This is a genomic window from Marinilactibacillus psychrotolerans (assembly GCF_900101525.1).
GTDB classification, from domain to species: Bacteria; Bacillota; Bacilli; order Lactobacillales; family Carnobacteriaceae_A; genus Marinilactibacillus; species Marinilactibacillus psychrotolerans.
The window spans coordinates 1-42152 of sequence record NZ_FMZD01000019.1; the positions used below are offsets into that span (position 1 = coordinate 1).

The 42152-nt window shown below is 36.3% G+C and carries 37 protein-coding genes, 2 tRNA genes, 1 rRNA gene, 2 pseudogenes and 1 other annotated feature; of the genes and pseudogenes, 32 read left to right on the top strand and 10 right to left on the bottom strand.

The genetic code is table 11. The features are described 5' to 3' along the window. Positions 1-140: 140 nt before the first annotated feature. Genes BLT22_RS09620 through BLT22_RS09645 form a run of 6 tightly spaced genes read left to right on the top strand, consistent with a single transcriptional unit; the run spans position 141 to position 5430 of the window. Positions 141-680, top strand: coding sequence for a hypothetical protein (locus BLT22_RS09620; RefSeq protein ID WP_091762843.1), 540 nt, complete (start codon positions 141-143; stop codon positions 678-680). 17 nt (positions 681-697) lie between these two features. Beyond that, entirely contained in the window at positions 698-1738 is a 1041-nt protein-coding gene (gene aroF, locus BLT22_RS09625) for a 3-deoxy-7-phosphoheptulonate synthase (RefSeq protein ID WP_087057352.1), read from the top strand. 16 nt (positions 1739-1754) lie between these two features. Next, on the top strand, positions 1755-2843 hold the full coding sequence (gene aroB, locus BLT22_RS09630; RefSeq protein ID WP_091762845.1) for a 3-dehydroquinate synthase: 1089 nt from the start codon (positions 1755-1757) through the stop codon (positions 2841-2843). Continuing rightward, positions 2840-4087 carry a 3-phosphoshikimate 1-carboxyvinyltransferase gene (aroA, locus tag BLT22_RS09635; protein WP_091762847.1) on the top strand — a complete coding sequence of 416 codons (1248 nt, stop codon included), beginning with the start codon at positions 2840-2842 and terminating at the stop codon, positions 4085-4087. Before aroB ends, aroA begins: the two co-directional genes overlap by 4 nt. Next, complete coding sequence (gene aroC / locus BLT22_RS09640; protein ID WP_087057355.1) at positions 4068-5165, top strand: chorismate synthase; 1098 nt, start codon at positions 4068-4070, stop codon at positions 5163-5165. Before aroA ends, aroC begins: the two co-directional genes overlap by 20 nt. Beyond that, positions 5158-5430, top strand: coding sequence for a chorismate mutase (locus BLT22_RS09645; RefSeq protein ID WP_087057356.1), 273 nt, complete (start codon positions 5158-5160; stop codon positions 5428-5430). Before aroC ends, BLT22_RS09645 begins: the two co-directional genes overlap by 8 nt. 44 nt (positions 5431-5474) lie before the next feature. Here the strand turns inward: BLT22_RS09645 and BLT22_RS09650 are convergent, their stop codons facing one another. The 8 genes from BLT22_RS09650 to BLT22_RS09685 all read right to left on the bottom strand — a co-directional run bounded on the left by BLT22_RS09650 (position 5475) and on the right by BLT22_RS09685 (position 14634). Then, positions 5475-6716 carry a glutamate-5-semialdehyde dehydrogenase gene (locus BLT22_RS09650; protein ID WP_091762849.1) on the bottom strand — a complete coding sequence of 414 codons (1242 nt, stop codon included), beginning with the start codon at positions 6714-6716 and terminating at the stop codon, positions 5475-5477. Further along, positions 6713-7546 (bottom strand): glutamate 5-kinase, encoded by an 834-nt coding sequence (gene proB / locus BLT22_RS09655; RefSeq protein WP_091762852.1) that lies wholly within the window; start codon positions 7544-7546, stop codon positions 6713-6715. The genes BLT22_RS09650 and proB overlap by 4 nt, the downstream gene beginning before the upstream one ends. Before the next feature lie 337 nt (positions 7547-7883). Continuing rightward, complete coding sequence (locus BLT22_RS09660; protein WP_091762854.1) at positions 7884-9056, bottom strand: hypothetical protein; 1173 nt, start codon at positions 9054-9056, stop codon at positions 7884-7886. 15 nt (positions 9057-9071) lie between these two features. After that, positions 9072-9920, bottom strand: coding sequence for a hypothetical protein (locus BLT22_RS09665; protein ID WP_087057360.1), 849 nt, complete (start codon positions 9918-9920; stop codon positions 9072-9074). Next, positions 9917-10606 (bottom strand): ATP-binding cassette domain-containing protein, encoded by a 690-nt coding sequence (locus BLT22_RS09670; RefSeq protein ID WP_087057361.1) that lies wholly within the window; start codon positions 10604-10606, stop codon positions 9917-9919. Before BLT22_RS09670 ends, BLT22_RS09665 begins: the two co-directional genes overlap by 4 nt. Before the next feature lie 3 nt (positions 10607-10609). Beyond that, positions 10610-10987, bottom strand: a complete 378-nt coding sequence (locus BLT22_RS09675; RefSeq protein WP_087057362.1) for a GntR family transcriptional regulator — start codon at positions 10985-10987, stop codon at positions 10610-10612. 429 nt (positions 10988-11416) lie between these two features. Then, positions 11417-12790: an MATE family efflux transporter gene (locus BLT22_RS09680; RefSeq protein WP_226910091.1), complete on the bottom strand. Its 1374-nt coding sequence runs from the start codon at positions 12788-12790 to the stop codon at positions 11417-11419. A gap of 446 nt (positions 12791-13236) precedes the next feature. After that, positions 13237-14634 (bottom strand): MATE family efflux transporter, encoded by a 1398-nt coding sequence (locus BLT22_RS09685; RefSeq protein WP_087057363.1) that lies wholly within the window; start codon positions 14632-14634, stop codon positions 13237-13239. Positions 14635-14902: 268 nt separating this feature from the next. Here BLT22_RS09685 and BLT22_RS09690 point away from each other — a divergent pair, with 268 nt between their 5' ends. The 8 genes from BLT22_RS09690 (at position 14903) to BLT22_RS09720 (ending at position 24036) form a co-directional block, all read left to right on the top strand. Then, complete coding sequence (locus tag BLT22_RS09690; RefSeq protein WP_087057364.1) at positions 14903-15652, top strand: DeoR/GlpR family DNA-binding transcription regulator; 750 nt, start codon at positions 14903-14905, stop codon at positions 15650-15652. Then, on the top strand, positions 15652-16575 hold the full coding sequence (pfkB, locus tag BLT22_RS09695) for a 1-phosphofructokinase (RefSeq protein ID WP_091762857.1): 924 nt from the start codon (positions 15652-15654) through the stop codon (positions 16573-16575). The genes BLT22_RS09690 and pfkB overlap by 1 nt, the downstream gene beginning before the upstream one ends. A 1-nt stretch (position 16576) precedes the next feature. Next, positions 16577-18478 (top strand): PTS fructose transporter subunit IIABC, encoded by a 1902-nt coding sequence (locus tag BLT22_RS09700; protein ID WP_091762859.1) that lies wholly within the window; start codon positions 16577-16579, stop codon positions 18476-18478. A 162-nt stretch (positions 18479-18640) separates the two neighbouring features. Beyond that, the gene (locus tag BLT22_RS09705) at positions 18641-19996 is read left to right on the top strand and encodes a M20 family metallopeptidase (protein WP_091762861.1); all 1356 of its coding nucleotides are present in this window, start codon (positions 18641-18643) and stop codon (positions 19994-19996) included. 279 nt (positions 19997-20275) lie between these two features. Beyond that, positions 20276-20431, top strand: coding sequence for a hypothetical protein (locus BLT22_RS12375; protein WP_176935444.1), 156 nt, complete (start codon positions 20276-20278; stop codon positions 20429-20431). Continuing rightward, on the top strand, positions 20424-21632 hold the full coding sequence (locus tag BLT22_RS09710; RefSeq protein ID WP_091762864.1) for a carboxylate--amine ligase: 1209 nt from the start codon (positions 20424-20426) through the stop codon (positions 21630-21632). The genes BLT22_RS12375 and BLT22_RS09710 overlap by 8 nt, the downstream gene beginning before the upstream one ends. Positions 21633-21664: 32 nt before the next feature. Then, positions 21665-23242 carry a Mur ligase family protein gene (locus BLT22_RS09715; protein WP_091762866.1) on the top strand — a complete coding sequence of 526 codons (1578 nt, stop codon included), beginning with the start codon at positions 21665-21667 and terminating at the stop codon, positions 23240-23242. Between the two features lie 362 nt (positions 23243-23604). Continuing rightward, on the top strand, positions 23605-24036 hold the full coding sequence (locus tag BLT22_RS09720) for a CopY/TcrY family copper transport repressor (RefSeq protein WP_091762868.1): 432 nt from the start codon (positions 23605-23607) through the stop codon (positions 24034-24036). A 197-nt stretch (positions 24037-24233) separates the two neighbouring features. Here the strand turns inward: BLT22_RS09720 and BLT22_RS12510 are convergent. Further along, positions 24234-26088 (bottom strand): annotated as a pseudogene (locus BLT22_RS12510) (ABC transporter permease/substrate binding protein). Next, positions 26078-27286 (bottom strand): quaternary amine ABC transporter ATP-binding protein, encoded by a 1209-nt coding sequence (locus BLT22_RS09735; protein WP_087057845.1) that lies wholly within the window; start codon positions 27284-27286, stop codon positions 26078-26080. Before BLT22_RS09735 ends, BLT22_RS12510 begins: the two are co-directional and overlap by 11 nt. 748 nt (positions 27287-28034) lie before the next feature. Between BLT22_RS09735 and ehuB the strand changes: the two genes are divergently transcribed. From ehuB to BLT22_RS09825, 18 genes and pseudogenes are all read left to right on the top strand, one after another. After that, positions 28035-28916, top strand: a complete 882-nt coding sequence (ehuB, locus tag BLT22_RS09740) for an ectoine/hydroxyectoine ABC transporter substrate-binding protein EhuB (protein ID WP_087057847.1) — start codon at positions 28035-28037, stop codon at positions 28914-28916. A gap of 58 nt (positions 28917-28974) precedes the next feature. Next, on the top strand, positions 28975-29622 hold the full coding sequence (gene ehuC / locus BLT22_RS09745; RefSeq protein WP_091762874.1) for an ectoine/hydroxyectoine ABC transporter permease subunit EhuC: 648 nt from the start codon (positions 28975-28977) through the stop codon (positions 29620-29622). After that, positions 29623-30282 (top strand): ectoine/hydroxyectoine ABC transporter permease subunit EhuD, encoded by a 660-nt coding sequence (gene ehuD / locus BLT22_RS09750; protein ID WP_218127269.1) that lies wholly within the window; start codon positions 29623-29625, stop codon positions 30280-30282. A 33-nt stretch (positions 30283-30315) separates the two neighbouring features. Beyond that, complete coding sequence (gene ehuA / locus BLT22_RS09755) at positions 30316-31101, top strand: ectoine/hydroxyectoine ABC transporter ATP-binding protein EhuA (RefSeq protein ID WP_218127270.1); 786 nt, start codon at positions 30316-30318, stop codon at positions 31099-31101. 221 nt (positions 31102-31322) lie between these two features. Then, a complete protein-coding gene (locus BLT22_RS09760; RefSeq protein WP_091762878.1) occupies positions 31323-31847 on the top strand; it encodes a GNAT family N-acetyltransferase in 525 nt (174 codons plus the stop codon). Between the two features lie 321 nt (positions 31848-32168). Continuing rightward, positions 32169-32372 (top strand): DUF1659 domain-containing protein, encoded by a 204-nt coding sequence (locus BLT22_RS09765; RefSeq protein WP_087057855.1) that lies wholly within the window; start codon positions 32169-32171, stop codon positions 32370-32372. Between the two features lie 70 nt (positions 32373-32442). Beyond that, the gene (locus tag BLT22_RS09770; RefSeq protein WP_091762880.1) at positions 32443-32667 is read left to right on the top strand and encodes a DUF2922 domain-containing protein; all 225 of its coding nucleotides are present in this window, start codon (positions 32443-32445) and stop codon (positions 32665-32667) included. Positions 32668-32776: 109 nt separating this feature from the next. Beyond that, positions 32777-33010: pseudogene (gene yidD / locus BLT22_RS12515) on the top strand (membrane protein insertion efficiency factor YidD); the annotation flags it as partial. Positions 33011-33693: 683 nt separating this feature from the next. Beyond that, positions 33694-34017: a hypothetical protein gene (locus BLT22_RS09780; RefSeq protein ID WP_087057861.1), complete on the top strand. Its 324-nt coding sequence runs from the start codon at positions 33694-33696 to the stop codon at positions 34015-34017. A 112-nt stretch (positions 34018-34129) separates the two neighbouring features. Next, a complete protein-coding gene (locus BLT22_RS09785; protein ID WP_091762884.1) occupies positions 34130-35788 on the top strand; it encodes a M20/M25/M40 family metallo-hydrolase in 1659 nt (552 codons plus the stop codon). Positions 35789-35953: 165 nt separating this feature from the next. Beyond that, positions 35954-36652, top strand: a complete 699-nt coding sequence (locus tag BLT22_RS09790; protein WP_087057865.1) for a response regulator transcription factor — start codon at positions 35954-35956, stop codon at positions 36650-36652. A 40-nt stretch (positions 36653-36692) separates the two neighbouring features. Further along, entirely contained in the window at positions 36693-37811 is a 1119-nt protein-coding gene (locus tag BLT22_RS09795; RefSeq protein WP_087057867.1) for a sensor histidine kinase, read from the top strand. A 272-nt stretch (positions 37812-38083) separates the two neighbouring features. Beyond that, complete coding sequence (locus BLT22_RS09800) at positions 38084-39415, top strand: serine hydrolase (protein ID WP_091762886.1); 1332 nt, start codon at positions 38084-38086, stop codon at positions 39413-39415. A gap of 61 nt (positions 39416-39476) precedes the next feature. Next, positions 39477-39699 (top strand) — a binding site (T-box leader). An 86-nt stretch (positions 39700-39785) separates the two neighbouring features. Further along, a complete protein-coding gene (gene serS, locus BLT22_RS09805; RefSeq protein ID WP_091762888.1) occupies positions 39786-41072 on the top strand; it encodes a serine--tRNA ligase in 1287 nt (428 codons plus the stop codon). 84 nt (positions 41073-41156) lie between these two features. After that, the gene (gene msrA / locus BLT22_RS09810) at positions 41157-41693 is read left to right on the top strand and encodes a peptide-methionine (S)-S-oxide reductase MsrA (RefSeq protein ID WP_087056930.1); all 537 of its coding nucleotides are present in this window, start codon (positions 41157-41159) and stop codon (positions 41691-41693) included. Between the two features lie 163 nt (positions 41694-41856). Further along, a 5S ribosomal RNA gene (gene rrf / locus BLT22_RS09815) occupies positions 41857-41972 on the top strand. Between the two features lie 24 nt (positions 41973-41996). After that, positions 41997-42069, top strand: a tRNA-Val gene (locus BLT22_RS09820). 9 nt (positions 42070-42078) lie between these two features. Next, positions 42079-42151 (top strand) — tRNA-Lys (locus BLT22_RS09825). Position 42152: the final 1 nt, after the last annotated feature.

Here is a 42152-nt window from a genome sequence, read left to right on the forward strand (position 1 = left end):
TACGGGCAAAGTACTAGGCGAACGAAGAGAGCGTAGTCACCGCTTAGCAGGCTCGTTTGAAGCGAAGCGAGTTACGGCCACAGTACTAGGCGAACCTAGAGAGCGAAAACAAACAAAAATAAAAGGAAGGAGCAACTAAAATGATCATCCACACGCTTGGCCCAAGTAGTACAGATAGTTATGCAGCAGCAGAATCGCTTCTTAAGTCAGAGGAGGATGATATCGTTGAGTATCCGTCTTTTGACAGCTTGCTTCATAATCTAGATCAGCTTAAAGGTCAGCATGTATTATTTCCAGTAGCTTTTAAAAGTGCAAGAAAAGAATACGGATGGAAAGAATTCAATTATGATTATTGGGACAAAGTTGAATTAGTTAAAGTTTTCAAAAAAAATACTAAACCAATGGTATTGGTGAAAAACACAAAATATGTAGAGAATACGGCGATGATTCATCCGGCAACAACTATATTTATGAAAAAATATTTAGAGAAGATAGCAGATCGGACACTGATTCATTTTACCGATAGTAAATATAAAGCGTGGACAGCTTTTCGAAAGAAAAAAATGAAGTACACCATTATCAGTGAAGATGTATATGAAAAAGAGAAATATCCGGAACATAGAGTGGAAGAACGCTACGAACCTGTAATGGTTTGGTGTTTGTACAAAATAAATGAATGAAAAAGAGGAGAATAATAATGATAATCGTATTAAAACAAGGGATAACAGCTGATTCGATCAAAAAAATTATAGAAAGACTAGAAGCAAGAGGTGTATCTGTCAGTCATTTTTCAGACATTAAGAGAGATTTTCTAGGGCTTATTGGAGATACAAGCGGGATTGACACGCATCAATTACAGGCATTGACGGAAGTGGAACAAATCTTACGGGTTGAAGAACCATACAAACGAGCGAATAGAAAATTCCATCCGGAAAATTCAGTCGTGAAAATTGATAAAGAAACAATCGGAGGCGGTCAATTAGGTATTATTGCCGGACCTTGTTCTGTAGAAAGCGAAGAGCAGATTATCCATGTAGCCAAACGCATTAAAGCAGCGGGTGCAAACTTCTTACGTGGAGGGGCTTTTAAACCGAGAACATCTCCGTACAGTTTCCAGGGGCTAGAGTTAGAAGGATTAAGAATGCTGCAAGCAGCAAAAGCTGAAACAGGTCTTCCGATTGTTACAGAGCTAATGTCTACAAAATGGATTGATGAATTTGTAGATTCGGTAGATATGATTCAGATTGGTGCCCGTAATATGCAGAATTTTGATTTACTGAAAGAAGTTGGAAAAACTAATACACCGGTTCTTTTAAAACGCGGTTTATCTGCCACATACAAAGAATGGTTGATGTCAGCGGAATACATTATGTCTGAAGGAAATGAGAATGTGATCTTATGCGAAAGAGGCATTCGTACCTTTGAAACAGAAACTAGAAACACATTGGATATTCAAGCTGTGCCAGTAATCAAAAAGTTGTCTCATTTACCAATTATTATTGACCCAAGTCATGCTGGTGGGATGTCTTACCTTGTTGAAGCTGGAGCAAAAGCCGGAATTGCAGCCGGAGCTGATGGTCTGATGATTGAAGTCCATGATGATCCAGCAAATGCGTGGAGTGATGGAGAACAATGTCTGACACCAGACGAATTTGCAGAACTAATGGTGAAAGCTCGTAAACTAGCAGAAATCGAAGGACGTTCTATTCAAGAAGCATCAACACTCTTGACAAAATAATATAAGGAGGTAAAACATGCCTGAAATCACTGTAGAGATTCCTGTAAATGAGACAAGTTATACTTTGAAAATCGAGAAACAACTTTTAAATAAAGCGGGTAAGGAGATTGCTCAGATCTTTAACGGTTCAAAAATCATGGTCGTAACAGATGAGACAGTTCACGGTTACTATGGTGAAACAGTGTTAAATCAATTGAAAGCAGTGGGATATGACGTTCAGTGCATTGTCTTACCGCCGGGAGAACAAACAAAGACATTCAGTTCCATGCCTGATATCTACAGCCAGTTAATAGAATCTGGATTAACGAGAAGCGATCTGATTATTGCATTAGGCGGGGGTGTAGTAGGAGATATAACAGGATTTGCAGCTGCGACTTATCTAAGAGGAATTTCTTTCGTGCAAATTCCAACAACTTTACTTGCGCAAGTAGATAGCAGTGTTGGTGGTAAAGTCGGTGTAGATTTACCTGAAGGAAAAAATCTGGTTGGAGCATTCTATCATCCAGATTTAGTGATGATTGATCCATTAGTACTTGCAACTTTGACAGATGAGTCATTTGCTGGTGGGATGGCAGAAGTCATCAAGTATGGTTGTATAAAAGATCAGGCATTTTTTACTCACCTGGCCGAATGCTCTTCAAGGTCAGAAGTCATGGAACAGATCGAATGGGTTATTGAAACTTGTTGTACAATAAAAAAAGAGGTTGTACAGGCAGATGAAAAGGATACAAGTGAACGGATGCTGCTGAATTTTGGACATACTCTAGGTCATGCGATAGAAGCTTATTATAACTATGAAATGTATTCTCATGGTCAGGGAGTTGCAATCGGGATGGTAGAGTTATCAAAAATCGCAGAAGAGAAATCTCTGACAAAAAGTGGCACAACTGAAAAAATCATTTCTATCTTAGAAAAACATCACTTGCCGACACAACTAGTAGAACCTAAAGACTATGCGGAAATCTTATCTTACATTAAAAAAGATAAAAAGAATTTTGAAGGCAGTTTAAATGTCATTATCTTAGATGAAATTGGAAAAGCACAAAAATACAAAACAGATGGACAGTTTTTTGATTCATTAAAGAAAGGGGGAACAACAAGTTGACGACTTTAAAAGTTATTCCCAAAAAATTAAATGGAATAGTAACGGTTCCTCCTTCGAAAAGCATGGCGCATCGAGCAGTCATTTGTGCTAGTCTGGCAGATGGCCGAAGTGTAATCAGTAATATCCAGCTGTCGGATGATATCAAAGCAACTATTGAAGGCATGCGAGCATTTGGAGCGGTGATTCTGCACGAGGGAGACACCCTGACTATTGATGGAGTTGGCTTAGGAACATCTAGGCGTAGTCAGAAAATTGATTGTAATGAATCTGGCTCTACACTCCGTTTTCTTGTGCCATTAGCGACGCTGTTTGAAGGAGAAACACGATTTACAGGAAAAGGGAAATTAGGTCAGCGACCGCTAAAAACCTATCAGGAAATATTTGAGCATCAGTCACTGAGATATGAATCAGCACCAACGGATTTACTTGATTTGACGATTGAAGGACATTTGAAACCAGGTGTTTATGAAATGGCTGGAGATATCAGTTCTCAATTTATTACAGGTATGCTGCTGACACTGCCGCTGCTTGATGGAGAATCGGCCCTTAAAATCACAACCAATTTAGAATCTAAAGGATATATTGACTTGACCTTATCTGTACTCAGTACTTTCGGAATAGAGATTGATCATGACAAAGAGTATAAATATTTCAAAATAAAAGGAAACCAATCTTATCAAGCACAGGATTATGAGGTAGAAGGTGATTATTCACAAGCTGCTTTCTGGTTAAGTGCTCGAAAGTTGGCTAATGAGATTTCAGTCGAAGGACTGAACGAAGACTCTCTACAAGGCGACCGGGAAATCGTAGAGATATTGGAAGAGTTGAGTAAGCAAATGGATGAACGGGTGATAGACGGTGCCCAAGTACCCGACATTATTCCAATCGTTGCCTTAGTTGCTGCCTTGAGTAAAGGCACAACAAGACTAATCAATCTTGAGAGACTTCGGATCAAAGAAAGTGATCGCTTAATGGCCACTCAAAAAGAATTAGTAACTTTAGGCGCAAAGATAGAGGTTGTAGGAGATGCATTGCATATTGAAGGTATTCCAATATTAGAGGGCGGTCAAGAGGTCTGGAGTCATAAGGATCACCGAATGGCGATGATGCTGGCGATTGCTTCAACGATGTGTAAAGTACCAATTATCATTAAGGATACAGAGTGTGTTAAAAAATCTTATCCCGATTTCTGGGAAGTTTTTCAAGAAGCAGGAGGAGAAATACATGAGTGGAATATGGGGTAAAAACGTACAAGTCTCAATATTTGGAGAATCCCATGGTGTGGCAATCGGCATTACAATAAATGGTTTGCCACCGGGATTAGAAATAGATATGGAGCAAGTACTATTTGAAATGGCAAGAAGAGCGCCAGGTAGAAACGAACTGACGACACCAAGAAAAGAAAAGGATCAACCGGAAATTTTAAGTGGTCTATTAGATGGCAAGACAACAGGAGCACCACTTACTGCCATTATCTGGAATACGAATACACGCTCAAAAGACTATAGTGTACTTAAAAATGTCATGCGACCGGGACAGGCAGATTATCCTGGGCGGATGCGTTACAAAGGTCATAATGATCATCGAGGAAGTGGGCATTTCTCAGGTAGAATCACAGCACCGCTAGTTTTTGCAGGAGCAATCTGTAAGCAGTGGCTTAAACAAAAAGGTGTAACGATCGGATCGCATATCCAGTCGATCGGTATGATTGAAGATGAATCGTTCGCTGATCAAAAAGAAGTAACTTTAGAACAGATTCAGTCTTTCAAAGAACAGCAATTGCCATTATTTAATGCTGAAAAAGAAACAGAAATGAAAGATTTGATCGTAGAAGCAAAAGAAGAGGGCGATTCTGTGGGTGGAGTGGTTGAAACCTTTGTATTAGGATTAGATGCAGGTTATGGAAATCCATTTTTTGATTCTGTCGAGTCTCAATTAGCGCATTTAGTCTTTGCAGTCCCGGCAATCAAAGGGATCGAATTCGGAACAGGGTTTGATATCACAAAGATGCGAGGCTCAGAAGCAAATGATGAATACTACTATGATGAACAGGGACAAGTTAAAACTCGTTCAAACAATAATGGTGGTATTATCGGTGGTATTACGTATGGCATGCCGGTTGTTTTCCGAGCAGCAGTCAAACCACCAGCATCCATCAAGAAAAAACAACAGACCATTAATGTTAGAGAAGAGAAAGCGGCTGAGCTGGAAGTGGAAGGCCGACATGATCCGTGTATCGTACCACGTGTTCTACCTGTATTAGAAGCTGTTACTGCACTTGGATTGATGGACTTGATGATGGGAGGACAGCATCATGAGTGAATTAGAACAATATCGACAGGGAATTGATGCAATCGATCAGGATTTGACCCGATTATTCGAAGCGCGATTAAAGACTGTACTGAAAGTTGGAGAGTATAAAAAAGAGCATAACCTACCTGTGCTAGATGCCAGTCGAGAACAGAAAGTGATCGCTAAAAATGTAAATCGTCTAGAAGACAAGCAATTTGAAGAAGAGCTGACAAAGTTTTTCCAATCTATGATGGACATTACTAAAGAGACTCAAACGAAAATGATGAAATCATAAATAAAAAGCAATGAATATCTATTCAGATACTCATTGCTTTTAGCTTATCTTATTTGACCTTCACCAAAAACGATATACTTAGTAGAAGTTAATTCAGGTAATCCCATGGGTCCTCTAGCATGCAATTTCTGAGTGCTGATCCCAATCTCAGCTCCGAAGCCGAATTCAAATCCATCTGTGAATCGAGTCGATGCATTAATATAGACTGCAGCTGAATCAACTTCTTTATGGAACTGCTGGCTGGCATTATACTCACTCGTAACAATTGCTTCAGAGTGTCCGGTGCTGTAGTGATTAATATGAGTAATAGCCTCATCAATAGAAGAAACAACTTTCACTGCTAAAATATAATCTAAGAATTCTGTTTCCCAATCTTTTTCAGTAGCCGGAATCGACTGAGTAAAAATAGCTTGAGCAGCTTCGTCAGCACGCAATTCTACGTTCCATTCTGTTAAAGCTTGCTCAATAACAGGAAGAAAGTCTTCTGCAACCTCTTCGTGAATCAACAAGGTCTCTGCGGCATTACAGACAGAAGGTCTAGACGTTTTTGCATTGACAATAATATCTGTAGACATTTTAAGATCAGCAGTTCGGTCGATATATATATGACAGTTTCCAGTGCCTGTTTCAATAACTGGAACAGTAGCATTTTCTACGACTGTTTTAATCAGATTCGCACCGCCTCGAGGAATCAAGACATCTAGGTAACGATTCAACTGCATCATTTCTCGAGCTGTCTCTCTGGAAGTATCTTCAACAAGCTGAATGACTTCTTTTGGGAAAGAGGTAGATTCTAGCCCCTTTTGAAGCACTTCAACGATTGTTTTATTTGAATGAAAAGCTTCTTTTCCTCCACGCAGGATTACGACGTTTCCTGATTTGAAACACAATCCCGCAGCATCAGAGGTCACGTTAGGACGTGATTCATAAATGATTCCAATAACGCCAAGCGGCACAGTCTGCTGCCCAATTCTTAAACTAGCTTCATTTGTCCACATCTCTTTAACTAAGCCAATCGGATCGGAGAGTAAAGAAATATCTATTAACCCTTCAGCCATAGCGGTAATGCGTTCATCAGTCAGGGTTAAACGGTCTAGCATAGTATCGTTAATCCCATTTTCTGCTGCAACAGCTGTATCTTTTTGATTAGCTTTTAAAATCTGTTCTTTATGAGTCAGTAAAGCTTGAGCCATCTTATTCAAGGCATTATTTTTCTCCTTGGCAGAAGCATGGGCAAGGAATTTAGTAGAAGCTTTTGCATGTTTGCCTAAGTTGATCAAAGTCATAGTGAGGTTTCTCCTTTCTGAGCAGGGGTAAACAACGTACCAAGCTGTTCACCAGCTAAAATCTGGAATAGAATCGCAGGATCTTCTCCATTTGCTAAAACCATTTGTTTTTTTTCTTCTAGAACTTTTTGTGCAGCATTTAGTTTAGTTGTCATCCCACCAGTTCCAAAACGAGAACCTGAATCGCTCGCTAAGGCGTATGTTGCATCAGTGATTTCATCTATTGTGTTAAATAATAGAGCATCTTTATGAGCTGTAGGATTCTTGTCATAGAAGCCATCAATGTCAGATAATAGAATAAGCAAATCTGCATCTGTAATTTCTAAAACAATAGCGGATAAAGTATCGTTATCACCAAAACGAGTTAAATGTTCCAGTTCTTCAACAGAAACGGTATCATTTTCATTTACAATAGGAATAACATTTTTGATTAGTAATTGCTCAAAGGTATTCGCAGTATTTTTTCGGCTAACAGGAAAATCCACAACATCCTTTGTCAATAAAACTTGACCGACTTGATGACCATAGTGGTAGAAAAACTGACTATATAAATTCATCAGTTCTGTTTGCCCAATGGCTGCAATGGCTTGTTGCTCAGGTATCGTCACTGGTCGTTCTGTTAGATTCATGCGAGACAATCCTACTCCAATTGCTCCGGATGATACAAGGATAACCTGCTTACCTTGATTTTTTAAGTCGCTTAATACGAAAGCAAGTTTTTCTAACCGTTGCAGGTTAATGGATCCATTTGGATACATAATTGTACTTGTTCCAACTTTTATTACGATACGATTACTTTGTGATAATGATTGTCTGATAGAAGTTGACATGGGTTCATCCATTCTAATATTGAGTATCTAGGTACTTATTTTTCTGAAAATTCATAATTTCTCACAGTATAACAATTTATATTAAGAAAATCTAGATACGTATCCAATGATTTAGCGAGATTGTTTTCCGTCAGCATAAAAAAATCAGTTAGTTAAATTCTGAAGAAAAAATGCAGAATTATTACTATCCGTTTTATTGATTTCTTTATCTACAAGAGGAGTTAGTTTACTTTCAGACAAATTTATTTATTGAAAAGCTGATAGAATTTTAAAAAAGTTAGAATGTTCCAAAAAACCATTCTCTAGTTCAGGAAGATAGAGAATGGCAGGAATTGCTTTATTCACTTAATTCAAATTCTGTTAAAGAAAAATATACATTTTCATCTTTTTCATTGTTGCTCGTTAATTTCCCGCGATAGGTTAGTTCTCCAGTTTCAAGATCGTTTGTTTGAATAAAAGATGTGCTGTTTTTATCAGCATATATTTCTTCATAAGAATAAAGCGAATCATTGAAGATAAAAGTGGGATATAATGTACTACTTTCAGCTGACCCTGATATTTCGGTAATTTTGGATAAGGCTACAGGAGATTTTGCGGTGTCGGCTTTGTAAATAGTGTAGCCATGTTCAGCTGCAGCTGCAATATATAAACCTTCTTCTGCTTCTAAAACTACAGGCGAGCTTAATTTTTCTAAATCTGGCATATCTAAAATTTTATCTTCAGAATAATCATAAAAAGCCATTTTGCTTACAGTAGATTCTCCCTCGTCTGAATAATAGGTAGAATTCAAATTCAAATATCTGGAATTACTAGTGCTTAATCCAGTATAGTTTCCATTATTTGTATCATTAAACTCGGAGTCAAATTCTCTTACAAGTTTTAACTTTGGCTCGGAATCTTCTAAATCAACAGATAATACGGATAACGCTTCGGTATTGGTAGAAGGATTACTGGTCCCGACAGTAAAATAGATTTTGGGATAGGTAATGTAAACATCTCTTAAATTCATAAAATCAGATTTTTGCAAATTATCCGGTAAAGAAAAAACATCCGTAGTTTCTTTATTGGTGGATTTTTCTAAAACAGAAACTGATAACTGATTGGCAGTGCTTTTCGACCAGTAAATATCTGATCTGGAGGAAGCATAAATGATGCGTTCTTTGTTTTCTTCAAAAGTAGCATAAGGAGATTTCCCTCTTAAAAATGATGCATGTTTGTCCTTTATTTTGTTGATTAAGGGGTTAGTTGAATGATCGATTTTATCTAAAAAAGATAGTTCTTCAAGAAAAGTAAAGTCTCCATTCTGATAAACAAAACTTGGATCATCCGAGTCAGTGTTCGTAAAAGCATAACCAGCTAGATAAAGAGCGTCTATATAAGACGGATCGCCTTCAATAGTAGAAAGCGTTAAGGTTTGATTAGTTGAATTCTGCCCTTGAGAAATGCTATAAACACTAAAAGTGATGAGCGTAAAAATAATTGTTCCGATTAATTTCGTGTATTTAGCCACTTTTTTCAGTCCTTTCTATACAGTGATTTTATTTTTGAGTAAATATCGACTAATTAGAATAGAGGATACACCAACTATAAAAGCAAAAATACTCATTAAAATAATCAATTCGGAATTAAACAAAATAAAATTATTTTTAAAAATTACCAAGATTAAATTTGGAGAAACTACAAACCCGAAACAGATAGTGGCATAAAGGATGCCGAGAAGAAGTCCTTTGATATGGTAGCTTCTTTCTAATAAGATAATTGTAAATAATACTAAAATTGAAACGAGACCTAGACCATATGCACCTAAAAACACTTCTAAAATGTTGGGAAGGAGTATTGGGAAAATAGTTCCTCTGCTAATAACTTCAGATATAGTCATAGCATTGAAAAACCCTGCTGGTATTAAGTTGGGTAATATAAGACTCCCGATCCATAAAGAAAAGATCTGTAAAGAGAGTAAACTGAAAATGCCTATGAAAACCATAAGTAGTTTAGCAAAATAGATATGCATCCTAGATATTGGCAACATCAATAACCGATAGATAAAAGTATTTTTCCCTAGCCATTCCCGATACCAGATAAAGATTGAAAAGAATAAAAAACCAATAATCCCTAATGCTATTGGCCCTTGAATCCAAAGCGATCCAGTAATGCTTTCCAATGAAAACGACCCATAGAATTCTATATATTGCGAGACATTTAATGACTCTGATTTCATGATATCATTTGCGTTTTTAACATAAGCAAGTGGGCCAATAATGTACCCAGCCAAATTAGTTAAGATTAGAATGGTCATAATACTGAACAGGAATTTGTACATCCGTTCAAATTCAAAGTTCACTAATCTAATAAAATGTTTTAATTGATTTTTCATACGTTGAAAGCCTCCCTCATGACATCTACTACAGACATGCCTTCTTTTTCTCTCATTTCTTCAGCATAAAATTCTTTTATAATCAAACCATCGTCAAGTAAAACTACTTTGTCGATTAAGTGTTCAATGTCAGCAATTTCATGCGTGGTAATCAGCACACCTCGGTCTTCTACCAACCGACTGCTGAAGACTTCTGCGATTTGTTCTCTAGTAAAAATATCAATTCCCGAAAATGGTTCATCCATTAATATATAGTCTACATCCAAAGATAGACCAACGAGTAAATTAACTTTTGCCTGATTTCCCTTTGATAGATCTTGTATTTTGTCCGTTGTTTTTAAACGAAAGAAACGAATCAAATCTTTTGCTCGCTTATCGTTCCAAGCAGAATAATAATCTTTCATGAAATCAATTGCCTCTTGTACAGTCATACCTGGCAGCATAATAGAAGCATCTGGGATAAAAGTGATTTTGTTATATAGCTCAGGTGATTGAGCTTGCCCATCTACTAAGATTTTGCCTTTTTTAATGGGGGTTAAATTCATAATGGAGTTCAATATAGTTGTTTTACCAACTCCGTTAATTCCGATTAAACAGGTAATATCTCCTTTATCAGCAGTGAAGGAAACCCCTCTTAATACTTTTTTTCTTCCAAAATCTTTATGAATATCTATAACTTCTAACATTTTTTAACCTCCAACTTTAGTATGATCCATTTCAGTTTTGATTAATTCTGTTACTTCCTCTATAGAGATATCTACAGTGCGAATAGCACTGACGAAGTCTTTAACAGCCTGATTTACCCATGCTTGTTTTAGCTGCCTTATGATATTTGGATCTTCAGTTATTTTACTAGGTCTATTGGGTTCAGTATGAATCAATTTCTCTACCTCCATTTCACTGTATGCACGTTGTACGGTGTTGGGATTTATCTTTAAATCATTAGCCAACTGTCTTCGAGAAGGGATTTCTTCTCCAGGCTCTAAGTGTCCAGCTACAATTTCTTTTTTTAGAAAATGCATTACTTGTAAGTAAATAGGGTCACGTTTATTTAAAATCAAATCCATATGCAGTACTCCTTTCTGATAAGCTAAGTAACTTAAAATAATCAATTTCTTCTCTGAGGCTATTTTAAGAACTTATGATTCATTCACACTTCATCTGTATTAATTGATTAATACACCTTGGGCAAAGAATGCTAAGTGTATTAAGTTGGTGATACATTCGATAGGTGTATTATATAGTGCATACACTTAGTGAGTCAACTGTTTATTATACTATCTATTAGAATTTAGAAAAATTTAAAGAGTTAAAAATGGAAAAGAGTAGTGCTAACAATATGTGGATAATTGAAGTAAGTAGAAGTAAGTGTTATGGGTACAGATTGATTGAGGGAGTAAAAAACATAAGCGTATAGGCGTTTGGTAGAATCTATAATTAGAAAAATCCTGTTATCTGTTTTTTTAAAAACAGATAACAGGATTTAGGGATAAGTCTTAACGGATTAAACCAGCTAATTTAGGTAACAGTTTTGGACGTTCTGTCCCGTCTAGACGACGTTTCAGGCTGTAGTAAGAGAATGTTAATGGAACAAGTGCAGCTAACCAAGCCAGTGGGTTAGAAAGTGTAACACCTGCGAATCCTAAGGAATTTGAAAGCAGCAACGCAGCTCCAACTCTAGAGAATAACTCCATAATTCCTGCCATTGTAGGCGCAGTACTTTTCCCAAGTCCTTGAAGTGTATAACGATAGATAAATAACATAGCAAGCAAGAAATAGAATGGCGCATTTGTTGCAAAGTACAAATGAGATAAGTCTAGAATTTCTGTATTTCCTGAGCCTACGAAAAGTGCAGCAAGCGGACGACCAAAGAATACTAATACTAGACCGATAACAGCACTGTAAGTTAATACAACTTTTAATGTAGTGCGTACACCTTGCCATACACGCTCAATATTGCCAGCGCCGTAATTTTGAGCTGAGAAAGTAGCCATTGTGATACCAAAAGAAACCAGTGGTAAAGTAGCAATGCCATCTATTTTTTGAGCTGCAGTCGTTGCTGCAACAGCTTCAGGTCCTAAGCTATTTAACGTCATTTGGATAGCGATAGATCCAATTGCGATGATTGAGCTTTGGAATCCCATTGGGAATGCAATCGCGGAGTGCTCTTTTATTTGTTTAAATCCAGCTGCCCAGTCTTCTTTATGAATACGTAAAATAGGAACATTTTTCTTGATATATAGTAATCCGATTATACTAGACACAAATTGAGAAATAACAGTTGCTAAAGCTGCTCCAGCAACACCCATGTCAAATACTAGAATAAAGGCTAAGTCTAAAACGATATTCAAAATAGACGTAATGATTAAGAATACTAGCGGTGCACGGCTATTTCCAATAGAGCGTAAGATATTTGAGATCAAGTTGAACATTACAGCTGCTCCGATACCAGAGAACAATACAATCAGATAGCTGTATGCATGTTCAAGCAATTCAGCAGGAGTATTCATGAATTCTAAAATTTGACGAGTGAAGATGACTGCTACAATAGTCAAAATTACACTCATAGTTCCAGAAATAATAACACTAGCTGCTAAGTTCTGTCTGATTTTAGTTTCATCTTTTGTTCCGAAGCGTTGTGCTGTCAATACAGATAAACCTGCAGTCAATCCGATTGCTAGTCCTAAGATTAAACCGTTGATACTGCCAGTTGCCCCAACAGCTGCAAAAGCTTCGACACCGATGGTTTTACTAACGATGAAAGTGTCTGCCATTTGATACATTTGTTGGAATAAATTTCCTAAGATAAGTGGGATAGAGAACATTACGATTAATTTAAGTGGGTTGCCTTTAGTCATGTCTTTGTACAATATGATAACCTCCAGTTATGCTTGAGTCGTTTTCGAATAATTCATTATTTAGGTTGGCTTATGAATAAGTTCAGTAATAAATAAATGGTTAGCCAATGAGTGATTGATTTCTTTTTATAAAGCGTATCGAACAATATTTATTGTTAACACTTTTGACAAGTATAGGCACTTTTTAAAAGAATACAACCCCTTTTGAACTATTCTTTGTGAAAGGAATGTGAACGGGGTTGGATGCTGTTTCAGTTATGCGTTTTCATTGTTATTGCAGAGCCAAACGCTGATGTATATAGCTTTTTATGAAAATGCGACAAAAAAATGAACTGGAAATATTTAATAGAAATTATTTAATTTCACAAAGTTTTATGTAGTGAGATTGAAATAGGTCTATAGAAAAAGTCATCTTCCATTTTAATAGGAAGATGACTGTAGCTTTCTAACTGATTAAGTTATTTTACCTTTTGAGGCTTTAATTCAGGAGTAATGGCTTCGATTTCTTCTAAAACATTAGACACGCGTCCGGATAAACTTCGTCTCGTAGAATAATAAGCCAGGGCAAGCGGTATTAATGCAGCAATCCAAGCCAAAGGATTTGATAAAGCAGCTCCTAGAAACCCGAAAGGTATAGAAAGTAAAGTTGCAGCACCTGCTCGCGCAACTAGTTCTCCGATACCTGCAACTGTAGGGGCCAAACTATTCCCTAAACCTTGAAGAGTATGACGGTAAATAAATAGTAAAGATAAAATAGCATATAAAGTTGAGTTCGTTAAAAAGAATTGTTGAATCATACTGATCACTTCAGCTGATGCACCTGCACCTACAAAAAGTAAAGCTAATTGTCTACCCCATATTAATAGAACAATGCCAATTATTATACTGTAAGATAAGCTTAATTTAATGGCTTGGTTTACACCGTACCAGATTCGATTTAATTTACGTGCACCATAATTTTGCGCCGCGTACGTCGACATGGTGACACCGAAAGATTGCAGGGGCAACATAGCAACGGTATCGATTTTTTGAGCAGCTGTAAAAGCAGCAACAGCATTGGCGCCCAATTTATTTAAAGTAACGGTAATCGCAACAGCTCCAATTGCTATAATGGAATACTGAAACCCATAAGGTAAGCCAATTCTCAAATGCTCTTTGTATTCAGGCCAGTTAAAAGTCCAATCTTCTTTATGAATTCTAAGAAGTGGAACTTTTTTCCAAATAAATATCAGACATAAAATACTGGAAACAATTTGAGAGATGACTGTAGCGACAGAAGCGCCTCTGATTCCCATATCAAAATAAAGAATAAGAACATAATCAAGGATGATATTTAAGATAGAAGTCAATATCAAGAAGTAGAGCGGAGTTTTGCTATCTCCCAATGCTCTCAATAGGTTTGCAAGTAAATTGAATAAGAGTGTAGCACCGATTCCCCAGAAAATCACATTCAAATAATTGTAAGCGTACTGGTAAGTTTCTTCAGGTGTCTGCATCAATGTCAAAATTTCTTCAGTAAAAGTAGTAGTCAACAAGGTCAGAATAATGGCAATTACAATACTAATAACCACACTAGCAGCCAAATTTTTTCTAAGGGCTTCCTCATCCTTTCTACCAAAACGCTGGGCAGTAATGACGGATAGGCCAGCCGTTAAACCAATCGCAAGCCCAATAATCAAGAATTGTAAACTGGTGGTTGAGCCAATAGCCGAAAAAGCTTCCACTCCTACGGTCTGACTGACGATGTAAGAATCAGCCATATTATAAAACTGCTGGAATAGATTGCCGATCAACAAGGGGACAGTAAAGCTTAAAATCAGCTTCATCGGACTACCTGTTGTCATGTCTTTCTTCATTAAAGTAAATCCTCCTATTCTAAAAGATGAAAATAAGTTTTTAATAATATCAATTTATAATGAAGATAAAATAAAGCATGTACCCAGTTATTATAGCTAGCTGAGAGATAAAAGCAATAGAGTTCTTATATTTTCATATTAAATAGAGAGGTCAATAGAACGTAGCTAAAAAACGTGAACAAAAAAAGACATAGATGACAGAAAAAGAAACTTTTTGATTGATTTTGATTGTATTGGATGGTATATTATTAACTGAGAGGTGAAGTAAGTGCTTACAGAGGAGCGATACGCTTATATCATTAGACAGATCAACCAAAGGAATACGATTACCGTTCAAGAACTTGTTGATACTTTACACCATTCGGAATCAACGATTCGTAGAGATTTAAGTCAGCTTGAAGCAAATGGTGAATTGGTTCGCATTCATGGTGGGGCAAAGAGAAAAGTGGCCATTTCTACTGAAGATACTATGGAAGAAAAAACGGTCAAAAACGTTCAAGACAAGCAATTAATTGCTAAAGCAGCCGCTGATATTGTTCAAGATCACGAAGTAATCTACTTAGATGCAGGAACGACAACATTTGAAATGATTCCTTATTTGAAAGATAAAGAGATCACTGTGGTAACAAATGGTGTTCCCCATGCATCTTTACTAACAGACTTGAAAATTGAAACAATTTTACTTGGTGGGAAAATCAAGCAAAATACAAAAGCAATTATAGGAACCTTAGCCCAGGAACAGATGGGAAATTATCGTTTCAGCCGTGCCTTTTTAGGAATGAACTCGATAGATAAAGAGATTGGATATACTACCCCTGATCTTGAAGAAGCTATTATGAAGAAAGTAGCAATCGCTCAGACAACGGAAGCATATGTTTTGACGGATCCATCTAAATTCGGAACAATCAGTTTTGTTAAAGTGAGTGATATTGAAGATTGTACGATTATTACCACTCAATTAACAGAAGAAAATAGGGCACTTGCAAACTTAACGCGAGTGATAGAGGAGAGAACTTAATGATTTACACAGTCACATTAAATCCATCGATTGATTATGTGGTTTATATGGATAGTGAAGTAAAGACCGGAGCAGTAAACCGAATCCAGAAAGACCGTAAATTTCCTGGTGGAAAGGGAATCAATGTATCTAGAATATTATCTCAGTTAAATATAGAAAATAAAGCGCTTGGATTTATCGGTGGGTTTACAGGAAAGTTCATTGAAGATGCTTTAAAAAAAGAAAATATTCAAACTGAATTTGTTCAAGTAGAAGAAGATACACGGATAAATGTCAAAGTGAAAAGTAATAACGAAACAGAAATTAATGGTCTCGGACCTAATATTTCTCAAGAAAAAGCTAATGAATTAATGAGTATTCTTTCTAATTTGACCAAAGAAGATGTGGTTATTTTATCAGGAAGTAAGTCAAAAGGACTAACAGAAAATTTTTATCAAGAAATTATTAAGAAATTGAAACAGACAGGAACGGAATTTGTAATTGACACTACGGGAAAAGAGCTGAAAGATGCGCTTTCTTCAAAACCATTACTGATCAAACCAAATAACCATGAGTTAGAAGAATTATTTGATGTCAGTCTTGACACAGAAGAGGACTTGAAACGATATGGTAAAAAATTAGTTGAAGCTGGAGCGCAACATGTCATTATATCAATGGCAGAAAAAGGGGCTATGCTATTTACTGAAAAAGGCGTGTATCACGGAAAAGCTCCTAAAGGCAATCTGAAAAACTCTGTAGGATCAGGAGATTCGATGGTAGCTGGATTTACAGGTACGTTGAAACAAACTGGAGATTCTCTAGAAGCATTCAAATATGGTATTGCATCTGGAAGTGCAACGGCGTTTGAAGAAGACTTGGCAACAAAAGACAAAATAGAAGAACTGCTTTCACAAATAAAAATCGAAGTATTGGAGGAGAAGTAAAATGCAAATTAATGACTTATTAAGAAAAGACCTAATGATATTAGATCTTCAAGCAACTGAAAAAGAAGCTGCAATCGATGAAATGATTGGGCGCTTATCGGAGAAAAATGTTATTTCTGATAAAGAAACGTATAAAGAAGGTATCATGCAGCGTGAAGCACAAACCTCAACTGGATTAGGTGATGGTGTTGCAATGCCGCATTCTAAGAACAAAGCAGTAAAAGAACCAGCAGTGTTGTTCGCTAAGTCTTCTAAAGGAGTAGATTATGAATCATTAGACGGACAACCAACGCATTACTTATTTATGATTGCTGCTCCAGAAGGCGGGAATGATTTACACTTGCAAGTATTAGCTTCACTCTCTCGTAAATTAGTTAACCCAGAAGTACTTGAACAATTGGATCAAGCGAGTACGCCGGAAGATGTACAAGCAATATTCGCAGAATCTGAAGAAGATACTAAAGAAGTAGCACCAAGTACAGACGGTGAGTCTGCAGATAAAAAATTCGTCGTAGCCGTTACAGCATGTCCTACAGGAATTGCACATACTTACATGGCAGAAGATGCTTTGAAACGCAAAGCGGATGAAATGGGTGTAACGATACGTGTTGAAACAAACGGATCAGATGGCGCGAAGAATCAATTGACTGCGGATGAAATCCGTCGTGCAGATGGGGTCATTATCGCAGCAGATAAAAAAGTAGAACTTGCTCGTTTTAACGGGAAACACGTTTTACAACGTCCGGTTTCAGAAGGAATTAACAAATCAGAAGAACTAATTACTAAAGCGATGAATCAGCAAGCACCTGTATTAAGAATAGATGGGGATTCAACTGAAAGCAACGACTCAGAAGATGAAGGCGGAAGCGTCTGGAATACATTATATAAAGACTTAATGAACGGGATTTCTCACATGCTGCCATTCGTTGTTGGTGGCGGGATTATCCTTGCAATTTCCTTTATTGTTGAACAGTTTTTAGGAAGCGAACATGTTTTATTTACTTCATTGAATAGTATTGGTGGAGCGGCTTTCCAATTCTTGATTCCGGTATTAGCTGGATATATTGCATATAGTATCGCAGATAGACCAGGGTTACTTCCAGGTATGGCAGCCGGATTTATGGCAAGTCAAAGTGGTGCTGGATTTTTAGGTGGATTGATCGGTGGTTTCGTAGCTGGATATCTAATGAACTTTGTTAAAAAAATGCTTGCTGGAGTTCCAAAAGCATTTGCGGGGTTAAAAACGATTCTTTTATTCCCTGTATTAGGATTATTGTTAACAGGGATAGTAATGGTTTTGATTATTCCGATCTTTACAACAATTAACGAAGCAATGATTGGGTTCTTGAATAATCTAGGAACTGGAAATGCGGTATTATTAGGCGCGGTTCTAGGCGGTATGATGGCAATTGATATGGGTGGACCTTTCAACAAAGCAGCCTATGCATTCTCTATCGGAATTTATACAGACACTGGTGATGGAAGTCTAATGGCTGCCGTTATGATGGGTGGTATGATTCCGCCACTAGCAATCGGATTAGCTACATTCATCTTTAGAGATAAATTTACAGATTTAGAGAAACAGTCTGGCGGTTCTAATATTGTTCTTGGACTATCTTTCATCACTGAAGGTGCTATTCCTTTCGCAGCAGCCGATCCCATTCGGGTTATCGGATCTTCCATTATTGGTTCTGCAGTAGGTGGCGGGTTAACTCAATTATGGGGTACTTCTATCCCAGCTCCTCATGGTGGGGCAATAGTTGCGTTATTATTAGGAGAGAACAGATTTTTATTCTTCCTTGCATTAATAATCGGTACAGCAGTTTCAACGCTGATTTTAGGGATTTGGAAGCCTAAAGTTGAAGGTACAAAGAAAGAAGCAGTAGCTAAGAACTTAGTATAATCATTTAGTTGAAAAAACTCGTCTTTCCTACTAAAAGGGGAAGACGGGTTTTTTAGTTTGAATGCTTGACTTTTTCACACAAACTAGTAACGTATTTAAGGAGAAAGAAAAGAATATAAATAAAAGCAGATTTGGATAAAAATTTACATAAAGGAGAATAAGATGAAAAAATACGTTACAGAGGCGATTAAAAAGGAAAGTTTGGTTGCGTTAGAAAGGCTAGTTAATATTCCTTCATATAATACACCAGTGGAGTCAAAACAGGGGGGCTTACCATTTGGAAAAGGAATTGATCTAGTATTAAAAGAAGCCCTCCAGTTATGTGAAGAATTAGGTATGCAGACTTACTATGACCCGGAGGGGTATTATGGGTATGCTGATTACGGAGAAGGTAAAGAAACAGTCGGGATCTTATGCCATTTAGACGTAGTACCTGAAGGGGATGCCGCCAAGTGGAATACTGCCCCATTTGAAGCTACCGAACTAGATGGTGTCATCTATGGCAGAGGAACGCAAGATGATAAGGGACCTACAATCGCAACGTTATATGCGTTTAAAGCACTAGTAGATGCAGGAGAAACCTTTAACCGCAAATTGAGATTCGTGTTTGGAACGGATGAAGAAAGTTTATGGCGTGGTATGGATAAATACAAAAAATTTGAAGACATACCTGATGTGGGATTTGTACCAGATAGTGCATTTCCGCTTACTTACGCAGAAAAAGGACTTTTGCAATTCAAATTGATTGGCCGAGGCTCTGATAAAGTGAAACTAGATTGCCCTGGAGCTCCTAACGTTGTACCAGCAACTGCTACTTATAAAGGTGATGAAAAAGAGTTATTAGCTAAGGCATTCTCCAAAGCAGGAAATCAGTATGAACTGACAGATGAGCAAATCACCGTACATGGAAAAGCGGTACATGCTAGTACGGCTTTTGAAGGCGTTAATGCGATTAATTTACTAGCTGCACAATTAGTCAGCTTTCAGTCTCATCCGACCATTTCATTTTTAGCAGAAAAAGTGGATACAGAAACAAATGGATTTAGTATTTTTGGTAAAATCAGTGATGCGATTTCTGGAGAACTGACTTTTAATGTAGCTTCTTTAAGCATAGATGAAAATCAATCCGAAGTAATGATAGATATGCGAATTCCAGTTTCTTTTACTTCAATAGAACTAGTTAAACAATTAAAAGAAGTTGCAGGAAATTATGGATTGAAATTTCAGAAGTTTGATGAGCTTCCCTCGCTTTATGTCCCTAAAGAGAGTTCACTAGTGAAAACGTTAATGGACATTTATAAAGAAAAAACAGGAGATCTAAAAGAGCCTATGACTTCTGGAGGGGCTACTTACGCTCGCTCAATGCCGAATATGGTAGCTTTTGGCGCACATTTCCCAGGAAGTCCGAGTTTAGCTCATCAGGAAAATGAAGGAATAATAGTAGAAGAACTATATAAAGCGATGGATATATATGCAGAAGCAATTTATCAGTTATGTTGCAAAACAAGTTTAGAATAAATAGTTTAGTAATTACGGTGTGACTCTGCGAACTAGATGATTCCTTGATTAAATATCAAGGAATCATCTAGTTTGAGACGGGCTATAAAGAATTAAAGATAATGATAAGGTATAATGAGAGTATGGAAATGTAACTGGAAAATGAAAGGTAACTATTGACTTTTTTCCTATATCAAGTAACGTGATAACTAAGATAAAAAATAAAACTATCTACATTAAATGAAAGAACTAGAGTAGATTAATGGAAGACTATTTAACAGATTTGATAGAATGAATCTGTTGGGAACTAACTGTGCGAAGAAATTGGTTCCAGTAGGAAATGAAGGAAGAAACCTGAAAGATGTTTACCAGATAACTACGATCTATGCTGAGAACATAGATCGCTTATGGTGCATAAAAGGAAATATTATGAATGTAGGTGGTTTATATGAATAACACATTTATTCCAGTAATTGTAGGAACGGATATTAATGCTTACTATATGTCAGCTTGCTTCCATGATGAATATGGAATAAAACCTTATCTAATTGGAAAGATGCAAATGGGGTTTACGCATTATAGTTCAATCATTGAAAAGGTAGAACTCAGTGATCAACTAGATGATCCAGCTCATTTTGTAGAGTTGTTAACTGCATATGCTGAAAAGATAAACAAAAAAGATAAACAACTAATTTTAGTAGGGACCAATGATCATTATGTCCGTTTGATTGTGGAGAACAAAGAAGCGTTATCTAATACTTTTGTCTTTAATTATTTAGAAGAAGATTTATTAAATAAGCTTCAGGATAAGAAAGAGTTTTATAAGCTAGCGGAACAAAAAGGTCTCACTATTCCCGAAACGAATTTCCACAAGGTTGGTGACCCATTTGATCTATCCATTTCTCGTTATCCGGTTATCATAAAACCCGCAAATGGGATTGAATATTACCGTCATAAATTTATAGGACAAGAAAAAGTTTACAGAGTAAACTCTTATGAAGAAATCAAAGACGTAATAGAAAAGATAGAAAACAGTGGCTATAGAGATAGTTTAATCATTCAAGATTATATTCCTGGTGACGATACTTTAATATGGGACTCTGTACTCTATGTTAATAGTGAAGGGAAAGCAGAATTGGTGACGTTTGGACAAGTAGCGCTCCAAGAACATGAAGCTACAGCAATTGGGAATTATACGGCAGTCATATCCCGATATAATAAAGAAGTCATGGAACAGTTAAAAGATTTTCTAGAAGATATAGGCTATAGAGGCTTTGCAAATGTTGATCTGAAATATGATGAGCGAGATAATCAGTTCAAAGTATTTGAAGTTAATGTAAGGCAAGGACGTTCCAGTTATTATGCCACTCAAATGGGGTATAATTTAGCGAAGTTCTTAGTAGATGATATTATTCTCGCCAAAAGGAAAGAACTTGTATATGCGTATGAAAAAGTATTATTTACAATCGTACCCAAATATATCTTGAAAAAATACATTACCAACAAAGAAATAAATAATGAAGTCGAAATGCTGATAACTAATAAAAAAATGATGAATCCTTTGTTTTATAAAAAAGATAAATCAATTCTACGAAAATTATATTTGTTGGTTAGGCAAATCAGATACAATAAGAAGTATAAAAATGCAAAATGGTAAAAAGTTTATGACATTTATAGAGGAGTAAATTCATGAAAATAGATACATTAATGGAAGTAATTGCTGTCAAAGATAAAAAGAATACAGAAGAAAAAGAGATTTCTAATATTACTTACCATTCCAAAGATGTTCAGAAAAATTCATTATTTGTCTGTATCAAGGGGTATAAGACAGATGGACATCACTATGCAGAAAAGGCAGTACAAAGTGGAGCAGTAGCCCTTGTAGTAGAGGAATTCATCCCTAGCTTGCAGGTTGCTCAATACTTAGTTGATGATTCTCGTCAAGCTCTAGCGGCACTCAGTGACCAGTATTTTAATCACCCTTCTAAAGACTTAAATGTAATAGGGATCACAGCTACAAATGGAAAAACATCAACTTCATTTATGACTAATGCAATTTTAGAAGAAAACAATTGGAAAACCGGACTTATGGGGACTGTCATGGTTAAATTCGGCGATACCTTGATTCCGAGTATTTTAACAACACCTGAGTCGCTTGATTTGCATGAATACTTTGCGAAAATGCGTGACGAAGATGTTTCCCATGTAACGATGGAAGTCTCTTCTTCAGCATTAGATTTGAAACGGGTAGGAAATGTTGACTTTAATATCGTAGCACTGAATAATATTAGTCGCGAACACATCGATCTTCATGGGTCCTTTGAAGAGTATTATAATGCAAAAGCAAGTCTAATTAGAGAAGCTTCTGACGATGAGTTCGCAGTATTAAATTTAGATGATGCTCATTCAGCATCTCTAGTTGACGAAACTAAAGCAACTACGGTCACTTACGGTATTGAAAATGATAATGGACACCTATATTGTTCAGGTATTGACTTGTCCACAGGAAGAGGAACCTTCACAGTTCAGATCAAAAGACCTTTTCAAACAGTAAATGGGGATTGGGTTAAGGAAGCTTCTTTTGAAATAACCCTTTCAGTAGCTGGATATCACTCTGTGTACAATTCATTGAGTGCAATTGCTATTGGTCTGATCAGCGGGGTTTCTATCCCAACGATTCAGAAGGGGATCAGAAATTTTAAAGGGGTAGAACGCAGATTCCAGTTTATCTATGAAAGTGATTTTAAAATAGTAGATGATCACTTTGCTAATGCAGGGAATATTGATGTTACACTTGAAACCCTAACTAAAATGGATTATAAGAATTTACATCTCGTTTATGCGATTCGTGGAAGCAGAGGGGTTACTACTAACCTTGAAAATGCAGAAACACTAGCTAAATGGATTCCAGAACTAGGATTAAAAAAAGTAATCGTCTCTCTGAGTGAATCTCATGTAACCAGTAAAGACAGGGTAACTCCAGAAGAACTTGAAGCATTTGAAAAAACGATGGAAAAAGTTGGAGTAGAAGTTGAGTTACATCATGAAATGCCGGAAGCTTTGAAATCAAGTCTTGAACAAGTGGAAGCAGGAGATTTAATCGTAATGGGAGGGGCACAAGGAATGGACTTTGGAGCTAAATATATTCTGAACCAGCTTGTCGAAATGAGACCCGAATTAGATGCAGAAGCTGTACTAGCACCTTTAGAAGAGAGAGTTGCTGGAATAGATGAATCATTTTTAAATAAAGAAGATGTTAGTGAGTAAATTGAAAATCATCAGTAGGTTAAGTTAGCTGGCATAAACTGAAAGTAATAGCTGCGTTTTCATATAAATTGCTGCAAGACAAATCCTATTTTTTTAGAGGGATTATAGAACTTAAGGGATAGGGAATATGAACTATTCAATTATAAGCAAAATTATATGAATAGTTAGAAATCTGGATCTTGTCCAAATGGATGAATGAGGGACAACTGAATAAGAAAAAAGTCAGTATAGAAGAGTTAACAATTTTATACTGACTTTTTATATAGTAAACTTTAAATACAATAGAAACCTTGACTTTTTTTGTTTACGGATGTAAACTATCACCAACAATAGTATCTAGCCATACAGAAGGAGAAGGTAACATGCAGGAAAATCAAATTACTGCTTCAGAATGGGAAGTCATGAGAGTTGTTTGGGCAAATAAAGAAACCACTAGTAAATATATTAGTGAAGTTTTAGAAGATAAAATGAATTGGAAACCAGCTACTACAAAAACGCTGATTGGTCGATTAGTAAAAAAAAATAAACTAAATACAATTGAAGAAGGCAGAAAATATTTATATTCACCTCAAGTTACTGAGCAAGAATCCATACAAGAATCTAGCAAAGAAGTATTAGAACAAGTATGTTCTCAAAAAAGAGGAGCTGTTCTCTATCAAATGATTGAAGAGACCACATTAAGTATAAAAGATATTGAACATTTGCAAAAACTTCTGGAAATGAAAAAACGATCGGCTCCTAAAATGATTCAGTGTGAATGTACACCAGGACAATGTGATTGCTCTTTAGGTTAAGGTTATAAGGGCAGGTAGGAATGGATTTACGATATTTTGAATTTAGAATAGTTATATGCAAAAAGTCTATTTTATGTTCTCAAAGGGACCAGATAATGATAAATTATTATGATGTAAGACAAAAAGCTGATCATTCTCAGAAGAGAATGGTCAGCTTTTAAAATTATATTAAGATCAAATGGAATTATGGGGAGGAATTATTCTCCTACTCCGTTAGTCCATTCTGCTACTTTATCTTCATTATCATCAACCCATGCACGAGCAGCGTCTTCAGGAGACGTACCTTCTTGGATATCTAGCATAACAGCTTCCATGTCTTCAGTAGACCATTGGAAGTTTTCTAGAATTTGGTATGCTTCTGGCATATCTTCTTCTAGACCTTCGCGAGCAAAGGTATCAATTGTTTCAGCATCGCCGAATGAGCCTTCAGGATCTTCTAGATATTTAAGATCATAAGATTGGAACATCCAGTGCGGAGACCATCCAGTAATAACAATATCTTCTTCGTTATCAATTGCTTGTTTTAACTGAGTTGTCATAGCACCGGAAGAAGAAGTTTGCACATTCCAATCTGCTAGATTGTCATAGTCTTCAAGTGATTGCTCTGCGGCAGCAACAACTCCTGCACCAGCTTCAATACCAGTGATAGTTTGGTCAGCTTCATCATTTAAATCAGCAATAGAGTTCGCGTCCATATATTCAGGTACTACTAAACCAATTTTAGCCCCTTCAAGGTTAGTGCCTAAATGATCCATGCTATCGCCATACTCTTCAAATTGTGGGCCGTGTGTTCCAGGTAACCATGCAGCTACCATTGCATCAGCATCTCCATTAGCTACAGCTTCCCACATAATAGCATTGTCTAATTGAGTTGTTTTAGCATCAAAACCATAATCTTCTAGCACAGTAGCAATAACATTGGTAGAGGCAATCTCAGTATCCCAAGCTACATAAGCTAAATTAACTTCTCCAGATACATCATTGCTGTCAGCAGAATCACCTGAGTCTGCGTCATTGCTACAAGCTGCTAAGAATAATGCAGAAGCAGAAGCAACGGTTAGTCCTAATTTTTTCCATGTTAATGTCAAAATAAATCTCTCCTTTAGTTTTTATCATCTTTGAGTACAAAGATGTTTTTTCATAAGTTAAGTGATATAAAAAGAGTTTAACGAGTAAGTTATATTCCTCACTCAATGGTGATCATTATTTTTTGTTAAAGCCTTGCATGATTCTATCTAAGATAATTGCTAGGACAACTAAAGCTAGCCCAGCTACAAATCCAGGTCCAACTTGAGCACGTTGTAAGGCGTTGATTACACGTTCACCGAGTCCTGGAGCACCGATCATTGAAGCAATAACGACCATTGATAATGCTAATAAGACAGTTTGGTTAATCCCAGCCATCATAGTTGCTTTTGCTAGAGGCAATTCAACTTTAAATAGACGCTGTGAGCCTGTACTACCGAATGATTCAGCTGCTTCTACCATTTCCTCCGAAACTTGACGAATACCTAAGTTAGTAAATCGTACAGTTGGTGGTAGAGCGAAGATTACCGCTGAGAAAACACCAGGTACCATACCGATTCCGAAAAATGCTACAGCAGGAATCAGATAAACAAAAGCAGGCATTGTCTGCATGAAGTCTAAAACTGGTGTCAAAATGGCATTTGCAGTTTGACTTTTTGCCATTAGAATTCCAGCGGGTACACCGATGATAATGGAAATTAAACTTGCGACTATAACTAATGTGAATGTATACATTAATGGTTCCCATAAGCCTTGGTTTTGGATATAAATCAATCCAAGTAGGGTGAAAAGAGGCAATCCAAGTTTTTTCTTAGTTGCAAAGAAAGCTAAAGCAACCATTATAAGAATAAATACGATAGGTGGAACTAAAAGTAACAGGTCGGTTACGGTATCCATAACTAAAGTTCCGCCATCTTGGATTGCATCAAATAACCAAGCTAAATTAGCTGTTAACCAGTCAATTAAATTGGAAATCCACTCAGAAACAGGTAGGCGAGGAATAAAATCTAAAATACTATTCTCCATCAATTGTTACCTCCTCTCGTTCTTTTGCAAGAGCACCAATCACTAATCCACGAACAACGATTCCTAAAAGTTTATCGTTGTCATCGACCACAGCTACAGGTGTCTGTGCTTCATAAATTACGTCATATAATTCATGAATTAAAGTTTCTTTTGAAACTTTAGGGATATCTGTACGGATAATGGATTCCAAAGAAGTAATATTTTCTTTAACTAAGCGTGCAGCATCATCAGCTACCACATAGCCCAATAGTTTTTGGTTTTCTCCGACAACTAATAAGCTCGATAAGCTTTCTGTTCTCATACGATTCAATGCAACTCTTGGACCGCTTTGACCTAGTCGTACAGTTTGTGGACGAGCCATAATGTTTTCTGCAGTCAGTACTTTAGAGCGATCAACATCTTCTACAAAACGTTCTACGTAATCATTTGCAGGATTCGTTAATATCTCTTCACCAGTACCAACTTGAACAACTTCTCCATCTTTCATAATGGCAATACGGTCACCGATTCTAAGTGATTCGTTTAGATCATGAGTGATGAATATAATTGTTTTATGCATTTTTTCTTGCATTTCAAGTAATTCATCTTGCATATCTCTACGGATCAAAGGATCCAGTGCTGAGAAGGCTTCATCCATTAATAGGATTTCTGGATCATTAGCAAGGGCACGAGCTAAACCAACTCGTTGTTGCATACCTCCAGATAGCTGATTAGGGTGCTGGTCTTTATATGGAAGAAGTCCAGCATTATCCAGTGCTTGTTCTGCTTTTTTCTGACGTTCTTCTTTATCAATACCTTGAACTTCCAAACCGTATTCAGTATTTTCTAATATAGTACGATGAGGGAAAAGTCCAAAGTTCTGGAAGACCATCGAAACCTTTTCTCGACGAACTTTACGTAGTTCGTTTTTCTCCATCTTGGAAATATCATCACCATCAATTAATATATTTCCTTCTGTAGGTTCGATTAACCTATTCAACATACGAACTAATGTCGATTTACCACTACCAGATAATCCCATGATGACAAATATTTCACCTTCTTGGACTTCGAAACTTGCCTGATTCACTCCGACAGTTGCTCCGGTTTTTTGTAAAATTTCATCTTTTTGTTTTCCTTGATGAACTAGCTCCAAAGCTTGTTGTTCTTTCTTACCGAAAATTTTAACTAAGTTTTGTACTTCTACTTTTGTAGTCAAGAAATCATTACCTCCTTAATAATATTGTTCTTACTATATATAATGAATTGAGTCTTTGCTTGTTGCTTGTAACAAAAGGCTTTGTTTACATAACGTCATTTATTGCGGCTTTTTTTGCACAATTACAATCGTAACAAACCAAAAGGTAACTGTAAAACGATTTGCCCCTATTATAAATTAAAGCGCGGAATGTTAACGGTTCAATAAGCTGATTTGAAGCTATTCTAAGAATTAGATTAGAAAAATACTAATGTTACTTAGAGTGTAATCATATTGTAACGCAAGTTAGTGATAAAATCACGTGATATTGTTTGGCGGATATAAAGTGTGTATCAATAATAGAAGAAATTGAATATCGAAGGTTGTTGGCTGAAGGAGAGGCTTTTTAAATGATTTGGTTTTAATATTAACTATTTTAAAAAAGGAAAAACGTCATAGTAAGAATATTCTCGTTTGTCAACAATGTTAAAATTATTACATAATAAACACGGGTTATATTACGGAAAATAATATCCTATTTAAACAATAAAATTTAAAAAGGATTGAATTATATAAAATAACTGATCGATAAAGACAGATTATTTGACGATAATAAAAATTCTTTGATAAGGTTAAAACGCCCATATTGCTAATTACACAAATGTAGTGTAAATATTGTTCACTAAAAATATATAAATTAATATAGCCAAATATGAAGGATTCTCTGTTTTGAATGCTTCAGGTCTTAAATATATTAGGAGGAACTGAGATGATAAAAGTACTAAAAAGAAGCTTCTTTCTTTTTCTAATGGGTGGAACACTTTTTTTACAAGGGTGTAGTTTTTTTACTAATGATCAAAGTAAGACCACATTAGAACGAGTGCAAGAGAAGGGAGCTGTAACGGTAGGTTTTGCAAATGAACAACCATACGCCTATCAAAATGCAGAGGGTAAATTAACTGGTTCATCAGTTGAGATAGCAAAAAGAATCTTAGAAAATTTAGGCATTACAGAGGTAAATGGTGTACTGACTGAATTCGCTTCTCTTATACCCGGCCTTCAAGCAGAAAGGTTTGATTTAGTAACAGCAGGAATGTTTATTACACCTGATAGGGCTTCGGCGGATTACGTGGAGTTTGCCAATCCTGAATATACGATTGGAGAAGCAATTGCTGTTGAACAAGGAAATCCTTTAAAGCTTTTTTCTTATGAAGATATTGCAGCAAATGAACAGGCAGTTATTGCTGTGCCTTCTGGTACGGTAGAATACGACTATTTGCTTGAAGTGGGCGTACCTGAGAACAGAGTTACAACGGTACCCGATATGCCTTCAGCGTTAGCAGCCTTACAAGCAGGTCGAGTAGATGCAATAACGGCAACGGGTCCTTCCTTGCAGTCCATACTGGATACTGCTCAAGACGAAGGGATAGAACGCGTAGAAGATTTCAAACAACCGGTAATTGATGGGGAAGAAGCTATTAATTATGGCGCTACAGTTTTCCGGGAATCTGATCAGGAGTTTATTACAGCATTTAATGAAGAATTAGAAAAGTTAAAAGAATCTGGTGAGTTGCTGGAAATCATTCAAGAATTTGGGTTTACAGAACAAGATTTACCGGGAGATGCTACAGTTGAAGATGCAATTAGATGAAGAATCTATAAAAATATAGAACTATACTGAATATTAATTGAAAGGAAGTGGCACTAAAATGAGTTTTTGGGAAGTGATAACTTCTATACTAGGTCAAGGATTGTGGATTACCTTATTAACTACTTTTCTATCAGCAATTCTAGCATTAGTTATTGGTTTTGCTGGAGGCTTAATGAGGCTTTCCCGCAATAAATTCGTTCGGTTTATTGTTGGAGTATATGTGGAAGTGTTTCGTGGAACATCACTATTAGTACAATTATTCTGGATCTATTACGTATTGCCCATGTTTGGAATCACATTATCTGCTATAACAGCAGCTGTTTTAGCGATTGGGTTAAATTATGGAGCGTATACTTCAGAAGTTGTGAGAAGTGGGATTCAGTCAGTGGATGAAGGGCAGATAGAAGCGTCAATTGCTTTAAATATGACGAAAATACAGCGCATGCGCAGAGTGATTTTACCACAAGCCTTCATACTGATGCTGCCAAATCTCGGGAACCAATTGATTGAATTATTTAAAAGTACCTCATTAGTAGCTTTAATTACTTTAACAGATTTAACGTATCAAGCGGATGTGTTGAACGCTACAACATTACAGACAACACAGATCTATACTGCTTTATTAATAATATATTTTGTGATTGCATGGCCGATGACGAAAGGGATTCAAATATTGGAACGAAAACTTACAGAAGGGAGGATGTAGATGAAGATTTGGAATTGGAATTATGCATTTGACATACTACCAGAGATTATCTCGGCACTTTGGGTAACGATCACAGCGACAGTAGTAGGTTTTGGATTAGCGCTTATACTTGGACTCTTATGGACAATTTTAATCCGTTCTGACTCTAAAATAGTTTCGTCTATTGCTGGAGGAATCGTGACTTTTGTACGAAATACACCCATATTAGTGCAACTGTTCTTTATTTTTTATGTCTTTCCAGAGTTTGGCATTTCTCTAGAACCTTTTGTGGCTGGTGTGCTTGGGTTAGGGTTGCATTATAGTACCTACCTCTCAGAAGTTTTTCGCAGCGGAATAGAATCGGTTGATCCAGGACAATGGGAAGTTGCAACTGCTTTAAATTTTACTAAAAGAAAAACTTGGACTAGAATTATTCTCCCTCAAGCGTTTCCGCCTGTTCTGCCTGTAATAGGCAATTACTTTATTACAATGTTTAAAGAAACCCCTCTACTCTCTGCAATTACTTTGGTAGAAATTCTGCAAACAGCTAAAAATATTGGAGCAGGAACATTTAGATATACGGAGCCGTTCACTATAGTAGGGGTATTATTCTTAGTTCTGAGTTATCCGGCATCATTATTATTACGGAATCTAGAAAATAAAATTTCTGAAAAATATTAATAACCAAGTTTCTTACAAAGAAAGGATGAAATGATGACAGAGCCAATTGTGAAATACAATAAAGTTACCAAGTATTTTGATGATTTACAGGTACTAGATAAAATCGATTTTGAAATCCAGCAAGGGGAAAAAGTTGCTCTGATTGGACCAAGTGGGTCAGGGAAAACGACCTTTGCTAGATTATTGATGACTTTGGAAGAAATTACAGACGGGACCATTGAAGTAGAAGGAGAGTATTTGTGGCATGAAAAAAATGAAAAGGGAGAGCTAAGCCCGGCGAGTACAGAACACTTGCGAAAAGTTCGTTCAAATGTGGGGATGGTTTTCCAGCATTTCCATCTTTTCCCTCATATGACGGTCTTAGAAAATATAATCGAAGCACCTATAACGGTAAAAGGGAAAAAGAAAAAAGAGGCGACTAAACAAGGAAAAGAAATATTAGATAAAGTTGGATTATTGGATAAAGCAGATGTGTACCCAGCCCAACTTTCTGGTGGACAAAAACAAAGAGTGGCTATCGCTCGTGCCCTCGTTATGGAACCAAAAGTACTGATATTTGATGAGCCGACTTCAGCACTAGATCCTGAACTAGTGGGAGAAGTGCTCGAAGTTATTAAAGACATAGCCGATCAAGGCGAAACATCTATGCTGCTGATTACTCATGAGATGGACTTTGCAAAAGAAGTTGCAGACCGCATAGCATTTTTTGATGACGGGAAAATAGTAGAAGATGGCGCACCTTCTGAGATTCTATATAACCCGAAATCAACGAGATTGAAAGAATTTTTAGAGCGATTCATGAATACTCAAACCCCTTAACCATATTTATCCAGAAGAGTAAAAGAATAGACTAGTTTTTAAACCCAATATCCGTTTGTTTTGTTATGGACAGACGAATATTGGGTTTTTCTTAACTTAAGTTCTTTAGCAGGTTTTGCTATTTCGTTTTTATTTTCAGAAAATAAGTCTTTAATTTCTGCATTGACAAAATAATCTTAGTGTTAAACAATAAAGAGAAATGTTTGAAAAGAGGGGATAATATGCAAAATCAGAAATATATAATAAGAACACATCAATTGGGAGATATGGGCTGGATTACTTATAGACATGCTCTAACAGTGGCTAAGGAATTTGATTGGGGAGAAGCTTTTGAAGCAGTTGTGGGGGACGTTACAGCTCAGTTTATCAAAACATACGATCCAAAAAATGAACGGTGTTTTATTGCAGAAAAAAATGGAGAAATGATTGGATGTGTTTTTTTAGTAAATGCTGGCGAGGGGGCTGCAAAACTGAGATTGCTATTTGTTGAGCCTCAAGCTCGCGGTATGGGATTGGCAACTAGGTTAGTAGAGGAAGCAGTGGACTTTGCCCGAGATGCAGGCTATGAAAAAATTTTGCTATGGACGATGAAAATTCTAGATTCTGCAAGGCATATCTATAAAAAAGTAGGGTTTAAGGTTATCGATGAAGAAAGAAACCAAGAGTTTGGAGAAAAACTAGTTTCTGAAACATGGCTGTTGAGTATTGATGATAATGAAGAAACTAGTCCGCCGGTGAAGAGCTGAATGGACTAAGTTAAATTAAAACCTATAGCTGGAAATAATGCTTTATAAAAAGCCCCCCTAGGTGGAACGTTTTTTGTAGTAAAATACAGTATAAAATGCTGGAATCTATTGTTGGAAATATAAGATTTAGCAGACCGCCGTACGGGAGAAAAGCTAAAGGATAAGTTTATTTATTGCACCTGCTTTTGAGTAGGTGCTTTTTTGTGCTATATGAAATTTTGGTAACACTTTTTATAATTTATTCGTTATTAAGAGTGTAAGGCGTGATCACAACTTACAAAATTCATTTTAATAAGCAGAAAAAAATAGGAGGAATATTCTATGCATAAAGAATGGAAAGAAAGTAAAATCGGAATTTATTTTGAAGATGCAGAAAATGAAAAATCGGTCCGTCGCAGTTTTAATGGGGTAATTCAATCCCCAACTGATGAGCAAGTCACTCAGTTTACTGAAGCAATTGATGCAGTAAGTGATTTGCCTTCTTCTCATACAATATTAGTCGAAGAGTATCGTTATAATGACTAAGTAATTTTATAGAACAAAGAGAATATTATAATTACCCCTTATATCAAAAATCTAAATGGAGGAATTAGTTATGACAACTAAACTAGAATTGCGTTTTAAAACATCAGAAGGAAAGAGCAAAATGATTGGAGTGAGTCAGCCTATATTGAATCTGGACTCAGCAGTTGTAGAGGCAGCTATGAAAACAATTGTAGATCAGAATATGTTTAAAAAAGAAGATGTGAACTTGCTTGAATCAATTAAGGGAGCACGTTATGTAACTAGAACAGTAGATGATCTTTTCGAAATAGAATAAATAAAGTTAAGAAGAGAAGGGCAGAATCTAGAGCTCTTCTCTTTTGTTTACGTTTTGGTATAATAAAATCAATTCAGTCTAATGAAAGGAGAGGGTAGATTTGAAAAAAATGTTGATCAATTTAGTTAAAAGCTACCAAAAGGTTATCTCTCCTCTATTTGCGCCAAGTTGTCGATATTATCCGACTTGTTCAAATTACACAGTACAAGCTATAGAGATACACGGGGCATTGAAAGGAAGCTTAATGGCAGGGGCACGTATTTTAAGATGCAACCCATTTGTGGAGGGCGGAGTTGATAAAGTTCCAGATCATTTTATGCTGAAGCGTAATCCTGCTACAAAAGACTTTGTTTATCTTGGAGATGGGGTTATAGTTAATCCTAATGATCCGAAGTATTTAAAAAAAGAAATAGAATTAATTTTAAATCAGTATGAGAAAGAACTTAAGATTGTAGACGCCCCGATAATTAATGCTTTTGATCAATTAAAATTAATGGTCGATGTGGAAGAACAGTCAGTTGCTCAATTGAGTGATCAGTATGTTGAAATGAATAAAAAAAAGCTCCTTAGTGAAGGATATTATCCTGATTCAGCTGAACTCGAATCAAGCGTTTCGTTACGACTTTTTAAAGTAATTAAAAATCAGAAAAGTCATTCATATTTTAAACATATCCATCCAAGTTTGATTGATAAAGAAGTTAAAAGTGGAGACTCCGTCTTTTGTTTAATAGATGAGGATATAGGAATCTTAGATTCTAATAGTCCGGAATTACAAAAAGAATTCATTCTGAAAAGAGGAGTAACGGAATCAGATCTTAAGGAAAAAACTGGCCGATTAGTCGATTACTTACTAGTTCTTAAACAGAAAGATTACGACGGTCACTAGATTGATTTTTAAGAGTAAAGGTTTTTCACTTTAAATGATCTATAGTAAATTAGAAGAATAACGCATCACAAACAAAATAATGAAGTATTTAATACTATAATGAAGAAAAAAATTAAATAAAGAGATATGGGTGAATCAAAATGAAAGAAGCGAATCAAAAAATTCAGTCGGTAGAATCCTACCGAACCCCACAGTTCAAATTATCAGAACTGTTAAAATCTATCTTTACTTTAGGAAGAGTCAAACAGAAAAGACTGACTGAAGCAGCAGCTTTGTATGTCTTTGAGTATAAGGAAAAAGAGTTGTACGTGATTTCTGCTGAAGAGATGTCAGGGAAACGCACAAAAATTGTTGAATTTCAAATATGTCCACTAGAATTTGAACAGATTGTATATAAGGACAAAAAGTTATCACTCGACAACTATATTTATCATTTTGATCTAGATACTATTATTTTCGAATGACGAAATGTTTGCGCAAGGTGTTAGAGTTTAGTGATAAATGTGGAAGGATTGCAATAAAGTAAAGACCAATTTATACTTGTGACTTAAGATTGATATTTGGAGGATAGAAAGAATGAATATAAACATGCGACCAGAACGAATTGAAGAACTTGCTGTGATGTTAACGAGGCAAAGAAGTGTCACAGAGACAATTGAAGAACAATTAGTAACAGAGAAAGTAGCGCATTTTTTTCAAGGTCTTGATTATTATAAAGAACATCCTGAAGATTTGATTACTGTACTGGCTCCTGAGGATCCATGGGGAAGAAAGAGTGTTATTTCCATTCTTAGAGGAAAAAAAGATCCATCAAATAAAAAAACGGTTATTTTAATTGGTCATACAGATACTGTAGGAATTTCTGATTATGGAGAATTGAAAGATTTTGCTCATTTGCCTTATGAATTGACAGAGAAGTTGAGAGATAGAAAAGAACAATTACCTCCAGAAGTTCAAGCAGATCTAGATTCCGGAGATTATTTATTCGGTCGTGGAATATTTGATATGAAGGCCGGTAATGCTATTATTATGAGCTTAATGGAAGAAATTGAAAAAGATCTGGAGAATTTTTCAGGAAATATTATTTATTGCGCAGTTTGTGATGAAGAAGCTAACTCTATAGGAATGCGGTCTTGTGTCCCGAAATTAGTTGAATTAAGAGAAAATAACCAGTTAAAATATACTGCACTGATCAATACAGATTATATGACATCGGAGTATCCAGGAGATTTAAATAAATATGTCTACGTAGGCACGGTTGGGAAGTTAATGCCCTCCTTTTATGTAGTCGGAAAAGAAACGCACGTAGGAGAAGCCTTTAAAGGTCTGGATCCTAATCAAATCATTGCAGAATTAACCAAACGAATCAATTTGAATACAGATTTATGTGATGTTGTAGAAGGAGAAGTCACTCTGCCTCCAATGAGCTTGAAGCAACAAGATCTGAAACCTGAATATTCTGTTCAAACCGCAAAAACGGCGCATGCATTTTATAATTTTGCGACTCACTACTCTACACCGGATATGGTTCTGGAAAAAATGCGCGGAGTCGCAACGTCGGCATTTGCAGAAGTTTTAAAGAATATAAATGACCAATATGCTAAATATTGTGCTTTAACAGAAAGATCATATGAGTCTATACCCTTTAAAGTGAGCGTAATGACCTATAATGAATTATACGCTGCGGTTCGTGAGGAAAAAGGAAAAGAGCTTGATGAACTATTAGAAACAAATCGTCAAAAGTGGTTGATGGACGAATCCATAGATGATCGAGACTATGCTTTGAAAGAAGTGGAATGGTTACAAATGATGTGGACAAATCAAGAGCCAGTAATCATTGTATACTTTACACCGCCTTACTATCCACATATATATGTAGAAGGGAAAACGAATCAGGAGAAACAGCTGCTCGAAGCAGTTAAAGAGGCTGTAGATACTACAGAAACAGACTACCAGTTAGTATATAAGAAATTTTTCCCATATATATCTGATTTAAGTTACGCTGCTGCTCCAAAAGAAGTAGATGCAGTTGAGGCGTTGAAACAAAATATGCCTGGATTCGGCGTGAAATATTCTTTACCACTCGAGGACATGCAAAAGCTGCAATTACCAGTTGTTGATATCGGTCCGTTTGGTAAAGATTCCCATAAGTTCACAGAACGGTTAGAAAAAAACTATAGCTTTAATGTTGCACCGGTTCTGGTTCAAAAAACAGTGATGAATCTATTAAAATAGTTTAGAATTTGTGCAGACTCTTAAAATATATAAATAATAATAACTTTCAGAAACACTTTTCTTTTTTGGAAAGTGTTTTTTAGCACAGATTTAAGGAAAAGTTTAGGAACTACCAGAGCTTTACATGCTAAAATGTAAGAGAGTAAAATCAAAGGAGGCAACACCATGAGAGTATTGATTGCTGATGATGATAAAGAAATCTGTGACCTTTTAGAAATTTATGTAAAAAACGAAGGGTTCGAAGTTGAAAAGGCCCATAATGGTCAAGAAACCCTTGATAAACTATATGAGCAAGAGATTGACTGCCTAATATTAGACGTTATGATGCCAAAAAAAACAGGTTTAGAAGTTGTAAAAGAAGTGAGAGAAAAATCCCAACTTCCGATTCTTATGTTGAGTGCAAAAACAGCTGATGTAGATAAAATTAGAGGGTTGGCAAATGGAGCTGATGATTATGTGGTTAAACCGTTTAATCCACTAGAAGTAGTAGCTAGAGTGAAATCACTAATGCGACGAAGTGCTTACACAAATAGGGAATCTGAGGCTGGAGAACTTGAAATTGGACCATTGGTTATTCGAAAAGAACAACATCAAGTTGAAACAATTGAAGGTTCTTTAATTCAGTTAACAGCATTAGAATTTGGCATTCTATATTTGCTGGCTAGTAATCCCAACCGAGTTTTTAGTGCAGATGAGATTTTTGAAAGAGTATGGAAGCAGGAAAGTCTAGTACCAGCAAAAACAGTTATGGTACATGTGAGCCATTTGAGAGATAAAATTGAAAAAGCTACTGGCGGAGAAAATGTTGTTAAAACTGTCTGGGGTGTAGGATATAAAATAGAAGAGAAGCAAAGCTTTGAATAGTAAGTAAGTTTGTCAAAGCAAGTATAAAAGGAGCATATAGATGAAACTGACCTTAAGAGAACGATTTCGACTGTTGATTGAGGGGTTTGTTACAGCAGGGATTATCGTACTATGCTATTTCGCAGCATATGAAATTATGGGCTGGTTTGTTGAAGCTTTTCCAAGTGTATTAGGAGACCTGTGGTTTGTTGAAGAAGTCTTCCTGCAAGATCGTCAACAAGACCTTTGGGGCGTTACTCCCTTTGTCTTGTTTCTATTAGTTATTGTTGCTATTGGAGCGATCTATTGGAGGTTAAAAAGAAGATATAGACAATATGAGTTGAGACACATTATTGATGAACTGCATTTTATTGCTCAAGGAAATTATACACATAAAATTAGAGGGAAATATAGTGGAGATATTGGCAAGGTAGTTGATAGTATCCATGTCCTGGTTGATTCTACAGTGGAAGCAATGGAAGAAGAAAGAAGAATTGAACAATCAAAAGATGAACTAGTAACAAATGTCAGCCATGATATCCGTACTCCATTAACTTCAATTATTGGCTACTTAGGTTTAATAGAAGAAGGGCGATTTAGTTCCGTAGATGAAATTCAAAGATATGTCCATACTGCTTATGAGAAAGCAAAGCAGATGAAAGTGCTAGTTGATGACTTGTTTGAATATACTAAAGTAAGACAAACAACAACACCGCTGCAATGTGTATCTTTTGATATGATACAGTTGATTGAACAACTAGCTATCGATTTTGAACTAGAAGCGCAAAGAAAAGAAGTCGAAATAGTCGTACAGTCGTCATTAGACAGACTAATGATGACAGCTGATACTGAAAAGCTGGTGCGCGTGTTTAATAACTTGATTTCGAACGCTTTGAAGTATGGAAAAGACGGGAATATTATTAAAATTGAAATCGAAAAATCTGATGGGCAAGCAATTATAGCAGTGAAAAACGATGGCCAAGCACTCCCAGAAGAAGCGATTGAGCAAATTTTTGAACGATTTTACCGCGCGGAAGCTTCAAGATCTCAGGAAACAGCAGGAACTGGATTAGGACTTGCTATTGCTCAAAGCATTATAGAATTACATGGAGGAACTATCACGGCAAGGTCAGATGATGACTGGACAAGTTTTGATATTAAACTTCCTTTAGAACAGTAAACATAAAATAATATTTTTAAAGTGTCAGTCAAAATAAAAGACTGACACTTTTTTTATAAAATGGATAGTATAGTTGAAAAAAATTCAGAGAAATGTCTAATTTTTGAAAATCATTCAAAACAGGTTGTGTTTTTACACATGTCAGAGTACGATATAAGAGGTTGATTTCTGAACGATATAAATAAACAGCCTACCAGAATAAATCAATTATTAAATAAAAAATACAGATGCATAAGAATAATCATGCATATTATAGGAGAGCTTATTAAAAAATGAAAATACTTAATAAACAAATAAAAAAAATTGCTATTTCAGGATTGTCGGCTAGTATACTACTACCATTTGCAATAAAGTCTAACATTACAGTGCAAGCGGCAGAAGCGCCAGAAGTTGATGCGGCATCAGCACTAGTAGTAGATTTTGAGACAAATCAAATCCTTTTAGATCAAAATGCTGATGACCAAAGAGGAATTGCCTCATTAACTAAGATGTTAGTCGAGTATATTTTGTTTCAAGAGATAGAGGCCGGAAACCTTAATTGGGATACTGAAGTAACGATTAGTGATTACGCTTATCAAGTTAGTCAAAATTATGAGTTATCTAATGTCCCGTTAAAAAAAGGAGAAGTATATAGCTTGGAAGAGCTATATCAAGCACTTGCGATTTACTCTGCTAATGGTGCTACCGTAGCTATTGCGGAACAGATAGCAGGATCAGAGCCAGCCTTTGTAGACAGAATGCGCGATTTAGTAGAATCATGGGGCATTACAGACTATGAAATATATAATAGTACCGGTTTGAGTAACGCTTCTTTGGGGGACGATATCTATCCTGGGAGTACAACAGAAGATGAGAATGTTATGTCAGCTAAAGGGATTGCAACAGTTGCTTCACATTTATTGAAAGAGTATCCAGAAGTCCTCGATACCTCTAGTATTCCAAGTAAGGTATTCCGTGAAGGAACAGAAGATGCTATTCAAATGAAAAACTGGAACTGGATGCTGAAAGGATTGCTTCACGAAAGACCAAATGTAGATGGATTAAAGACAGGAACGACTCCATTTGCAGGAGCTAACTTTACAGGAACCTCTATGGAAGACGGCCATCGAATTATCACAGTAGTCATGGGGGCTGGCGATGGAATTAAGAATAAAAATCAAAGATTTGATGAAACGGATAAAATAATGGATTATGGCTTCAATGAATGGGAAGCAGCGACTGTTATGGAAGAAAATACTGTCCTTGAAGATGTAGATCCGATTATGGTTCGAAATGGAAAAAAAGATTCAGTAGAAGTTATGTCAGCTGAATCTTTAGAATATTTACTCCCTAGTGGAATTGAAGAAGAAGATGTTACATGGACATTTGAAGCTGATAAAAAGGCCTTGAACCAAGAAGGCGGTCTTGAAGCTCCAGTGAAAAAAGGTCAAGAATTAGGCACGCTGACGTTCACATATGAAGGAGAAGATTTAGGATATCTTGACGGAAGTGAACATAATAAAGTGCCCGTTGTCGCTGCTGAGTCGGTCGATCGCGCCGGATTCTTTTCTGTAATTGGAACATGGTTCAGTGATTTCTTTGGTGGATTAATGGAACGTTTCTAAAACAAATTAAATAATACTAGTTGCTTTAATCTAAAGATTAAAGTAGAATTAGTGCATATAAAATTGAACGTATAAGTGCGAAATAGTAAGGAGACTAAAGTTTAAGAGAGTCAGTGCGTGGTGTGAACTGATACTTTATAACCTGAATCCGTCGTATGAGTAGACAGTGAGACGACTATCGTTTAAATTGTCTCGGTAGAGCCCGTTAAAACTCATAGAGAGCAGGGAAATTAAATTTTCCTGAATCAGGGTGGCACCGCGAAAAGCAGTCTTTCGTCCCTTCGTAATAGAAGGGACGAAAGACTGCTTTTTTCGCACCTACAATGTAATTATAGTTTAGATAGACTAAAAAGAGAAAAGAGGAAAATATATGCTAGATATAAAATTGATTCGAAATGAATTTGATCAAGTGAAGCAAAGGTTAGAAACACGTGGAGTAGACCCAAAAGAGCTAGATCATTTAAAAGCACTGGACGAAAAAAGAAGAGAGACAATTCAGGAATCAGAGAAACTAAAAAAATATCGTAATCAAGTTTCTGATGAAATTGCTATGAAGAAAAGAAACAAAGAAAATGCAGATGAATCAATTGCTGCTATGCAAAAAGTTGGAGCAGATATTAAGCGTGTAGATAAAGAGTTAGAGGAAGTGGAAAAACAGTTTCAAGAGGTAGCAGATGGATTACCTAACTTACCGCATAATTCTCTACCTATTGGAGCAGGAGCAGATGAGGAGTCTAATGAAGAAGTTCGTAATTGGGGTAACGGGACAAATGAGCAGTTTAGCTTTGAACCAAAGCCGCATTGGGAAATAGGAACCGATTTAGATATTCTAGATTTTGAAAGAGGTGCAAAAGTAGCGAAGAGCCGTTTCTTATACTATAAAGGGCTGGGTGCACGTTTAGAAAGAGCGCTTTATAACTTTATGTTAGATGTTCATACACAAGAGCATGGATACTATGAAATGATTCCACCATATTTAGCTAATGAAGAATCATTATACGCTACAGGACAATTTCCAAAATTCAAAGAAGATGTATTTCAGATACAAGATTCTGCACTGACGTTGATTCCTACAGCAGAGGTACCACTAACTAATTACTACAGAAATGAAATTTTAGAAGAGATAGATTTGCCGAAGTACTTTACTGCCTTAACGCCTTCTTTTCGCTCTGAAGCTGGAAGCGCCGGACGTGATACTCGTGGATTGATTAGACTCCACCAATTTAATAAAGTAGAAATGGTTAAGTTAGCTAAACCAGAAGAATCTTACGCAGAATTAGAAAAAATGACCGCCAATGCAGAGGCCATCTTGCAAAAGTTGAATCTACCGTATAGAGTCGTTTTGCTTTCCACAGGAGATACAGGGTTTGCAGCTGCTAAAACATATGATTTAGAAGTTTGGATTCCCGCTCAGAATACTTACAGAGAAATCAGTTCATGTTCAAATACTGAAGCCTTCCAGGCAAGAAGAGCTAAAATTCGCTATAGACGTGAAGAAGATGGAAAAATCGATTTTGTTCATACCTTAAATGGTTCTGGATTAGCTATTGGGAGAACAGTTGCAGCAATTCTAGAGAACTATCAGCAAGAAGATGGTTCAGTAAAAGTGCCAGAAGTTCTAGTACCCTATATGGGTGGAGTTACAGTTATAAGGTAGTTCAAACTCATAAGTGCTTTTAGTTAAATTCGATAGAAGCTTAATGATATACTAAAGAATAATAAATCGATTAGGAGGGATAGAGTGTCTAATGAAAATTTTGAAACAGCGATTTTTGCTGGTGGGTGCTTTTGGTGTATGGTAAAACCTTTTGATTCATTACCTGGGATTGAAAAAGTTGTTTCTGGGTATACTGGGGGAACGGTTGAAAATCCCACTTATAGACAAGTGACATCTGGCAAAACAGGACATACTGAAGCGGTAGAAATTACGTACGACCCTTCTAAGATATCTTATGACGAGCTTGTAGAGATTTATTGGCATCAAACCGACCCTACTGATGCCGGGGGACAATTTGCTGACAGAGGTGATTCCTATCGACCAGTTATTTTTTACAAATCTGAGGAGCAAAAAGAAAAAGCAGAAAAATCAAAAAAGGCACTAGAACAAAGCGGTAAGTTCAGTGAACCAATTGTGACTTCAATAGAACCAGCACATCCTTTTTATAAAGCAGAAGAATATCATCAAAACTTTTATAAAAAAGAATCCGCCCACTATAATCGCTATAGTAGAGGGTCTGGGAGAGTTGGTTTTATAGAACAGAACTGGGGAAATCAATAAAGAGCGAACAAACTTTGTTTGTTTAAAATGCCGAGGGATTTATTCTCGGCATTTTTATTTTTGAAAAAATCAGTAAAAATGATTGACAAAGATACAAGGCCATTGTATTATATAAGAGTTGCTGCTAATTGATTATTTCATTAAGCACTGACATCTTAAATTGTATAGCGGTTATGGCGAGAAGGATCCACCTGTTTCCATTTCGAACACAGAAGTTAAGCTTCTCAGCGCCGAGGATAGTGAAGGGTTTCTCTTTGCGAAAGCAGGACATCGTTATGCAAAGTACTTTTTAAAAGTACTAATGGAGGTTTAGCTCAGTTGGGAGAGCATCTGCCTTACAAGCAGAGGGTCAGCGGTTCGAGCCCGTTAACCTCCATAGTCTTCTGAGACATTAGCTCAGTCGGTAGAGCATCTGACTTTTAATCAGAGGGTCGCAGGTTCGAACCCTGCATGTCTCAT

Coding starts and splice junctions, on each gene's coding strand:
- aroB (WP_091762845.1), top strand. CDS start 1,755: ATGCCTGAAATCACTGTAGAGATTCCTGTAAATGAGACAAGTTATACT.
- ehuC (WP_091762874.1), top strand. CDS start 28,975: ATGAGTTTTTGGGAAGTGATAACTTCTATACTAGGTCAAGGATTGTGG.
- BLT22_RS09645 (WP_087057356.1), top strand. CDS start 5,158: ATGAGTGAATTAGAACAATATCGACAGGGAATTGATGCAATCGATCAG.
- BLT22_RS09700 (WP_091762859.1), top strand. CDS start 16,577: ATGCAAATTAATGACTTATTAAGAAAAGACCTAATGATATTAGATCTT.
- serS (WP_091762888.1), top strand. CDS start 39,786: ATGCTAGATATAAAATTGATTCGAAATGAATTTGATCAAGTGAAGCAA.
- pfkB (WP_091762857.1), top strand. CDS start 15,652: ATGATTTACACAGTCACATTAAATCCATCGATTGATTATGTGGTTTAT.
- BLT22_RS09800 (WP_091762886.1), top strand. CDS start 38,084: ATGAAAATACTTAATAAACAAATAAAAAAAATTGCTATTTCAGGATTG.
- BLT22_RS09760 (WP_091762878.1), top strand. CDS start 31,323: ATGCAAAATCAGAAATATATAATAAGAACACATCAATTGGGAGATATG.
- BLT22_RS09785 (WP_091762884.1), top strand. CDS start 34,130: ATGAATATAAACATGCGACCAGAACGAATTGAAGAACTTGCTGTGATG.
- BLT22_RS09715 (WP_091762866.1), top strand. CDS start 21,665: ATGAAAATAGATACATTAATGGAAGTAATTGCTGTCAAAGATAAAAAG.
- BLT22_RS09705 (WP_091762861.1), top strand. CDS start 18,641: ATGAAAAAATACGTTACAGAGGCGATTAAAAAGGAAAGTTTGGTTGCG.
- BLT22_RS09790 (WP_087057865.1), top strand. CDS start 35,954: ATGAGAGTATTGATTGCTGATGATGATAAAGAAATCTGTGACCTTTTA.
- BLT22_RS09675 (WP_087057362.1), bottom strand. CDS start 10,987: ATGGATTTGATTTTAAATAAACGTGACCCTATTTACTTACAAGTAATG.
- BLT22_RS09780 (WP_087057861.1), top strand. CDS start 33,694: ATGAAAGAAGCGAATCAAAAAATTCAGTCGGTAGAATCCTACCGAACC.
- ehuB (WP_087057847.1), top strand. CDS start 28,035: ATGATAAAAGTACTAAAAAGAAGCTTCTTTCTTTTTCTAATGGGTGGA.
- BLT22_RS09770 (WP_091762880.1), top strand. CDS start 32,443: ATGACAACTAAACTAGAATTGCGTTTTAAAACATCAGAAGGAAAGAGC.
- BLT22_RS09685 (WP_087057363.1), bottom strand. CDS start 14,634: ATGAAGAAAGACATGACAACAGGTAGTCCGATGAAGCTGATTTTAAGC.
- BLT22_RS09795 (WP_087057867.1), top strand. CDS start 36,693: ATGAAACTGACCTTAAGAGAACGATTTCGACTGTTGATTGAGGGGTTT.
- ehuD (WP_218127269.1), top strand. CDS start 29,623: ATGAAGATTTGGAATTGGAATTATGCATTTGACATACTACCAGAGATT.
- BLT22_RS09650 (WP_091762849.1), bottom strand. CDS start 6,716: ATGACTTTGATCAACTTAGGCAAACATGCAAAAGCTTCTACTAAATTC.
- BLT22_RS09765 (WP_087057855.1), top strand. CDS start 32,169: ATGCATAAAGAATGGAAAGAAAGTAAAATCGGAATTTATTTTGAAGAT.
- aroC (WP_087057355.1), top strand. CDS start 4,068: ATGAGTGGAATATGGGGTAAAAACGTACAAGTCTCAATATTTGGAGAA.
- proB (WP_091762852.1), bottom strand. CDS start 7,546: ATGTCAACTTCTATCAGACAATCATTATCACAAAGTAATCGTATCGTA.
- BLT22_RS09720 (WP_091762868.1), top strand. CDS start 23,605: ATGCAGGAAAATCAAATTACTGCTTCAGAATGGGAAGTCATGAGAGTT.
- BLT22_RS09665 (WP_087057360.1), bottom strand. CDS start 9,920: ATGAAAAATCAATTAAAACATTTTATTAGATTAGTGAACTTTGAATTT.
- BLT22_RS09620 (WP_091762843.1), top strand. CDS start 141: ATGATCATCCACACGCTTGGCCCAAGTAGTACAGATAGTTATGCAGCA.
- BLT22_RS09710 (WP_091762864.1), top strand. CDS start 20,424: ATGAATAACACATTTATTCCAGTAATTGTAGGAACGGATATTAATGCT.
- ehuA (WP_218127270.1), top strand. CDS start 30,316: ATGACAGAGCCAATTGTGAAATACAATAAAGTTACCAAGTATTTTGAT.
- aroF (WP_087057352.1), top strand. CDS start 698: ATGATAATCGTATTAAAACAAGGGATAACAGCTGATTCGATCAAAAAA.
- BLT22_RS09670 (WP_087057361.1), bottom strand. CDS start 10,606: ATGTTAGAAGTTATAGATATTCATAAAGATTTTGGAAGAAAAAAAGTA.